General features: G+C 72.5%; 57 protein-coding genes (2 of these 57 only partly in view). 31 read left to right on the forward strand and 26 right to left on the reverse strand.

The features are described 5' to 3' along the window. The 5 genes from KVF89_RS24550 to KVF89_RS24570 all read right to left on the reverse strand — a co-directional run. Nucleotides 1–845, reverse strand: the 5' portion of a protein-coding gene (locus KVF89_RS24550) for an ABC transporter substrate-binding protein (RefSeq protein WP_257429452.1). Its footprint begins 154 nt before the window's first position; only the first 845 of its 999 coding nucleotides appear in the window; its start codon is at nt 843–845; the stop codon falls past the left edge of the window. 44 nt (nt 846–889) lie between these two features. Beyond that, nucleotides 890–1,672: an ABC transporter permease gene (locus KVF89_RS24555; protein ID WP_257429453.1), complete on the reverse strand. Its 783-nt coding sequence runs from the start codon at nt 1,670–1,672 to the stop codon at nt 890–892. Then, nucleotides 1,662–2,486, reverse strand: coding sequence for an ABC transporter ATP-binding protein (locus tag KVF89_RS24560; protein WP_257429454.1), 825 nt, complete (start codon nt 2,484–2,486; stop codon nt 1,662–1,664). Before KVF89_RS24560 ends, KVF89_RS24555 begins: the two co-directional genes overlap by 11 nt. Continuing rightward, entirely contained in the window at nt 2,467–3,690 is a 1,224-nt protein-coding gene (locus KVF89_RS24565; RefSeq protein WP_257429455.1) for a M24 family metallopeptidase, read from the reverse strand. The genes KVF89_RS24560 and KVF89_RS24565 overlap by 20 nt, the downstream gene beginning before the upstream one ends. A 201-nt stretch (nt 3,691–3,891) precedes the next feature. Next, the gene (locus KVF89_RS24570; RefSeq protein WP_257429456.1) at nt 3,892–5,226 is read right to left on the reverse strand and encodes an FAD-dependent oxidoreductase; all 1,335 of its coding nucleotides are present in this window, start codon (nt 5,224–5,226) and stop codon (nt 3,892–3,894) included. Nucleotides 5,227–5,302: 76 nt separating this feature from the next. Between KVF89_RS24570 and KVF89_RS24575 the strand changes: the two genes are divergently transcribed. Then, nucleotides 5,303–6,229 carry a LysR family transcriptional regulator gene (locus KVF89_RS24575; RefSeq protein WP_257429458.1) on the forward strand — a complete coding sequence of 309 codons (927 nt, stop codon included), beginning with the start codon at nt 5,303–5,305 and terminating at the stop codon, nt 6,227–6,229. Nucleotides 6,230–6,301: 72 nt separating this feature from the next. On the opposite strand, the gene KVF89_RS24580 is transcribed toward KVF89_RS24575, so the two are convergent. Further along, the gene (locus tag KVF89_RS24580) at nt 6,302–7,198 is read right to left on the reverse strand and encodes a phenylalanine 4-monooxygenase (RefSeq protein ID WP_257429460.1); all 897 of its coding nucleotides are present in this window, start codon (nt 7,196–7,198) and stop codon (nt 6,302–6,304) included. Between the two features lie 89 nt (nt 7,199–7,287). On the opposite strand from KVF89_RS24580, the gene KVF89_RS24585 reads away from it, so the two are divergent. The 4 genes from KVF89_RS24585 to KVF89_RS24600 all read left to right on the forward strand — a co-directional run bounded on the left by KVF89_RS24585 (nt 7,288) and on the right by KVF89_RS24600 (nt 10,616). Beyond that, nucleotides 7,288–7,719, forward strand: coding sequence for an Lrp/AsnC family transcriptional regulator (locus tag KVF89_RS24585; RefSeq protein ID WP_257429462.1), 432 nt, complete (start codon nt 7,288–7,290; stop codon nt 7,717–7,719). 73 nt (nt 7,720–7,792) lie between these two features. Further along, nucleotides 7,793–8,596, forward strand: coding sequence for an SDR family NAD(P)-dependent oxidoreductase (locus KVF89_RS24590; protein WP_257429464.1), 804 nt, complete (start codon nt 7,793–7,795; stop codon nt 8,594–8,596). Nucleotides 8,597–8,773: 177 nt separating this feature from the next. Further along, on the forward strand, nt 8,774–10,045 hold the full coding sequence (locus tag KVF89_RS24595; RefSeq protein ID WP_257429466.1) for an HNH endonuclease: 1,272 nt from the start codon (nt 8,774–8,776) through the stop codon (nt 10,043–10,045). A 37-nt stretch (nt 10,046–10,082) separates the two neighbouring features. Continuing rightward, nucleotides 10,083–10,616, forward strand: coding sequence for a P-loop nucleotide/nucleoside kinase family protein (locus KVF89_RS24600; RefSeq protein ID WP_257429468.1), 534 nt, complete (start codon nt 10,083–10,085; stop codon nt 10,614–10,616). A 162-nt stretch (nt 10,617–10,778) separates the two neighbouring features. On the opposite strand, the gene KVF89_RS24605 is transcribed toward KVF89_RS24600, so the two are convergent. The 3 genes from KVF89_RS24605 to cls all read right to left on the reverse strand — a co-directional run bounded on the left by KVF89_RS24605 (nt 10,779) and on the right by cls (nt 12,919). Then, nucleotides 10,779–11,162 carry a VOC family protein gene (locus KVF89_RS24605; protein ID WP_257429470.1) on the reverse strand — a complete coding sequence of 128 codons (384 nt, stop codon included), beginning with the start codon at nt 11,160–11,162 and terminating at the stop codon, nt 10,779–10,781. Nucleotides 11,163–11,178: 16 nt separating this feature from the next. Continuing rightward, complete coding sequence (locus tag KVF89_RS24610; protein ID WP_257429472.1) at nt 11,179–11,385, reverse strand: DUF6458 family protein; 207 nt, start codon at nt 11,383–11,385, stop codon at nt 11,179–11,181. 61 nt (nt 11,386–11,446) lie between these two features. Then, nucleotides 11,447–12,919, reverse strand: coding sequence for a cardiolipin synthase (cls, locus tag KVF89_RS24615; RefSeq protein WP_257429473.1), 1,473 nt, complete (start codon nt 12,917–12,919; stop codon nt 11,447–11,449). Nucleotides 12,920–12,946: 27 nt separating this feature from the next. Here cls and KVF89_RS24620 point away from each other — a divergent pair, with 27 nt between their 5' ends. The 4 genes from KVF89_RS24620 (at nt 12,947) to KVF89_RS24635 (ending at nt 15,366) form a co-directional block, all read left to right on the forward strand. Further along, on the forward strand, nt 12,947–13,351 hold the full coding sequence (locus tag KVF89_RS24620; RefSeq protein WP_257429474.1) for a hypothetical protein: 405 nt from the start codon (nt 12,947–12,949) through the stop codon (nt 13,349–13,351). Between the two features lie 70 nt (nt 13,352–13,421). Then, complete coding sequence (locus KVF89_RS24625) at nt 13,422–13,925, forward strand: RDD family protein (protein WP_257429475.1); 504 nt, start codon at nt 13,422–13,424, stop codon at nt 13,923–13,925. Between the two features lie 176 nt (nt 13,926–14,101). Beyond that, nucleotides 14,102–14,833, forward strand: coding sequence for an aquaporin Z (gene aqpZ / locus KVF89_RS24630; RefSeq protein ID WP_257429477.1), 732 nt, complete (start codon nt 14,102–14,104; stop codon nt 14,831–14,833). A 134-nt stretch (nt 14,834–14,967) separates the two neighbouring features. Further along, nucleotides 14,968–15,366, forward strand: a complete 399-nt coding sequence (locus KVF89_RS24635; protein ID WP_257429478.1) for a low affinity iron permease family protein — start codon at nt 14,968–14,970, stop codon at nt 15,364–15,366. Between the two features lie 16 nt (nt 15,367–15,382). On the opposite strand, the gene KVF89_RS24640 is transcribed toward KVF89_RS24635, so the two are convergent. Then, nucleotides 15,383–16,132, reverse strand: a complete 750-nt coding sequence (locus KVF89_RS24640; protein WP_257429479.1) for an IclR family transcriptional regulator — start codon at nt 16,130–16,132, stop codon at nt 15,383–15,385. A gap of 67 nt (nt 16,133–16,199) precedes the next feature. Here KVF89_RS24640 and pcaH point away from each other — a divergent pair, with 67 nt between their 5' ends. The 6 genes from pcaH to KVF89_RS24670 are packed head-to-tail and all read left to right on the forward strand — an operon-like array spanning nt 16,200 to nt 21,034. Continuing rightward, nucleotides 16,200–16,988 carry a protocatechuate 3,4-dioxygenase subunit beta gene (gene pcaH, locus KVF89_RS24645; RefSeq protein WP_257429481.1) on the forward strand — a complete coding sequence of 263 codons (789 nt, stop codon included), beginning with the start codon at nt 16,200–16,202 and terminating at the stop codon, nt 16,986–16,988. After that, nucleotides 16,981–17,571 (forward strand): protocatechuate 3,4-dioxygenase subunit alpha, encoded by a 591-nt coding sequence (pcaG, locus tag KVF89_RS24650; RefSeq protein WP_257429482.1) that lies wholly within the window; start codon nt 16,981–16,983, stop codon nt 17,569–17,571. Before pcaH ends, pcaG begins: the two co-directional genes overlap by 8 nt. Further along, a complete protein-coding gene (locus KVF89_RS24655) occupies nt 17,568–18,734 on the forward strand; it encodes a lyase family protein (RefSeq protein ID WP_257429484.1) in 1,167 nt (388 codons plus the stop codon). The genes pcaG and KVF89_RS24655 overlap by 4 nt, the downstream gene beginning before the upstream one ends. Beyond that, a complete protein-coding gene (locus KVF89_RS24660) occupies nt 18,727–19,470 on the forward strand; it encodes an alpha/beta fold hydrolase (protein WP_257429486.1) in 744 nt (247 codons plus the stop codon). The genes KVF89_RS24655 and KVF89_RS24660 overlap by 8 nt, the downstream gene beginning before the upstream one ends. Then, nucleotides 19,467–19,856, forward strand: a complete 390-nt coding sequence (gene pcaC / locus KVF89_RS24665; protein WP_257429487.1) for a 4-carboxymuconolactone decarboxylase — start codon at nt 19,467–19,469, stop codon at nt 19,854–19,856. The genes KVF89_RS24660 and pcaC overlap by 4 nt, the downstream gene beginning before the upstream one ends. Continuing rightward, a complete protein-coding gene (locus KVF89_RS24670) occupies nt 19,853–21,034 on the forward strand; it encodes a 4-hydroxybenzoate 3-monooxygenase (RefSeq protein WP_257429488.1) in 1,182 nt (393 codons plus the stop codon). The genes pcaC and KVF89_RS24670 overlap by 4 nt, the downstream gene beginning before the upstream one ends. A gap of 30 nt (nt 21,035–21,064) precedes the next feature. Here the strand turns inward: KVF89_RS24670 and KVF89_RS24675 are convergent, their stop codons facing one another. The 4 genes from KVF89_RS24675 to KVF89_RS24690 all read right to left on the reverse strand — a co-directional run bounded on the left by KVF89_RS24675 (nt 21,065) and on the right by KVF89_RS24690 (nt 25,206). Next, nucleotides 21,065–21,682 (reverse strand): alpha/beta fold hydrolase, encoded by a 618-nt coding sequence (locus KVF89_RS24675; RefSeq protein WP_257429490.1) that lies wholly within the window; start codon nt 21,680–21,682, stop codon nt 21,065–21,067. Beyond that, nucleotides 21,679–23,010 (reverse strand): cryptochrome/photolyase family protein, encoded by a 1,332-nt coding sequence (locus KVF89_RS24680; protein ID WP_257429492.1) that lies wholly within the window; start codon nt 23,008–23,010, stop codon nt 21,679–21,681. The genes KVF89_RS24675 and KVF89_RS24680 overlap by 4 nt, the downstream gene beginning before the upstream one ends. A 17-nt stretch (nt 23,011–23,027) precedes the next feature. Beyond that, nucleotides 23,028–23,429: a hypothetical protein gene (locus tag KVF89_RS24685; protein ID WP_257429493.1), complete on the reverse strand. Its 402-nt coding sequence runs from the start codon at nt 23,427–23,429 to the stop codon at nt 23,028–23,030. 187 nt (nt 23,430–23,616) lie between these two features. After that, nucleotides 23,617–25,206: a GMC family oxidoreductase gene (locus KVF89_RS24690; protein ID WP_257429494.1), complete on the reverse strand. Its 1,590-nt coding sequence runs from the start codon at nt 25,204–25,206 to the stop codon at nt 23,617–23,619. A gap of 167 nt (nt 25,207–25,373) precedes the next feature. On the opposite strand from KVF89_RS24690, the gene KVF89_RS24695 reads away from it, so the two are divergent. The 13 genes from KVF89_RS24695 to KVF89_RS24755 all read left to right on the forward strand — a co-directional run bounded on the left by KVF89_RS24695 (nt 25,374) and on the right by KVF89_RS24755 (nt 40,467). After that, nucleotides 25,374–26,603, forward strand: a complete 1,230-nt coding sequence (locus KVF89_RS24695) for a PucR family transcriptional regulator (RefSeq protein ID WP_257429495.1) — start codon at nt 25,374–25,376, stop codon at nt 26,601–26,603. A 149-nt stretch (nt 26,604–26,752) separates the two neighbouring features. Beyond that, nucleotides 26,753–27,568, forward strand: coding sequence for an MlaE family ABC transporter permease (locus tag KVF89_RS24700; RefSeq protein WP_257429497.1), 816 nt, complete (start codon nt 26,753–26,755; stop codon nt 27,566–27,568). 11 nt (nt 27,569–27,579) lie between these two features. Further along, nucleotides 27,580–28,437: an ABC transporter permease gene (locus KVF89_RS24705; protein WP_257429499.1), complete on the forward strand. Its 858-nt coding sequence runs from the start codon at nt 27,580–27,582 to the stop codon at nt 28,435–28,437. Between the two features lie 9 nt (nt 28,438–28,446). Further along, the gene (locus KVF89_RS24710; protein WP_257429501.1) at nt 28,447–29,256 is read left to right on the forward strand and encodes an ABC transporter ATP-binding protein; all 810 of its coding nucleotides are present in this window, start codon (nt 28,447–28,449) and stop codon (nt 29,254–29,256) included. After that, nucleotides 29,256–30,485: an MlaD family protein gene (locus KVF89_RS24715; protein WP_257429503.1), complete on the forward strand. Its 1,230-nt coding sequence runs from the start codon at nt 29,256–29,258 to the stop codon at nt 30,483–30,485. The genes KVF89_RS24710 and KVF89_RS24715 overlap by 1 nt, the downstream gene beginning before the upstream one ends. Then, nucleotides 30,482–31,897: an MlaD family protein gene (locus tag KVF89_RS24720; RefSeq protein ID WP_257429504.1), complete on the forward strand. Its 1,416-nt coding sequence runs from the start codon at nt 30,482–30,484 to the stop codon at nt 31,895–31,897. Before KVF89_RS24715 ends, KVF89_RS24720 begins: the two co-directional genes overlap by 4 nt. Beyond that, nucleotides 31,894–33,129 (forward strand): MlaD family protein, encoded by a 1,236-nt coding sequence (locus tag KVF89_RS30205; protein ID WP_273475579.1) that lies wholly within the window; start codon nt 31,894–31,896, stop codon nt 33,127–33,129. The genes KVF89_RS24720 and KVF89_RS30205 overlap by 4 nt, the downstream gene beginning before the upstream one ends. Before the next feature lie 5 nt (nt 33,130–33,134). Beyond that, nucleotides 33,135–34,430, forward strand: coding sequence for an MlaD family protein (locus KVF89_RS24730; protein WP_257429506.1), 1,296 nt, complete (start codon nt 33,135–33,137; stop codon nt 34,428–34,430). Beyond that, nucleotides 34,427–35,647: an MlaD family protein gene (locus tag KVF89_RS24735; RefSeq protein WP_257429507.1), complete on the forward strand. Its 1,221-nt coding sequence runs from the start codon at nt 34,427–34,429 to the stop codon at nt 35,645–35,647. The genes KVF89_RS24730 and KVF89_RS24735 overlap by 4 nt, the downstream gene beginning before the upstream one ends. Continuing rightward, nucleotides 35,644–36,933 (forward strand): MlaD family protein, encoded by a 1,290-nt coding sequence (locus KVF89_RS24740; protein WP_257429510.1) that lies wholly within the window; start codon nt 35,644–35,646, stop codon nt 36,931–36,933. Before KVF89_RS24735 ends, KVF89_RS24740 begins: the two co-directional genes overlap by 4 nt. 32 nt (nt 36,934–36,965) lie before the next feature. Continuing rightward, complete coding sequence (locus KVF89_RS30495; RefSeq protein ID WP_257429512.1) at nt 36,966–39,224, forward strand: MMPL family transporter; 2,259 nt, start codon at nt 36,966–36,968, stop codon at nt 39,222–39,224. Beyond that, entirely contained in the window at nt 39,221–40,249 is a 1,029-nt protein-coding gene (locus tag KVF89_RS24750) for a peptidylprolyl isomerase (protein ID WP_257429514.1), read from the forward strand. The genes KVF89_RS30495 and KVF89_RS24750 overlap by 4 nt, the downstream gene beginning before the upstream one ends. Beyond that, the gene (locus tag KVF89_RS24755; protein WP_257429515.1) at nt 40,246–40,467 is read left to right on the forward strand and encodes a hypothetical protein; all 222 of its coding nucleotides are present in this window, start codon (nt 40,246–40,248) and stop codon (nt 40,465–40,467) included. Before KVF89_RS24750 ends, KVF89_RS24755 begins: the two co-directional genes overlap by 4 nt. A 1-nt stretch (nt 40,468) precedes the next feature. Here the strand turns inward: KVF89_RS24755 and KVF89_RS24760 are convergent, their stop codons facing one another. The 4 genes from KVF89_RS24760 to KVF89_RS24775 all read right to left on the reverse strand — a co-directional run bounded on the left by KVF89_RS24760 (nt 40,469) and on the right by KVF89_RS24775 (nt 46,663). Further along, the gene (locus tag KVF89_RS24760) at nt 40,469–41,893 is read right to left on the reverse strand and encodes a phytoene desaturase family protein (RefSeq protein WP_273475580.1); all 1,425 of its coding nucleotides are present in this window, start codon (nt 41,891–41,893) and stop codon (nt 40,469–40,471) included. A 101-nt stretch (nt 41,894–41,994) separates the two neighbouring features. Next, nucleotides 41,995–43,275, reverse strand: coding sequence for a PucR family transcriptional regulator (locus tag KVF89_RS24765; RefSeq protein WP_257429518.1), 1,281 nt, complete (start codon nt 43,273–43,275; stop codon nt 41,995–41,997). Nucleotides 43,276–43,373: 98 nt separating this feature from the next. Beyond that, on the reverse strand, nt 43,374–44,846 hold the full coding sequence (locus tag KVF89_RS24770) for a class I adenylate-forming enzyme family protein (RefSeq protein ID WP_257429612.1): 1,473 nt from the start codon (nt 44,844–44,846) through the stop codon (nt 43,374–43,376). A 5-nt stretch (nt 44,847–44,851) separates the two neighbouring features. Further along, nucleotides 44,852–46,663, reverse strand: a complete 1,812-nt coding sequence (locus KVF89_RS24775) for a DUF3556 domain-containing protein (protein ID WP_257429520.1) — start codon at nt 46,661–46,663, stop codon at nt 44,852–44,854. Between the two features lie 164 nt (nt 46,664–46,827). On the opposite strand from KVF89_RS24775, the gene KVF89_RS24780 reads away from it, so the two are divergent. After that, the gene (locus tag KVF89_RS24780) at nt 46,828–47,226 is read left to right on the forward strand and encodes a homing endonuclease associated repeat-containing protein (protein WP_257429522.1); all 399 of its coding nucleotides are present in this window, start codon (nt 46,828–46,830) and stop codon (nt 47,224–47,226) included. Continuing rightward, nucleotides 47,223–48,380 (forward strand): hypothetical protein, encoded by a 1,158-nt coding sequence (locus KVF89_RS24785; RefSeq protein WP_257429524.1) that lies wholly within the window; start codon nt 47,223–47,225, stop codon nt 48,378–48,380. Before KVF89_RS24780 ends, KVF89_RS24785 begins: the two co-directional genes overlap by 4 nt. Here the strand turns inward: KVF89_RS24785 and KVF89_RS24790 are convergent. From KVF89_RS24790 to KVF89_RS24815, 6 genes are all read right to left on the reverse strand, one after another. After that, entirely contained in the window at nt 48,352–48,978 is a 627-nt protein-coding gene (locus KVF89_RS24790; protein ID WP_257429526.1) for a flavodoxin family protein, read from the reverse strand. The genes KVF89_RS24785 and KVF89_RS24790 overlap by 29 nt on opposite strands. Nucleotides 48,979–49,016: 38 nt before the next feature. Continuing rightward, complete coding sequence (locus KVF89_RS24795) at nt 49,017–49,397, reverse strand: DUF1304 domain-containing protein (protein WP_257429527.1); 381 nt, start codon at nt 49,395–49,397, stop codon at nt 49,017–49,019. A gap of 108 nt (nt 49,398–49,505) precedes the next feature. Continuing rightward, on the reverse strand, nt 49,506–50,447 hold the full coding sequence (locus KVF89_RS24800) for an ABC transporter substrate-binding protein (protein ID WP_257429529.1): 942 nt from the start codon (nt 50,445–50,447) through the stop codon (nt 49,506–49,508). Further along, nucleotides 50,444–51,112, reverse strand: coding sequence for an ABC transporter permease (locus KVF89_RS24805; RefSeq protein WP_257429531.1), 669 nt, complete (start codon nt 51,110–51,112; stop codon nt 50,444–50,446). Before KVF89_RS24805 ends, KVF89_RS24800 begins: the two co-directional genes overlap by 4 nt. Further along, a complete protein-coding gene (locus KVF89_RS24810) occupies nt 51,109–51,762 on the reverse strand; it encodes an ABC transporter permease (protein ID WP_257429533.1) in 654 nt (217 codons plus the stop codon). The genes KVF89_RS24805 and KVF89_RS24810 overlap by 4 nt, the downstream gene beginning before the upstream one ends. A gap of 10 nt (nt 51,763–51,772) precedes the next feature. Further along, entirely contained in the window at nt 51,773–52,585 is an 813-nt protein-coding gene (locus KVF89_RS24815; protein ID WP_257429535.1) for an ATP-binding cassette domain-containing protein, read from the reverse strand. Nucleotides 52,586–52,758: 173 nt separating this feature from the next. Between KVF89_RS24815 and KVF89_RS24820 the strand changes: the two genes are divergently transcribed. Beyond that, nucleotides 52,759–53,238 carry an SRPBCC family protein gene (locus KVF89_RS24820; protein ID WP_257429537.1) on the forward strand — a complete coding sequence of 160 codons (480 nt, stop codon included), beginning with the start codon at nt 52,759–52,761 and terminating at the stop codon, nt 53,236–53,238. A 37-nt stretch (nt 53,239–53,275) separates the two neighbouring features. On the opposite strand, the gene KVF89_RS24825 is transcribed toward KVF89_RS24820, so the two are convergent. Then, on the reverse strand, nt 53,276–53,692 hold the full coding sequence (locus KVF89_RS24825; protein ID WP_257429540.1) for a nuclear transport factor 2 family protein: 417 nt from the start codon (nt 53,690–53,692) through the stop codon (nt 53,276–53,278). Beyond that, nucleotides 53,689–54,807 carry the 3' portion of an NADPH-dependent 2,4-dienoyl-CoA reductase gene (locus KVF89_RS24830; protein WP_257429542.1) on the reverse strand. Its footprint extends 885 nt past the window's final position, so only the last 1,119 of its 2,004 coding nucleotides appear in the window; the start codon falls outside the window, past its right edge; it ends in the stop codon at nt 53,689–53,691. Before KVF89_RS24830 ends, KVF89_RS24825 begins: the two co-directional genes overlap by 4 nt.

Raw genomic sequence — 54,807 nt, forward strand, 5'->3', positions numbered from 1 at the left:
TCGCTCACCAGCGCGAACTCCTTCTCGGCACCGCTGGCCGGATAGGCGGAGTTGGCCTTGGTGAAGGCGGCGACCGCCGCGTCCGGGTCCTCCATCGCGGCCTCCTTGGCGCAGGCCGTGGCCGCGACGAACCGGTCGACGAGGTCGGGGTCCTTCTCGATCAGCGCGTCGCTGGTGATGATGACGTCGCCGGGCAGGTTCACCCCGTGGTCGGCGTACAGCAGGGGCTCGGACTCCAGGCCCTTCTCGGACAGGTTGGCCGCCATGAAGCTGAGGCCGAGCATGGCGTCCACCTTGCGCTGGAGGATGGCGGTCATCTTCACCTGGATGTTCATGTTGACCATCTCGACCCGGTCCTCGGCGAGGTCGTTGACCTCGGCCAGGGCCGGGAAGAGCGTGCTGGGCGAGTCGCCCGCCGTGAAGGCGAGCTTCTTCCCCTCGAGGTCGGAGAGGTCGGTGATGTCGCTGTCGCGGGGGACCAGCACCGACAGCGGGCTGATGTCGAGGTACGACATCACGGCCTTGACCTCCGCCCCCTTCGCGGCGAGCCCGATCATCGTCGACGGGTCCGCCTGGCCGAACTCGTCCGCGCCGCTGGCGACGGTCTGGACGGTCGAGCTCGATCCCTTGCCCTCGGCGAGGTCGAGCTCGATGTCCTGGTCGGCGAAGCAGCCGCGCTCGATGCCGAGGAAGTACGGGGCCTCCTTGGCGGTCAAGATGGCGCCGAGGCGCAGGGTCACCTTGTCGGTCGAGGCGTCCGCGCCGTCGCCGGAGCCCCCACCGCATGCGCTGAGCGCACAGGTGAGGACGGCGGCGCCCGCGACGGTGGCGATCGTACGTGTCATGAGTGTCGTGCCTTTCGTGTGAGACGTGCCCGGGGTACGAGTCGTCAGTGGGGTTGCCGCTGGGAGGAGTGCCAGGGGACGACGAGCCGCTCGACGGCGGCGACGAGGTAGAAGAAGGCGGTCGCGACGGCGGAGAGCAGGATCATCACGGCGAAGATCAGCGCCGTGTCGAGCTGGCCGCCCGCGGAGACCAGCACGTAGCCCCAGCCGCGGTCGGACGCGATGAACTCGCTCACGAGCGCGCCGATGACGGCAAGACTGGTCGCGACCTTGAGACCGGCGAAGATGCTCGGCAGCGCATGCGGGAGCCGGACCTTCAAGAACAGCCGCAGGCGGGTCGCCGCCATGACCCGCGCGAGGTGGATCATCTCGGCGTCGACGCTGCGCAGTCCCATCACCGTGTTGACCAGCAGCGGGAAGAACGTCACCAGCGCGGTCATCGCGATCGTCGGTGCCATGCCGAAGCCGAACCAGACGACGAACAGCGGGGCGAGGCCCACCTTGGGCACGCTGTTGAGGGCGACGATCGGCGGGTACAGCAGCCGCTCGAGCAGACGAGAGGTCACGATGACCATCCCGAGGGGGATCGCGATCAGCGCGCTCAGCGCGAAGCCGCCGACGATCTCCAGGATCGTCCACCGGCCGTGCGTGATCAGCAGGTCACGGGTCTCCCAGCCGCGCTCGACCACCTGGCTGACCGACGGGAGCATGTAGTCGGGCACGCCCCCGAGCTGGGCGACGAGCTCCCACGCGAGCAGGATCGCGCCGAAGGAGATGAACGGCCACAGGGCGTTGCCGAGGGCGCGGCGGATCACGTCAGTCCTCATGGATGACCCCCAGCGCCTCGAACTGCTGGCGGATGGTCCGGACGTAGCCCAGGAACTCCGGTGTCTCCTTGACCTCCAGTCGCCGGGGGAAGGGCAGCTCGATCGGGATGTCGGCGTGGATCCGCCCCGGGCGCGGCGTCATCACGATCACGCGCTGGGCGAGGAAGACCGCCTCCTCGATGTCGTGGGTGACGAGTACGGCCGTCTTGCGGTCGCGCGACCAGATCCGCTGGATGTCGATGCGCAGCTGGTCGCGGGTCAGCGCGTCCAGCGCGCCGAGTGGCTCGTCGAGGAGCAGCAGGGGAGGGTCGTGCACCAGCGCCCGGCAGATCGCCACCCGCTGCCGCATCCCGCCCGAGAGCTCGTGCGGGAGCCGTCGCTCCATGCCCTCCAGGCCGACGGAGTGGAGCAGTCGGAGGGCGGTCTCGCGATGCCGGTCGGTGCGCTGGCCCCTCATCTCGAACTGGACCAGCACGTTGGACAGGACGTCGCGCCACGGCAGGAGGAGGTCCTTCTGGAACACGAAGCCCAGGTCGGTCAGGGGCGCCGTGACGGCTCGGCCGTCGACGACGACGTCGCCGCTGGTCGCCGGGGTGAGGCCGGCGATCATCGAGAGCAGGGTGCTCTTGCCGCATCCGCTGGGCCCGAGCAGCGCGACGAACTCGCCCTTGTCGACGGTCAGGCCGATCGGGTCGACGGCGTGCACCTTGTCGCGACCGCGCACGTCGAAGACCTTGGTGACGTCGCGCGCGGCGATGTAGCTCGGCGCCATCGCGCTCGGTGGGGCCATCGCCTCAACCTCCGTGCTGGACATGAGGACTCACCTCGTTGAGCTCCCGGCAACCGCTGCCGGTCGCGACCACGACGCCACCGACCAGCGCCCAGTGGCGCCCGAGGCGGGCGTCGGGCTGGAGGGAGAAGGTCATGCCCTCCTGGATCTCGAAGTCGAAGAGCGCGTTCTCGGTGTCGACGTGGGGGAAGCGCTCGGCGAACCCCGGGACCTGGCGGTCGATGCCGACGTCCAGCCCGCCGCCGGCCAGCAGTGGGTTGAGCGCGGCCACGTGCGGGGTGATGTGCCACGCGCCGGCCTCCGCGAGCGGCTCCTCCATCGCCTCGGCCACCTCCCGGAACGAGCGTCCGGGGGCGAGCAGGTCCCGGCCCACCTCGTACGCCGTCCGCGCGATCTCCGCGCACCGCAGGGTCGCGGCCGGCGGCTCGCCGACGAGCACGGAGCCGTTGATGTGGGTGTTGAGCTCCGCGAAGGTCGGGAACATCTCGAAGCCGACGATGTCCTGGTCCTCGAGGATGCGGGAGGGCTCCTCGCGGATGAGCCAGGAGGGCTCGCCCCAGGCGTAGTTGTCGAGGCCCGACTGCATCAGCATCCAGGTCACCCGCATGCCGTCGGCCAGCATCGACGCGTAGGCCGCGGCATACAGCTCGCGCTCGGAGACGCCGGGCTTGGCCAGCTCGCGCACGACGCGCACCGCCTGGTCGCCGGCGGCGGCGGCGCGCGCGAGCCGGCTCAGGTCGCGCTCGCTGCGGCAGGCCATGAGCAGGCCGAAGTCCGCGGTCACGTCGACGAACTCGGTGCCTTCGAGGCGGGAGGAGATCGCCTCCCAGGTCGGCTTCGGGACCCAGCCGCCCGCGGCGAACGGCGAGCCCCAGCCCAGTCCGATCACGCCGAGCCGGCGCCCAGCGAGCCCGAGCTCCTCGGCCACCTGGGGCATCAGCGCGGTGTGCCGGCCGATGCGCAGGTCGTCGATCCAGCTGTCGAGCTCCCGCTCCTTGCTGAGCATGTTCTGCGCGGCGACCTGGGCGGAGAACCCGATCATCACCGGCTCGCCGTCCCGGGGCACGACGAGGTGCTGGTAGCGGCGGTCGTTCCCGAGGTACTGCCCTGCGTCGTAGCGGTCGCTGCGGTCGCTTCCGAACACCAGGAGGCCGTCGAGGCCCCGTTCGTCCATGAAGGCGTGGGTGCGGCTCCACCGGTAGCTGCGCTCGGGCTGCGCGGTTGTCACGTCGTCTCTCCTCCGCCCGGCCGCCGTCTCCGGACGGCCCGTCGATTTGCCTTAGTGATGATTAGCTTATCACTAAGATACTTTGGATGGAAGAGAAACGTGGATGCTCCGCGCCGTCGGCGGACCGGAAAAAAGCCTCGTGGCCCCTCCCGGGTGGGAGGGGCCACGAGGGGCGGATCGGCCCGCCGGAGCGGTGTCGGATCAGTCCCGGCAGGCGCTCAGCATCTCCTCGCGGGTCGCGACCTTCACGCGGACGCGTCCCTCGGCCTCACCGAGCGCGATCTCATGGGCGTCGAGCCGCTCCCATGAGGTGTGGGTGACCACCTCGACGTCGCGCTCGGCGAAGTAGGCGTCGACGTCCTCGGGGCGGCGGGCGGTGGCGGTCGGGGTCGTGTCGGCGAGCAGGTGAGCGACGGTCTCGGCGGCGTCGCTCTTGGTGTGGCCGATCAGGCCGACCGGGCCGCGCTTGATCCAGCCGGTGACATAGGTGCCGGGGACCGGTTCGCCGTCGAGGTCGAGGACCCGGCCGCCGGCGTTCGGGATCACGGCGGCGCGGTCGTCGAACGGCAGGCCCGGCAGCGCACTGCTGCGGTAGCCGACGGCGCGGTAGACCTGCTGCACGTCCCAGTCGGTGACCTCCCCGGTGCCCTCCACCCGGCCGTCGGCGTTCGGCGAGTGGGTCCGCTCGGTGCGCAGGGTGGTCACGCGCCCGGCGTCGTCCGCGACGATCTCGGCGGGCGCCTCGGCGAAGTGGAGGTGGATCCGGTGCGGCTTGCCGACCGGGTCGGCGCCGACCCAGCTGGTGAGGGTGTTGAGCACCATCTTCTGGGACTTGTGCTCGGCGATGTGGGCCATCCCGTGCTCGTCGACGTCGAAGCCCTCGGGGTGCACGATCACCTCGACGTTGGGCGAATGGTTGAGCTCGCGCAGCTCCAGGGGCGAGAACTTCGCGTACGCCGGGCCGCGGCGCGCGAACACGTGCACGTCGGTGATCGTCTTGGCCTTCAGGGCCGCGTGCACGTGGGGCGGGATGTCGGTCACCAGCATCTCGTCGCCGGTCTTGGCGAGCACGCGGGCGACGTCGAGGGCGACGTTGCCGACGCCGAGGACGGCGACGCTGGTCGCCTGGAGGGGCCACTCCTGCGGGACGTCCGGGTGGGCGTCGTACCAGGAGACGAAGTCGGCGGCGCCGAGCGAGTGCTCCTCGCCGGGGATGCCGAGGTCGCGGTCCGCCATGGCGCCGGTGGAGACGACGACCGCGTCGTAGAACTCGCGCAGGTCCTCGAGCTTCACGTCGACGCCGTACTCCACGTTGCCGAGGAAGCGGACCTCCGGCTTGGCGATCACCCGCTGGAGCGCCTTGATGATCTCCTTGATCCGCGGGTGGTCCGGGGCGACGCCGTACCGGACCAGGCCGAAGGGTGCCGGGAGCCGCTCGAGGATGTCGACCGAGACGTCGGCCTCGGCCTTGGTGAGGATGTCGGCGGCGTAGATGCCGGCGGGGCCGCCGCCCACGATCGCTACACGGAGAGTCATGACCGCAAGTCTGGTCGCCGCCGCGTCCTCACAGAACGAGGTTGTGGTTGGGTGCTCACAAGGTTAGGTTGTGAGGGTGTTGGCTCCCCACGTACCCGATCTCCGGGCGCTGGAGCTGCTCGTCGTCGTGGCGCGGACCGGCAGCCTCGGGGCCGCCGCGACGGAGCTCGGCATCAGCCAGCAGGCGGCCTCCTCGCGGGTGCGGACCATGGAGGCGCTCGTCGGCGAGCCACTGGTCGCCCGCAGCAAGCGGGGGTCCGAGCTGACGCCGACCGGCGAGCTCGTCGTCCAGTGGGCCGACCGGGTGCTCGACGCGGCGCAGGAGCTCGATGCCGGCATCGCCGCGCTACGGGCCGATCGGCGCGGTCATCTCGCCATCGCGGCCAGCCTCACGATCGCCGAGCACCTGCTGCCCGGCTGGATGGTCGGCCTGCGCACCCACCAGGTGCAGCGCGGCCAGCAGCCGACCGAGATCACCATGACCGCCACCAACACCGAGCGGGTCACCGAGCTGGTGCAGGCCGGCGAGGTGGCGCTCGGCTTCGTCGAGGGTCCCGAGGCGCCGCGGGGACTGCGCCGGCGTCTCGTCGGCACCGACGAGCTGCTGGTCGTCGTCGGTCCCGGTCACCCGTGGGCGCAGCGGTCCCGTCGGCGGGTGAGTGCCGAGACGCTCGCGGCCACGCCGCTCGTCGTCCGCGAGGCCGGGTCGGGCACCCGCACCGTGCTGGAGCGGGCTCTCGCCGACCTGCCCCGCGCGACGCCGGTGCTCGAGCTGTCCAGCACGGCGGCGGTGCGTGCCGCCGTCGCGGCCGGAGCGGGTCCGGCGGCCGTCGGTGCGCACGCGGTGCGCGACGACCTCGCCACCGGGCGGTTGGTGCGGGTCACCGTGACCGGACTCGACCTGACCCGCCACCTGCACGCGGTGTGGATGGGCGGCCCGCACCCGCCGGAGGGACCGGCGCGGGAACTGGTCGCCTGGGCGGCGCGGGGCGCTCGTAGCTGACGGAACCGTCGTGGGACCGGCGGCAAGGTCAGGCGGTGGGGGAGTGGATCCGTCAGGTACGACCAGCCGGGGTCAGGCGTGGGCAGGTGTGCGCGCGAGGATCGCGGCGATCGAGTCGTCGGTGCACTCGGCCCAGAAGGTGCCCACGACGTCCTCGAGCTGGGTGAACGAGTCCGCGACGTACAGGACGTCCTGGTAGTCGGTGATGTCGTAGAGCTGGGTGCCCATCGTGGCGATCTCGAGCGGCCGGATGGTCATCCCGCGGAACGCCTCGATCTCGCCGGGGGAGGACAGGATGCCGGCGCCGTAGGCCTTGAGCTCGCCGGCCTCCCAGAGCACCCCGAACTCGAGGGTGAACCAGAAGACCTTGCTGACGAACTCCAGCGCCTCGGTCGTCCGCACCCGGCGCGAGGCCCGGCCGGCGAGCTCGTAGAGCGCGGTGAAGCGCGGGTTGGCCAGGGTGTTGCCGTGTCCCACCACCTCGTGCAGGACGTCCGGCTCGGGCGTGTAGAGCGGCACCGAGTGGTGGCGGACGTACTGGGTGGACCAGAAGGCCTTGTCGGCGAGGGAGCCGTAGAACTCGCGCAGCGGGACCAGGCCGGCGGCCGGTCGGTAGCTGAAGCCGGTCAGCGGCGCGAGCCACTCGTCGACCTCGGCCAGCTGGGGGATCCGGTCGATCGGCAGGCCCAGGGACTCCTTGCCGTCGAGGAACTCACGACAGCCGTACGCGCGGTGCTTGGTCACCAGTGCCTCGCTGACCACGCGCCACACCTCATGCTCCTCGTCGGTGTACTCGGCGGTGGGGCAGGGCCGGCCGGGACGCCAGTTGCTGGCGAGGGTGGCGAGGGCGTCGCGCCGGGCGCGGTACGCCGGGTCGGCGAAGCCGGGGTGGTCGGCGCCGAGATGGACCTTGAGCGAACCGTCCTCGTCGGCGGTCACGGGGGCGAAGTACTGGCCTTCCTCGAACATGTCTGCAGTCTGAGATGCGGTCCATGAAATTGCGAGCAGGCTCGGACGTTTGGCTGCGATAGACGCTCAGATGTGGCAATCTGTCCGGCATGGATGCCATCGACCGTGGAATCCTGGACGTCCTGCGAGCCGACTCCCGGACCTCGATCCGCGAGGTCGCCGAGCGGCTCGGGATCAGCCGGGCAAGTGCCTACGCCCGGGTCAAGCGACTCGTCGACACCCGGGTCATCCGCGGCTTCACCATCGACGTGGACCACGCGGCCGTGGGGCTCGGCCTGCCGGCGTACATCCATGTCCGGATCAAGCAGAACACCTGGAAGTCGTTCCGCAAGAAGGCGTGGGCGCTCGAGGAGGCGGCCCACGTCGCGCTTGTCGCGGGCGACTTCGACTGCGTGATCCTGGTCCGGGCCCGCGACGCCGAGCACCTGCGCGAGCTGGTGCTGGAGCGGATCCAGGCGCTGCCCGAGGTGGTCGCGACCCAGACGGTGCTGGTGTTCGAGGAGCACGTCGGGCAGGCCTGAGGGAGCGCTGCGCCGAGGCTTCCTCGGGGTGGGCGGCGCCTGCTGGGCCAACGGATGCGGCACGCTGGCGGTCATGTCGCGTCCGCAGCGCCCCACCCCCGTCCGCACCGCCCTGGTCTTCGGCGGCTCCGAGGGGATCGGTCTCGCCATCGCCGAGCGCCTCGTCGCCGGTGGCGCGCGGGTCGTCGTCCTGTCGCGCTCGGAGGACAAGCTCGCCACGGCTCTGGCCCGCCTCGGGCCCGGCGCCGACGCCCGGTCGGTGGACGTCACGGACCCGGCCGCCGTCGCGGCCGTGGTCGACGCGCTGGTCGCCGAGGTCGGCGTACCGGATCTCGTGGTGACCACCGCCGGCTACGCCCGGCCGGGCTATCTCGACGAGCTGCCCGCGGACGACATCACCGGCATGGTCGCGACCAACCTGCTCGGCACCGTGCACGTGTGCCGCGCGGTCGTCCCGCACCTGCGTGCCGCCGGGGGCGGGACGATCGTCACGACGTCGTCGATGGCCGGACTGGCGGGGGTCTTCGGCTACACGGTCTACAGCGCGACGAAGTTCGGCGTGATCGGCTTCTCCGAGGCGCTGCGTCGCGAGGTGCGGCCCTACGGCGTCACGGTCAAGGTGCTCTGCCCGCCCAACACGCTCACCCCGGGATTCGCGGAGGAGAACCGCCACAAGCCCGCCGAGGTGCTCGCCGCCGAGGAGAGTGTCGCGACGCTCACGCCGGAGGCCGTCGCCGACGCGCTGCTCCGGGCGCTGCGGCGCCGGCGCGGCTTCCTCGTGGTGCCCGGGCGGGACAGCCGGCTCGCCGCGGTCGCGATCCGGTACCTGCCGGTCGTCGTGGACCGGGCGCTGCGCCGGCCGGGCCCCGCCACCTGAACGACCGGTCGGTGCTGGCAGCGCTGCTGGCGGCCGGCGGCGACGGGCAGGCGCTGCTGAACGCGAGCCCACGTCTCTCCACAGGTGGGGCAAACGGGACGCGCTCGTGGCGTCTTCGTGTCGGACCTGTGTGTTCGGATGCATGGCATCAGGTCTGGCACCTCTCGGGAGGCTCGCATGTCGCTCGCCACGCTCGCTCCGCCCCACCCGGTGGTGGCGTGCGCGAGCGAGGTCTGCGACGTGCTGGACCGGGTTGCGGACGTGCAACCGGTGTTCATGAGCGTCGCCGAGAAGGAGCAGGCGCTGCGCCAGTTCGCCCGCGCGAAGGCAAAGCTGGCCGAGGCGGAGGCACGGGTCCTGGCCGTCGGCGACGACATCGCCGCCGAGCACGGGGCTCATGACGTGGCGGCCTGGCTGGCCCACGCCACCCGGACCGACCCCCGCACCGCCCGCGCCGAGCTCCACCTCGCCACGGCGCTGGAGCAGCACCCCGCGGTGGCAGCCGGGATGCGCGCCGGGACCGTCTCAGCAGCCCAGGCCCGGGTCATCACCACCGCGGTCGACGAGCTCCCCGCTGACCTCGGTCCCGTGCTGGCAGCCGAGGCCGAGGCGACGTTGATCGGGTACGCCGCCCACCACCCGCCCCGCGACCTCAAACGGCTGGGCCAGCGGATCCTGGAAGTCGTCGCCCCCGACATCGCCGAGGCCGAGGACGGTCGACGGCTCGAGGACGAGGAACGACGAGCCCGCGTCAAGGCATCCCTACGCTTCCGCGATCTCGGGGACGGGACGACGCGGATGTGGGGGAGGCTGCCCACGCCGGTGGCGCAACGGTTGAAGCACTACCTCAACGCCTACGCCAACCCCCGCCACCGCGACGACCGTCCCGACCCTGGTCTCTCGACCAGTCACCCGGCCAATGAGCGGATGCCACAGCACCGGGCCTACGCCCACGCGCTGGCCGCCCTGCTCGAGACCCTCGACCCCGACCAGCTCCCCGAGCACGGCGGAGACGCCACCACCGTCATCGTGACCCTCACCCTCGCCCAACTGCTGGCCGACCTCGCCGCCGCCGGCGTGATCGCCGGCGACGGCGAAGAAGCCATCTCCGCGCAGGAAGCACGTCGGCTGGCCTGCCAGGCCTCGATCATCCCCGCCGTCCTCGGCGGTAAGGGCGAGGTCCTCGACCTCGGCCGACGGATGCGACTGTTCACCAAAGCCCAACGCCGCGCCCTACGCCTACGCGACCGACACTGCCGCGCCGAGGGCTGCTCGATCCCCGCCGCCTGGACCGAGGCCCACCACCTCACCCCCTGGTCCAACGGTGGATCCACCGACCTCACCAACGCGATCAGCCTCTGCAACCACCACCATCACCGCATCCACGACCACACCCACACCCACGACCGCCTCCCCAACGGCGACATCCGCTTCCACCGACGCTGCTAGGGCGCGTGGATCAAGTCCGATCCGACCCGGATCAGTGGTGAGCGGAGCGTTGCAAGTCCCATCGTCAGTGGCGGAACGTAACCTCGGCCCGGTGGTAGGGAACGAGACAGGACGACCCCGAGTCGTGATGATGTGCGGGCCAGGTGGTGCTGGCAAGACCACCTACGCCAAGCGCCTGGAGCGCGAGGGCTGGACGCGCTTGTCGTTCGAGGTGGAGTTCTGGGATCGCGGAATCACGACGATGCCCTCCGCCGAGGTGGTCGCCGAGGTGGCAGCAGACCTGAAGGCGCGCTTGCTGCGCCAGGTCGCGGCGGGGAACGATGTCGTGCTCGACTTCGGATTCTGGCTCCGGCGACAACGCGATGAGTTCCGCGCACTGCTCGCACCGCGGGGCATCGTGCCGGAGACTGTCTACATCGCGACGAGCCTTGAGACCATCCTGAGCCGGATCGGTGACCGACACGGCAGGCGGGCGGACGACTGGCCGCTCACCGAGCAGACGGCGACGGAGTACTTCGAGAGGTTCGAGCCGCCGACGCCCGCGGAGGGGCCGCTCGAGGTGGTCCGCTAGGCCGTGTGAGTCACGTCGGTCTTGATCCAGGTCAGCGTGGCGGCGAGGGTGATCGCGGCACGGTAGGCGCGAGCCGTGTTGTCCGAGCGCATCGCGATGCCTCGCCATTGCTTGAGCTTGTTGAAGCACCGCTCGACGACATCGCGGCCCGGCGCGGGTGTCTCAGGGCTGGTTGAGGAACCAGCGGTGCCCGAAGGGATCGCGGAACGACGCGACCCGGCCGGCCGGGGGCGCGTCCTCGGGGCCGCGGTCGAGCGTCGTCCCCGCGGCGGTGACCCGCGCGCAGAGCCCGTCGACGTCGGGCACCGTGAGGTGGAGCGTGACCGGCAGGCCACGGTCGCCCCGGGGCGCCTCGGCGTGCAGCTGCGGGAACTCGTCGGACATCATCCAGCGGGCGCCGTCGACGGCGAGCTCGACATGACCGATCCGGCCGTCGGGCATCTCGATCGGGGCGTACACCACCTCGGCCCCGAGGACGTCGACGTACCACTCGATCGCGGCACGGGCGTCGCGGACGTGGAGGTACGGCGTCAACTCGCTGGCCATGCCCCAGGATGGCCCATCAGGCTCGGTCGTCGTAGTGGTGGACCGTCCGGTCGCGGCGCCACGGTGGCGCGACCACGAGGGAGAGGACGATCGCCAGTGCGCCGGCGACGATGAGGATGGTGCCGAGCAGGTCGTCGTTGACGTAGTCGATGTCGACCGTGATCACATCCAGGGCCAGGATCAGGCCCAGGACGAGCAGGATGATGCCGAGTCCGATGTACATGCTCCTGCGGTGCCCGCAACGGGCGCCTCGATACGTCTAGCCCCGGCCCTCGCACCCTGCGCTACTGCAGCGCGGCGGTGAGCCGGGCCACGTTGTCGACGTACTTGGCGCCGGGGGAGCGCCCACCCCAGGCCTCGAGGGTCAGCTCCTTCGACAGGGAGCGGTAGGTGTCCTCGATGCGGCGCATCTTCGCGACCACAGCCGGGTCCGGCATCATCAGCGACACCTCGTAGTTGAGGGCGAACGAGCGCATGTCCATATTGCTGGAGCCGACGACGGCGACCTGGTCGTCGATCGTGAAGTGCTTCGAGTGGAGGATGTACGGCGCCGGGTACAGGTGGATCCGCACGCCCGCCTCGAGCAGCGCCTTGTAGTACGACGCCTGCGCGTGCCCGACGAGGAACTGGTCGGACACCTCGCTGACGAAGAGCTCGACGTCGATGCCGCGCTCGGCGGCGGTGGTGACGGCGTACAGCAGCGACTCGTCGGGGACGAAGTACGGCGAGGTCAGCGAGATCCGCTCCGTCGCGGCGTAGAGCAACGTGGTGAACATCCGCAGGTTGTTCTCCGCGACCAGGCCGGGGCCGCTCGGCACCACCTGGCAGGGGACGTCGAAGACCTCCTCGGGGCGACGGTCCTGCTCGCCGTGGACGGCGACGAGGTCGACCACCTGGCCGGTCTCGACGTACCAGTCGGAGGCGAACACGGCGTTGAGCGCGCCGACGACCGGCCCCTCCAGCCGCACCATCAGCTCCACCCACTCGCGGCCGAGCCGCTGGTTGGCGGGCTTGTTGTAGCAGGGCTCGGTGAGGTTGAGCGATCCGGTGAAGCCGACGCTGCCGTCGACGACGAGGATCTTGCGGTGGTTGCGCAGGTCGGGACGGCGGAACCGGCCCTGGAGCGGCTTGATCGGCAGCATCGGGTGCCACGCGATCTTCGTGGCGCGCAGCCGCTTCACCATCGACCTGTAGCCCGGGATGCGGCGGGAGCCGATGTGGTCGAAGAGGAGGCGGACGTCGACGCCGCGCCCGGTCGCGCGGATCATCGCCTGGAACACCGGGTCGGTCACGTCGTCCCAGGCGGTGATGTAGAACTGCACGTGCACGTGGCTGCGGGCCCGGTCGATCTCGCGGGCCATCTCGGTCATCAGCGCGCGGTAGTCGGACCACAGCTCGACCTCGTTGCCGCCCGTGATCGGGAGCGCGCCGAGGCGCTGGTTGAGGGTGGCGACGCCGGACATGGACCTGGACAGCCGTGTGGTGTCGAAGGACAGCGGCAGCGCCTCGCTGCGCTCGCGGATGGCGGCGATCGCCGTGCGCTGGCGGCTGATCCGGCGGGCGCCGAGCCTGATCCGCCCGAACAGCAGGAAGATCGAGAACCCGATGATCGGCTCGATCAGGATCAGCAGCAGCCACGCCATGCCCGTCGACGGCTTCCGGTTGCCGGGGATGATCCCGAGTGCGGCGAGCCGCAGGACCATGTCGAGCCCGAAGATGATCCAGCCGAGCGTCGACGTCGGAACGAGCCAGTTCATGGGCGCAGCCTATGGAATCCTCGGCTCATGACACCGCCAGACCAGAGCTTGTTCAGTCGTGTCGCCGGTGCCGTCACCGGCAAGGTCGTGGACGCGATGCCCGTCGAGGAGATCCTCGAGCACGTCGACATCGACGCCGTCCTCGACCAGGTGGACGTCAACCACCTCCTCGATCGCGTCGACGTGAACCGCCTGCTGGACCGGGTCGACCTCGACCGGTTGCTCGCGCGCGCCGACGTCGAGGCCCTCGTCCAGCGCGCCGGGATCTCCGACATCGTCGCCGAGACGACGGGCGACCTCGCCGGTCGCACGCTCGACGTCGCGCGCAGCCAGGTGGTGGGCCTGGACCGCGTCGTCAGCGGGTTCGTCGACCGACTGCTGCGCCGGCGCGGTCCGGCGCCGCTCGGTCCCGCCCTCCTGGTGGGCGAGTGATGAATCACCCCACGAAGTTCCACGCCTCCTCCGCTGCGCTCCTCCGGCGCACAACTTCGCGGGGACCCCGATGAGCCGCGCGACGGTGACCGGCCGGTACGCCGGTCCGGTGAGCCGGGCGGCGGCGGTCGCCGTCGACGTGGGCGTCGTGCTGGCGTCGTACTCCGTCGGGGTGGCGATCCTCGGCTTCCTCCTCCAGGCGCTCCTCGACGTCTCGATCGAGGAGGGCACCGGTGCCGTGGCGACGGTCGCCCTGCTGACGTGGGCGGCGGTGTACGTCGTGGTCACCACCGCCGTGAGCGGGCGGACCGTGGGCAAGGCGCTCGTCGGCCTCAAGATCGTGTCCCGCGACGGACGGCCGGTCGGCCCCGGCGCCTGCCTGGTGCGGACCCTGCTCTTCCCGCTCAGCACCTCGTTCTTCGGCGTCGGTGCCCTGCTCATCGTGCTGCGCCGCGACCATCGCGCGCTGCACGACCTGATCGCCCGGACCGCGGTGGTCTACGACTGGGGCGACCGGCAGGCCCAGCTCCCGGGTCCGCTGACGGCCTACCTGCGCGCGCACGACGCCGCCTGACCCGGGCGGATCCCGGCGGATCCCGGCGGATCCCGGCGGATCCGGGCAGATCCGGCCAGATCCGGGCAGATCCGGCCAGATCCGCCACGCCGGGCGGTACCGCGATCGAGGGGCGTCACGGCGTGATACTGCCTCCAGGCCCGTTCTCAGCGGGCCGCTCTTCCCCAGGAGGCACGATGTCCACTCAACCTGATGTACGCAAGATCGTGGCCGCGGAGTTCCTCGGCACTTTCGTCCTCGTCTTCGGCGGCTGCGGAACGGCCGTCCTGGCGGGCAAGGAGGTCGGCTTCGCCGGCGTCGCGCTCGCCTTCGGTCTCACTGTCCTCGTGATGGCCTACGCGGTCGGTCACGTCTCGGGCGGTCACTTCAACCCAGCGGTGACGCTGGGGGCGGCCGCCGGGGGACGGATCGCCTGGAAGGACACGCCGGTCTACATCGTCACGCAGCTCGTGGCGGGTGTCGCCGCCGGCGCGGTGCTGCTCCTCGTCGCCAGCGGCACGGACGGCTTCGACGCGGTGGCGAGCGGCTTCGCCTCCAACGGGTACGACGACCGGTCGCCCCTCGGCTACAGCCTGCTCGCGTGCCTGGTGATCGAGGTGCTGCTCACCGCCATCTTCTTGTGGGTGATCCTCGGCGCCACCGACACCCGGGCGCCCAAGGGCTTCGCGCCGTTGGCGATCGGCCTGGCGCTGACCCTGATCCACCTGATCAGCATCCCGGTCACGAACACCTCGGTGAACCCGGCGCGCTCGATCGGCGTCGGCCTGTTCGCCGGCGGGGACGCGATCGGGCAGCTGTGGCTGTTCATCGTCGCGCCGGTGATCGGCGGCCTGATCGCTGGTTTCTCCTATGCCTTCCTGCTCGGCAGCGACGACGCCGCTGAGCTGGCGGACGCGATGGAGGGCTGAGCGCCAGCACCACCTCTCCAGCGACTCCCGGCCGATCCGGCCGGGAGTCGCTGTTTTTCTGGCGGGTCTCGACTTCGCCGGAGTCGGAACATCAACGGCTGCCGAGACGGCCCGAGACGCGTAGGTTGAGCCGTATGAGCGGGCGGAGCGAGGCGGCGCAGTCTCGGCGCGAGGGTGACGGCCGGGGGCGTTTCGAGAGGTTCGTCGAGGTCGTCCACCGGCTGGTGAGTGCTGCTCCCTTCTTCTACGTGATCGTCGCCGTGCTGGTGCTGTGGGCGGCGAGCATGCCCCTGTGGTCGAGCGCGACGAAGTGGGAGCTCGCCCTGCACACGGGCTCGTCGGTCCTGTCGCTGCTCCTGCTGGTGCTGCTCCAGAACGCCGGCCGGCGCTCGGAGGAGGCGTCGCACGAGAAGCTGAACGTGATCGCCGAGGCGCTCTCGGACCTGATGGCCTCGCGCGCCCGCGACGACGAGGACCTGGAGGAGTCCGTGCGCAAGCTGCGCCAGGCCGTGGGCCTGGAGGGGCGCCACTGACGCACCCCGGCGCCGCTCAGCCGGCGAAGGACCGCCCGATGCCGCGGGCGGCGACCTGGAGGGCGGCGACGAGCCGGCCGCGGTCACGCTTGAGCGAGGGCACGACGATGCCGAGAGCGGCGACGACGCGCTCGCCCGCGGTGACCGGGACGGCGACGGAGCAGGCGCCGAGGGTCATCTCCTCGACGGTGGTGGCGTAGCCGTCGCGGCGGATCCGCTCGAGCTGCTCGCGCAGCCGCCCCGGCCGGGTGATCGTGTACGGCGTCACGCGGGCCAGCCGGGCCAGCGCGTCCGTCGTGACCTCGGCGGGGGCGTGGGCGAGCAGGACCTTGCCGACGCCGGTCGCGTGGAGGGGGAGCCGGGAGCCGACGGTGCTGACGACCGGGACCGAGGCACGGCCGGAGAGGCGCTCGAGGTAGAGCACCTCGGTGCCCTCGCGGACGGCGAGGTGCACGGTCGCCCGGGTGGTGGCGTGGAGATCGTTCATGAACGGGGCGGCGATCTCACGCAGGCCGGTCTCGACGGGCGCGAGCAGGCCGACCTGCCACAGCCGCCGGGCGACGACGTACTCGCCGCCGGCGCGCCGCACGAGTGCCCCGCCGGCGACCAGCTCGCCGACGAGGCGGTGCGCGGTGGGGAGCGGCAGGCCGGCGCGGCGGGCCAGCTCGGAGAGGGTGAGTCGGCGGTGGGCGTCGTCGAAGGCGAAGAGCAGCGCCAGGCTGCGCGACACGACGGTCGCGCCCGGGACGGAGGTGTTGCCGGCCATCACGCGCCTTTCACTGAGTGGAAGGACTCTATCGCCGACGACCGGCCGTCGCACCTAGCGTGGGGGCGTGCCCACGACCACTGCCGCCACCAGCGCGGCCGCCCCGCCGGCGCCCGACTCCCAGGAGCGGATCACCGCCGAGATCACCGCGGCGCACGCCGCCACGGCACCGGGCGCCGCGCAGCCGCGGATCGACTTCCCGCCGTACCGCAGCTCGGCGCTGCGCCACCCCACCAAGGACCCGCGCCACGCCGATCCCGAGGGGATCGAGCTGGTGGCGCCGGTCTTCGGTCACTCCGACATCGACCCGGTCGAGGCGGACCTCACGATCCAGCACGGCGGTGAGCCGATCGGCGAGCGGATGCTGCTGACCGGCCGGGTCCTCGACGGCGACGGCCGTCCGGTGCGCCACCAGCTGGTCGAGATCTGGCAGGCCAACGCGGGCGGTCGCTACATCCACAAGCGCGACCAGCACCCCGCGCCGATCGACCCGAACTTCACCGGGGTCGGGCGGTGCCTGACCGACGGCGACGGGACCTACCGGTTCACCACGATCAAGCCCGGCCCGTACCCGTGGCGCAACCACGTCAACGCCTGGCGGCCCGCGCACATCCACTTCTCGCTGTTCGGCACCGAGTTCACCCAGCGGCTGATCACCCAGATGTACTTCCCGGGCGACCCGCTCTTCGCGCTCGACCCGATCTACCAGTCGATCACCGACCGGCCCGCGCGCGAGCGTCTCGTCGCGAGCTACGACCACGACCTGACCACCCACGAGTGGGCGACCGGCTACCGCTGGGACATCGTGCTGACCGGCACCCACGCGACCCCGCTGGAGCGTGCCGAGCATGAGTGAGACCCTCGCGCCGACGCCCGGCCAGACCATCGGGCCCTTCTTCCACGACGCCCTCCCGTACCCCGGCGACAGTCTCCTGGTGCCGCCGGGCTCGGCGGGCGCGGTCCGCCTGCACGGCACCGTGTACGACGGCAGCGGGGCGCCGGTCCCCGACGCGCTGGTCGAGCTCCGGCAGGCCGACCCGGCCGGCCGCGTGCCGCGGGTCGAGGGCTCGCTGCGCCGCGACGGCCGGTTCACCGGCTGGGGCCGGGCGGCCACCGACGCCGCCGGGCGCTACGCGTTCACGACCGTGACGCCGGGCGGTGCCGACGGGGGAGCGGCGTTCTTCGCGGTCACCGTGTTCGCGCGCGGCCTGCTCGACCGGCTGTTCACCCGGGCCTACCTGCCGGGGGAGTCCGACGCCTTCCTCGCCGGGCTGCCGGCCGACGATGCCGCGACCCTGCGGGTCCTGCGCGACACGCGCCCGGGAGCGGGGACCGGGGCGGGGCCGGGTGACCTCCGCTTCGACATCCACCTGCAGGGCGAGCGCGAGACGGTCTTCCTGCGCTATCCGCGGCACGCCTTCCCGAGGTGTGGGCGGTGAGCGGCCTGCTCCGTCCCGGCGCGCACCGGGCGGCCGGCGTCTCCGACGACGCCGCGGTCCTGGCCGCGCTGCTGCGCGTGGAGGTGGCGTGGGCACGGGTGCTCGTCGCCGCCGGCGCGGCCACGGATGCCGAGGCCGCGCAGGTGGCCGAGGCGGCGGCCGGTCTCGAGGTCGATCCGGCCGCGCTCGCTGTCGCGGCGGAGGCGGCCGGCAACCCCGTCGTACCACTGGTCGCGCTGCTGCGCGCCGCCTCCCGGGACGCGGCGGACGCCGTGCACCGTGGCCTCACCAGCCAGGACGTCCTCGACACCGCGCTGGTCCTCCTCGCCCGCGACGCTGTCGTCCGGCTGCGGTTCGACCTCGCGTCCGCGGGCGACGCCCTCGCCGGCCTGGCCCGCGCGCACCGCGATGACGTCGCCGTCGCGCGGACCCTCACCCAGTGGGCGGTGCCGACCACCTTCGGGCTGCGTGCCGCGCAGTGGCTGGCCGGTGTGACCGACGCGGTCGCCCGGCTCGACGGACTCGCGTTCCCGGTCCAATACGGCGGCGCGGCGGGCACCCGCGCACTGCTGGCCGAGCTCGCCGGGCCGAGCGCCACCGCGGCGGCTCCGGCGTTCGCGGCGGCGCTCGGCCTGGCCGACACCGGCCTGCCGTGGCACACCCGCCGCGGCGCGGTCACCGCGATCGGCGACGCGCTCACCGCGGCCACCGACGCGCTCGGGGTCGTGGCCGCCGACGTGCTGCTGCTCGGCCGGCCGGAGATCGCCGAGGTCCGCGAGGGCGCCGTCGCCGGTCGGGGCGGCTCCTCGACGATGCCGCACAAGCAGAACCCGGTCCTGTCCGTCCTCGTCCGCGCCGCCGCGCTCCAGGCGCCCGGCCTCGCCGCGCAGCTGCACGTCGCGGCGGCCGGAGCCGTCGACGAGCGCCCGGACGGAGCCTGGCACGCCGAATGGCCCGTCCTGGCGCGGCTCCTCGAGCTCGCGGTCACCGCCGGCAGCCAGGCCGCCGAGCTGGCCGCGGGCCTGCAGGTCGACACCGCGGCGATGGCCGCGCGGCTCGACGCCGCGAGCGCAGCGGCCGCCCTGGACGTCCGCGGCCACGTCGGTGAGGCCGGCCGGTTCGTCGACCTCGCGATCGCCCGCTGGGAGGACGCCCGTGGTTGAGCTGACCTTCACGCAGCTGTCCGGCGACGAGAGCGCGGACCGCGTCCTCGTCGTCGGCCCGTCGCTCGGCACCGGCGTCGCCGACCTCTGGCAGGCCTGCGCCGCCCTGCTGCCCGCGACCTGGCAGGTCGTCGGCTGGGACCTCCCCGGACACGGCGTCGGTGTGCCCACGACGACCGCTTTCACCGTGGAGGACCTCGCTGCTGCCGTGCGCGACCGCGCCGGTTCGCTCGCTGCCGGGCGCCCGCTCGCCTACGCCGGCGTCTCCCTCGGCGGCGCGGTGGGCCTCACGCTCGCCCTCGACCCCGGTCCCTTCGGCGCGGTCGTCACCCTCGCCGCCGCCCCGAGGATCGGTACGCCGGAGGGCTGGCACGAGCGCGCGGCGTACGTCCGCAGGGCCGGCACCTCCGCGATGGTCGAGGGCTCCGCGGCCCGGTGGTTCGCGCCCGGCTTCCTCGACCGTGAGCCCGCGACCGGCAGCAGGCTGCTGCTCGCACTGCAGGACGTCGACGACGAGTCCTATGCCCTCGCGTGCGAGGCCCTCGCCGGGTACGACGTCCGCGACCGCCTCGTCTCCGTCGGCATCCCGCTGCTGGTCGCCGGCGGCGCGCTCGACGTCGTCGTCACGCCGGACCAGGTGGACGTCGCGCTCGGCGGCGTCGCGCATCTGCCGCCCGCCGAGGACCCGGGCGCCACCGCGACCCTGATCGCCGACTTCATCGAGGACCTGCCATGACCGATCGACCCGACCCCTACGACGACGGCATGAGGGTCCGGCGAGAGGTGCTCGGCGACGCGCACGTCGACCGGGCCGAGGCCGCGAAGACACCGTTCACGCAGGACTTCCAGGAGCTGATCACCCGCTACGCCTGGGGGAGCGTCTGGACCCGTCCCGGCCTGGACCGGCGCACCCGCTCCGTCGCGGTGCTCACCGCGCTGATCGCGCTCGGGCACTGGGAGGAGCTCGCGATGCACGTCCGCGCCGCCCGCACCAACGGGCTGAGCGAGGACGAGATCGCGGAGGTGATCCTGCAGGCCGGGATCTACTGCGGCGTCCCCGCCGCGAACCACGCGTTCGCCGTGGCCCAGCAGGCGCTGGCCGTGCCCGATGAGGAGCGATGAACCGCATTACCACCACCACCGACGTCGCCATCGTCGGCGCCGGACCGGCCGGGCTGATGCTGGCGCACCTGCTGCAGCGGGCCGGGATCGCCTCGGTCGCGATCGATGTCCGCGCCCGCGGGGAGATCGAGAACACCCACCGAGCCGGGATCCTGGAGCAGGACAGCGTCCGGCTGCTCACCGAGTCGGGCGTCTCCGACCGCGTCCTGCGCGACGGCTACCGCCACGCCGGGATCGACCTCGCCTTCGGCGGTGGCGGCCACCGGGTCGACCTCGAGACCCTGGTCGGCGCCACGGTCCAGCTCTATCCCCAGACCGACGTCTTCATCGACCTCGCCGACGCCCGCGCGCGCGACGGCGGCGACGTCCGGTTCGGGGTGAGCGAGGTGTCGGTCGCCGACCTCACCGCGGATCGGCCGCTGATGAGGTTCACCGACGCGGCCGGCGTACGCCACGAGGTCGCGGCGCGGATCCTCGTCGGCTCCGACGGCTCGCGCAGCATCTGCCGCCACGAGTTCCCCGACGCGACGCGGCGGCAGTTCTTCCGGGAGTACCCCTTCGCCTGGTTCGGCATCCTCTGCGAGGCACCGCCGAGCAGCGAGGAGCTGATCTACAGCCACTCCGAGCGGGGCTTCGCGCTGATCAGCCAGCGCACCGACACGCTGCAGCGGATGTACTTCCAGTGCGACCCGACCGAGGACGTCGCGGACTGGTCCGACGACCGGATCTGGGCGGAGCTGCAGGCCCGGGTCGGCGCCAACGGCTACGTGCTGAAGGAAGGGTCGATCATCTCCAAGACCGTGCTGCCGTTCCGCAGCTTCGTGCAGGAGCCGATGCGCCACGGCAACCTCGTCCTCGCCGGCGACGCCGCCCACACCGTCCCGCCGACCGGCGCCAAGGGCCTCAACCTGGCGCTGGCCGACGTCCGGGTGCTCGCCGAAGAGCTCGAGCTCCACCTCCGAGGGGAGGAGGTGGCACTCGACCGGTACGCCGAGCGGGCGCTGCGGCGGGTCTGGAAGGCCCAGCACTTCTCCTACTGGATGACCACGATGCTGCACCGCCTGCCCGACGCCAGCGACTTCGACGTACGACGCCAGGTCGGTGAGCTGACCTCGGTCGTGTCCTCGGCCGCCGGGTCGACCTACCTCGCGGAGGGCTACACCGGCTGGCCGTCCTGAGCCTCGATCCGTGGCTGAGCGGCCGCAGCCTCAGGCCAGCACCTCGCGGATCCCCGCCGCGGCGTACGCGTTCCACAGCGGCACCCGCCGCAGCAGGTAGTGCCCGACCGCGCCCATGTCGGTGAACTCGGCGTCGGCGACGTCGGCGGCGCGGGCGACGTAGGCCCGGGTCGCGCGGGGCGAGGTGATCCGGTCCAGCCGGCCGTGCGCGGCGCGCAGCATCTTGCCCGCGAGCGGCGCGACCGGCTCGTCCGGCGGCAGCCACGGGGCGAGGGCGACGACGCCGCGCACCGACGCGTGGTCGGCGACGGCGACGCCCGTGCGGGCGCCCATCGAGTGCCCCAGGACCGCGACGGGGAGATCGTGGGTGCGGGCGATCTCGTCGAGGGCCCAGCGGGCGTCGACGACAGGCGCGGGATCCCGCTCGGCACCGGCGTTCCAGCCCTTCACCCGGTAGCGCAGCAGCAGGACGCCGACATCGTCGCCGGTCACCGCGGCGGCGATCTGCCGGGCCAGCGCGCGGCCGCGGCGCCAGGACAGACTGCGCCCGTCGACCGGGTCGGTGCCGTGCTCGGCACCGCCGTGCAGCACGAGGGTGATCGCCCGTGCCTGCGGAGGGACCCAGCTGTCGGTGAACGACGGATTCATCGCCCGTGCCTCCTGAGCAGCTGGTAGGCCTCCAGCGTCGCCGCGCGCTGCTGGGCGTGGTCGACGATCGGCTCCGGGTAGTCGCCGAGTGCGGGGTCGGCGAGCTCGGGCACCCAGCGCCGCGCGTACGCGCCGTCCGGGTCGAACCTCCTCGCCTGGGTGGTCGGGTTGAAGATCCGGAAGTACGGCGCCGCGTCGGTCCCGCAGCCGGCGACCCACTGCCAGTTGTGCTGGTTGCTCGCGACGTCGCCGTCGACCAGATGGGCCATGAAGTGGCGCGCGCCGTGCTGCCATTCGACGTGCAGGTCCTTGACCAGGAAGGACGCGACGATCATCCGCACCCGGTTGTGCATCCAGCCCTCGGCGAGCAGCTGGCGCATGCCCGCGTCGACGATCGGGTAGCCGGTGCGGCCCTGCGTCCACGCGTCCAGCCGGCGGCGCAGCTCGGCACCCGTGACGTAGGGCAGGTCGCGCAGCTCGGGGCGGAAGTAGTCCCGCGCCGTCGCCGGCCAGTGGTGCAGCACGTGCGCGTAGAACTCGCGCCAGGCCAGCTCCTTGCGGAAGACCGAGTGGTGACGGGAGTGCGGGTCGCGTGCGCCGGTGACGTCCAGGTCGGCCAGGACGGTGCGCGGGTGGATCGTCCCCCACCGCAGGTCGGGTGAGAGTCGCGAGGTGTCGTCGAGGTCGGGGCGGTCGCGCACGTCGTCGTACGGCGTCCCGCGCCATGCCTCCCAGCGCGCGAGGGCGGCCTCCTCGCCCGCCTCCGGGAGATCGACGCCCGACAGGTCCGGCTCGTCCGGAAGGTCCTCGGAGGGCGCGCCGACCCAGTCGACGGCCGCGGGGTCGGAGTCCGCCGGCGCGCGCCAGCCGTGCGCGACCCACGCCTTGTGGAAGGGCGTGAACACCCGGTAGGGACCGCCGTCTCCCGTCAGCACCCGCCCCGGGGCGACGGCGTACGGCGACCCGGTCCGCACCAGCGGGACCTCGCCCAGGGCGGCCGAGACCCGCTCGTCCCGGGCCGCGCCGTACGGCGCGAAGTCGGCGCTGACGTGGACGCCGGTCGCGCCGAGCTCGGCGGCCAGCCGCGGCACGACCGACTCCGGGCGGCCGCTGCGGACCACGAGACCGGGACCGTGACGGCGCAGGTCGGCGTCGAGCGCACGCAGCGTGCGGAGCAGGAACGCGCGACGGACCGCGCCCGCCGGCGCCAGCAACGCGTCGTCGAGGACGAACAGCGGGAGCACCGGCCCCTCCGCGGCGGCGGCCACGAGGGCCGGGTGGTCGCCGAGCCGCAGGTCCCGCCGGAACCACAGGATGCTCGGTCTCACCCCGCCATGCTGGCAGGTCAGTGGGCGCGGCGGGCGAACACGGTGCCGGCGAGCCAGCCGACCACCAGTGCGGTCAGCACGGTCAGGGCGATCTGCAGCGGCTCCCGGCCCTGCTCGAACGGCAGGATGAGCGGCAGTACGAGCGCGTAGGCGATCAGCGCCGCCACCGCGCCGTGCAGGCCGGGACTGCCGGCGAGCCTGCTGTGCCGGGCCGCGACCGCGAAGGCGACGACCGCGACCGCGGCCAGCCACCCGGCGGCGGCCGCTGTCGAGGCGAGCGTGAGGAACGGCGCGACCAGGCCGCCCAGGATCAGCACGCTGAACCCGGTCGACGCCCCCCGGACCGCCCCCGGCACGTCGATCCGCCCGGTGGGTCCGGTCGGTCCGGTCCGGACGGTCGTCGCGGGGGTGGGAGGCATGCGGTCCACGCTAGGTCGCGCCGGCCGGGCGTCGGTATCACGCCCGCGCACAAGGACTCCCGTGCTCTTTGGTCGTCGCCGACAACGGGCCGCCCGTCAGCCGACCGGGCCCGGAGCGCCGGTGCGGGTGGCCGCCGCGCTCTCGTCGGCCCGCCGCGGGATCGTCTCGGCGGTCCGGTCCGGCATCTCAGGCTCCGCTCGTGAGGAGGTCGGCGGCCTTCTCGCCGATCAGCATGGTCGGGGCGTGGGTGTTGCCGTGGGTGACCTTCGGCATCGCCGACGCGTCGGCGACCCGCAGCCCGGCGACACCGTGCACCCGCAGGCTGGCGTCGAGCACGCCCCCGGTCGCACCGCTCTCGGTGCCCATCCGGGCCGTGCAGCTGGGGTGATAGGTGTGCTCGACGCCTTGGCGCACGGCCTCCTCGAGGTCCGTGCGGCTGGTCCCGAACCTCGGGCCGGGGTGGATCTCGCGGTTGGCGAAGCCCTGGAGCGCCTTCGCGGCCATCACCTCGCGGGCCCGTTCGATGCCCTCGACCATCGAGGTCATGTCGTCGGGGTGCTCGAAGTAGTCGTTGCGGATCCGCACCTTGCGCTCGGGGTCGGCGGAGGCGAGCCGCACCGAGCCCTCGGAGCGGGCGCCCACCATCGACAGGCCGATCGCGATCGCCTGGCCGTCGTACTCCGCGGCACCGTGCTCCCAGAAGTACACCGGGGCGCCGATCATCTGCATGGACGGCGCGTCGTCGGCCACACTGGTGTGGAAGAAGGCGCCGGCCTCGCCGATGTTGGAGGTGAGCATGCCCTTGTGCTGTGCGAAGTACTTGAACAGCTGGGCCGGCTTCTCCGCGAACGCCAGGTTGTCGGGGTGGCTGCTGTCCCAGTTCACGAGGTACATCGGGTGGTCCATCAGGTGCGCGCCCACGTGGGGGTTGTCGACGACGGTCGCGATGCCATGCTCGGCGAGGTGGTCGGCCGGCCCGATGCCGGAGAGCATCAGCAGCTGGGGCGTGTTGTAGGCGCCGGCGGACAGGACGACCTCCCGCCGGGCGCGGAACGTCCTCAGCGCGCCACCGACCTTCGCGACCACGCCGGTGGCCCGACCGTTCTCGATCACGACACGGTGTGCCAGGGCGTTGCCGGTGATGGTGAGGTTGGGCCGCTTGCGGTACGGCGCCAGGTAGCCGTCCCACACGGTCCAGCGCCGGCCGCGGCGGGTGAACCGCTGGTAGAGCGACGCGCCCTCCTGCCGGGCGCCGTTGAAGTCGTCGGTGCGGCCGAGGCCGACCTCGACCATCGCCTCCACCAGCTGCCGCGAGCCCTCGCGCGGGTCGGGCGCGTCCTCGACGTACTGGGGCCCGGCTGCGCCGTGGAACTCGCCGGCGCCGCGGCTGTTGGTCTCCATCCGGCGGAACAGTGGCAGCACCTCGTCGTACGACCAGCCGGTGGCGCCGGCCTTGGCCCAGCCGTCGTAGTCGGCCCGGTTGCCGCGGATGTAGATCATCGCGTTCATGCCGCTGGTGCCGCCGAGCATCCGCCCGCGGGGCTGGTAGATCCGGCGTCCGCCGAGGTGCGGCTCCGGCTCGGACTCGTAGTCCCAGTCGAGCCTGGTGTGGAACTGCTTGGCGAAGGCCGCCGGGATCTGGACGTTCATGCTCGGCCGGCTGCGCCCGCCCGCCTCCAGGACCAGGACGGAGACGCCGGGATCCTCGCTCAGCCGGCTTGCCAGCACGGCCCCGGCCGATCCGCTGCCCACCACGACGTAGTCGTACTCGATCATCGGCTTCCCTCTCCTCGTGTCCTGACTCCCAGCGTGCGCGCGAAACGCGGTCGGCCGCTTGTGACGGAGGCCACACCTGGCACGGGCTTTTGTGGCAATCTCCAAGCAGGGTCGTCGCCGGGCGAGCTCTACTGAGCAGGTTGGTAGCTGACGCCAAAGGAGGCGATATGACGAGTCGGCCTGAGGCGATCGCGGCGATCGACGGATGGGTGCAGGAGTTCGCCGAGGCGGCGCTGAACCCGGTCCAGGTCGACGAGTTCGTGCGCAGCGTCGACGAGGAGATCATCGCGGCCATCCCGGAGATCGCGGGCGACCCCGCGCTCATCGAGGACCTGCACGCCTCCACGCGTGCCCACTGGCGCAGCTTCCTGGTCGGCCTCTCCGACGAGTTCCGCCTGACCCTGCCGCCCGCCGCGATCGCGTTGAGCCTGTCGATCGCGCGCCGGCACCTCGACATCAACGTGCTGCTGAAGGTCTACCGGGTCGCCAACAAGAGCGTCTTCCGCTACCTCACCGAGCGCACCCGGGCCGACGGACTGCCCGCCGGGCTCCCGCGGGACGAGACCCTGATCACCCTGTGGCTGCGCGCCGAGCGCTGGATCGACGAGTCCATCGAGCAGCTCATCGACCACTACACCGGGGAGCGCGCGCTGCTCGCCGAGGGCGCCCACGCCCGCCGCGCGGAGACGATCGAGTCGCTGATCTCGGGCGTGGACGTGACGGCCACGGCCGAGCAGGTCCTCGGCCACAAGCTGGGCCTGTGGCAGACCGCCTTCGTCCTGTCCGCCAGCCCGGGGAACGAGGCCGACGTCGCCTTCTTCGACATCGCCGTCCAGCTGTGCCAACAGCTCGGCCTGCCGCGTCCGCTGACGCACCTCACCGGCAGCCGGGAGCTGTGGGGCTGGGCGGCCACGCCCGACGAGCCGACCCCGGAGCTCGACGAGGTCGCCGACACGGTGGCCGACCTCGGGCTCCACCTCGCGGTCGGGCGCCCGTGCCACGGTCCGGCCGCGTTCCGCACCAGCCACCTGCAGGCCGTCGCCGCCCAGCGGATCGGCCTGCGCGCTGCGGGTCCGTGCCACGACTACCGGCACGTCGAGCTGGTCAGCCTGCTCGGTGACGGTGAGCTGGCGCGCGACATGGTCCGTCGGGTCCTCGGGCCGCTGCTCGGCCGCAGCAAGGGTGAGGAGGCGCTGCGCGCGACGGCGCTCGCCTACCTCCGCTCGGGGCAGAACGTCGACGCGACGGCCGAGGTGCTCTTCGTCCACCCCAACACCGTCCGCTACCGCGTCGGCCGGATCGAGGACCAGCTCGGCGGCCGGATCGCGCACCGTGCTGCCGTCCTCGAGGCGAGCCTGACCTGGCTCGACGTCTACGGCCCGTCCGGCCTCGCGTGAGGATCCACCACTCCCGGCGGGGCCCTGCCCACCACCGACAAAGACCCCTGCGGATTTTGTAGCCCACGACTATGACGCTCCTCACGCATCGCTGAAAGGTTGTCGGGACTCCCACCCGAAGCAGGCGGTGACGATTCATGGGGAATGTCATGGGGACCTCCACACGCAGGGCTGCGCCCAGACCGGGCAGCCTGGCAGCCGGCGTCTCCGAGCTCGGCGAGATGACCAAGCTCGGCGGCACCGTGACCTGGATGGCCGTCCGGGGACCGTGGGACTACTGGCGCGACACCGTCGACCAGATGTTCCTGATCCTCAAGCAGTGCTGGATCCCGATGGCTGTCTCGTGCACCTTCTTCGGCCTCGGCGCTCCGGGTCTGCAGGGCGGCAACATCTACGCGCTGTTCGGGATGCCGGAGCGACTGGGCTCGTTCTTCATCATGGCGAGCATCCGTGAGTTCGCCCCGTGGGTGAACGCGATGGTCGTCGCGGGCGTGGTCGGCTCGGCCATCACCGCCGACCTCGGGGCCCGCCGGATCCGGGACGAGATCGACGCCATGGAGGTCCTGGGCGTCGACCCGGTGCGGGCGCTCGCGCTGCCGCGGATCGTCGCCTGCACCCTCATCACCGGCCTGCTCGACATCGTCGCGCTCTGCTTCGGCCTGCTCGGCGGGTTCATCGCCGCCGTACCACTCCTCGGGGCCAACCCGTGGGCGTTCTACAACAGCCTGTTCGCCAACCTGACGACGCCCGACATCTGGGGCAGCGTCGTGAAGACCACGCTGTTCGGCCTGATCATCGGCGTCGTGTGCTGCTACAAGGGGATGTACGCCAAGGGCGGCGCGATCGGGGTCGGCCGGGCCGTCAACCAGGCGGTCGTGATCGCCTTCGCGCTGATCTGGGTCGTCAACGTCGTCTTCACCAACATCCTGCTCGGGCTCAACCCCGAGATCCAGGTCTTCAAGTAGGGCGGCGCGACGTGACGACCACTCCCGACCGCGGCGCCCGGCCGAGTGCGCCCGCCCCCAGCGACAGCGAGCTGTCCCTGGCGAGCGCGATGGGCTCGGTGCGGGCCGCGCTGACCACGGGCGGCGAGATCCTGCGCTTCTCGTGGCAGGTGACGCGCAGCCTGCCCGAGGTCCGGGTGCACTGGTCCGAGATCGTGCGCCAGGCCGGCATCCTGGTGCTCTCGAGCGCACTGATCATCTGGGCGATGCAGTTCGTCATGGGGACGATGTGCGGGACCGAGGCGATCTACACGCTCAAGCAGGTCGGCGCGCCGATCTACTCCGGCATCTTCAACGCCTGGTGCGCGGTCCGTGAGCTGGTGCCCTACATGTGGGGCTACATCCTGGCCGCCAAGATCGGCTGCGGCCTGGTCGCCGAGATCGGCTCGATGCGGATCGCGGAGGAGGTCGACGCGCTCGAGGTGATGGGCGTCGACTCGCGCAGCTATCTCGTCGGCACCCGGATCGTCGCGGCCTGGCTGTCCATGCCGTTCCTGTACGCCGTCAGCCTGGGCATGATGTCGCTCGGCGAGATCCTCGTGACGGTCTACTACGTCGGCGGCGTCTCGCCCGGTGGCCACATGTACGTCTTCTGGCTCTACCAGAACCCGATGGACTTCCTGTTCTCGATGTCCAAGGGCATGGCGATGGGGACCGCGATCGTCTTCGTCGCCTGCTACTACGGCTACACGGTCCGCGGTGGGTCGGTCGAGGTCGGCAAGAACACAGCCAGATCCATGGTCCTCAACATGGTGCTCATCCACCTGATCGGCGCCCTCGGAACCCAGCTCTTCTGGGGCCTCTCGCCCAACGCGCCCATCGGCAACTAAGGAAATCGCATGACCACCCTTGCTCCCACGGGTGCCGCCCACCGCGGTCCCGACCTGCCCGGCGACCAGCACTCGATGGAGGTGCGCAACGTCCACAAGAGCTTCGGGCCCTACGACATCTTGACCGGGATGAACCTCAACTTCGTCGACAACGCCATCACGACGATCCTCGGGCCGTCGGGCACCGGCAAGAGCGTGCTCATCAAGCACCTGGTCGGCCTGCTGGAGCCGGACGAGGGCGAGGTGCTGATCTTCGGCCAGGACATCTGGAAGATCAGCAAGCAGGAGCGCTACGAGCTCCGCAAGCGGTTCGGCGTCCTGTTCCAGGACGGCGCGTTGTTCGGCTCGATGAACATCTTCGACAACGTGTGCTTCCCGCTGCGCAAGCACACCGACATGGCGGAGCACGAGATCCGCGACCTGGTCATGGACCGCCTCCAGGAGGTCGGCCTGGAGGGTGCCGCGGCCAAGCTGCCCAGCGAGGTGTCCGGCGGGATGCGCAAGCGCGCCGGCTTCGCCCGGGCGCTGATCCTCGACCCCGACATCGTCATGTTCGACGAGCCGGACTCGGGTCTGGACCCGGTCCGGACCAGCCTCCTCAACGACGTCATCCTCGAGATGCACGAGCGGCACAAGGGCACGTACATGGTGGTCACCCACGACATGGCGACCGCACGCAAGGTGAGCGACTACGTCGGCGTGGTCTGGAAGGGCAAGTGCATCCACTACAGCGAGGCCGATGCCGCCTTCGACTCGGACGACCCGTTCGTGCGGCAGTTCCTCGCCGGTGACTCCGTCGGCCCGCTGGGGATGGACTGATGGAGCGGGGCGCGATCGTCGTCGGCGTGCTCGCCGTCGCCCTCGCCGGGGGCGGCGCGGTGGCGTTGGAGAAGGGCGACGGGTACGCCGTGCGCGCGGTGCTGCCCAACGCAGGCAACCTGTTCGTCGGCAGCTCGGTGATGTACGACGGCTACGAGGCCGGCAGCGTCACCGACATCGAGGTCGAGGACGGCAAGGCCCTGGTCTCGCTGGCGCTCGACGACGAGTTCGGCCCCCTGCACGACGGCGCCAGCGTCGAGGTGGTCTGGAAGGCCGCACTCGGCGAGCGCCTGGTCCGCGTGGTCGACGGCGACGAGAAGAACGCCGAGCTGCCCGACGGCGCGCTGCTCGCAGGCGTCCAGCGGGAGCCGGTCGAGCTGGACGCGGTGCTGTCCGCCCTCGACGAGCCGACCCGCGCCCACCTGGCCTCGCTGGTCTCTCGGCTCGAGAGCACCCTGAGCGGACGCGAGGGTGAGGCGAGGGACAGTCTGACCGCAGCCGGGCCCGCGGTCGAGCAGCTCGGTGCCGTGCTGCGCGGTGTCGGCACCGACGGCGAGGCGATCAAGCAGATCATCCGCCAGCTCGACGAGACGATGGGGATCCTCGGCTCGCGCAGCGAGAGCCTGGAGCAGGTCGTCACCTCGCTGGCGTCGGCGACGAGCGCGGTAGCCGACCAGCAGCGCGGCCTGGGGGACACCCTCGACCGGCTGCCGCCCGTCCTGACGAGCGCCACCCGGACCCTGGAACGGGTGCCGGGAACGGTCGAGGAGACGCTGCCGATGCTGGAGGACCTGGCCCCGGCGACCAAGCGCCTGAAGCCGGTGGCGAAGAACCTGCGCCCGCTGCTGCAGGACCTCCGCCCGACGGTGGCCGACCTGCAGCCCACTCTCGTCGCGCTGTCCGAGCTGCTCGGCATCACTCCCGCCCTGATGGACGTCAGCACCGCGACCATCCCGGCCGCCGACACGGCCATGCTCGGCCTGACCCCCGCGATCGACTTCCTGCGGCCCTACACGCCCGAGATCGTCGGCTGGGCCACGAACTGGGGATCGGCCGGTGGCAACAAGGACAGCAACGGGCACTACGTCCGATTCCACATCCAGACGGGAACCGAGGCGGTCATCCCCAGCGGCAGGCCCGGCCCCGGCGTCACCCAGAACCTGACGCCCGAGCCCGGCGAGCCGGTCGGCCAGTCCTGGACCGACGCCAACGGAAGCGAGATGCGATGAAGGACGTCAAGGACGTCGCCCGCGCCGGCCTGGTCGCGGCCCTGATCGCGGGCGGCATCGTCGTGGTGTCCACCTTCGCCGGCGACGACGATCCCGACGACCTGCTCCGCGTCCGGTTCGTGTCGGCTGCCCCGCTGGTGGAGGGCAACCAGGTCAAGGTCGACGGTGTCGTGGTCGGCACCGTGGAGTCGCTCGAGGTCAAGGAGGGCGTGGCCGAGGTCGCGCTCGACCTCGAGGACGAGGCGGGACCGCTGCACCGGGACGCGCGACTCACCATCCGCCCGGTCAGCCTGCTCGGCGAGCGGTACGTCGACCTCGACCGCGGCACGCCGGAGGCGCCGCTGCTGCCGGACGGCACGGTGATCCCGGTCGAGCAGACCGCCACCTCGGTCGGCCTCGACGAGGTCCTCAACACCGTCGACGAGCCGACCGGCGCTGGGCTCCGGGCGCTGGTGACCACCCTCGGCGAGGGCATGCAGGGCAATGGCGCCCAGCTCGACCGGGCGCTCGAGGTGCTGGCCCCGAGCCTGAAGGACACCCGAGCCCTGGCGGCCGTCCTCGACCAGCACAACGAGCTGCTGGTCCGCCTCATCGACCAGTTCGAGCCGGTGGCCGGCGCGCTGGCGACCCGCGACGGCGCGGCGATGGACCAGCTCGTCGCGTCCTCCGACCAGGTCCTCGCGGCCGTCCGCGAGCGGCAGGCGAAGCTCGAGCGGACCCTCGACCGGCTGCCCGGGACCCTGTCCGTGCTGCGCTCGACCCTCGGCAACGTCCGCAGCGCCGCCGACGACACCGCGCCGACCTTGGCCGAGTTGCGCCCGCTCACCGACAAGCTGCCCCAGCTGTCGAAGGAGCTGCGCGCGTTCTCCGACGTACTCGATCCCGCGCTGGCGACCTCGCAGCCGGTCCTGGACGAGGCGGACGAGCTGCTGCGCGCCGCCGCACCCGTCGCCGCCGACCTGGAGGCCGCGGCGCCCGGCCTGGCCCGGTCGACCGGTGGCGTCGAGAAGGTCGCCGACCGGCTGACGGGCAACCGGGACAAGCTCTTCGACTGGATCCGGTTCTGGGCACTCACCACGAACGGCCGTGACGGCCTGTCCCACTACTTCCGGGTCGGCGCGGTGGTCGATCCGGACATGCTGACCGGGCTGCTGCCGGCGGCCCCGACCGACCCGACGGCCGGCCCCAAGGCCGGAGGCGAACCGGGAGGAGCCAAGCAGCAGGGCGGAGAGGTCCCGGCCGGCCCGGCCGGCCCGCTGAACGGCGTGGTCGGCGGGGTGAACGGGGTCCTCGAAGGGCTGACCGGGCTGCTGACCGGTCTGCTCCAGCCCGGCAGCGACGGCAGCGCCACCGGCCTGACCGCGGAACAGGAGAAGGGTCTGCTCGGCATGCTTCTCGGAGGTCTCTCATGACGCTGGACCCGCTCGTCCGATGGCTGCGGAGTCCGCTCGGCATCGGCTCGCTCGTCGTCGCGCTCTTCGGCGCGGCCGTGGTGTTCGGCCTCAACGCCACCCACGGCATGCCCCTCGCCGAGCGCAAGGAGGTCCGGATCGCGTTCGACGACCTCAGTGGCCTGAACACCGGGGACGACGTCCGGATCGCCGGCAGCCGGGTCGGCTACGTCGACGCGCTCGAGCTCGATGACGGGCAGGCGGTCGCGGTCATCAAGCTCGACGACCCCGACACCCCGCTGTACGAGGACGCGCGCGCGGCCCGGGTCTCCGACCGCTCCGGGCTGGGCCAGAAGTTCGTCACCCTCGACCCGGGCGACCCCTCGACCGGCCCGCTGCGTGACGGCGGCGTGATCCCGGCCGACCAGACCGTCGAGGCCGAGGAGGTCAACGAGCTGCTCGACGTGTTCGACGAGCAGACCCGTGCGGACGCGTCCACGACGCTGAAGAACCTCGGCGGCGGCCTGGCGGCCCACGGTGAGGACCTGCATCGGTTCCTCGGCGACGCGCCGGGCATCCTCGAGGACACCGGCACCGTCTCCGGTGCCCTGGCGACCGGCGGTGGCACCCCGCTGGAGCGGATGCTCGCGTCGGGGGACCGGCTCACCGGACGGCTCGCCGCCCGCGACGACGAGCTGGCCGCCCTCGTGGACCAGCTGGCCGTGACCGTCGACGCCTTCGCGGTCGACGGGGGCGACCCCGTCCGGGCCTCCCTCGACCGCGCGCCGGACACGCTGGACAGCGCCGACGCGGCGCTCCGCGCCCTCGACGCGCCGCTCGCCGACCTGGCGGTCGCGATGCGCGAGATCCGCCCGGGAGCCGTCTCCCTGGGCCGGGCGACCCCCGACCTGCGGGCGCTCCTGCGCGAGGGGGTGACGCCGGTGCGGAAGATGCCGGGCGTGAACAGGTCGGCGGTGCCGGGCGTCCAGGCGCTCGACGCCCTCGTCGCCGATGCCCGGCCACTGGCCGACCAGCTGGTCACGACCGGCTCGACGGCGGCACCGCTGGCGGGCGTGCTCGGCGACTACGCAGACGACATCTCCCGCTACTACACGGGAGCCTCGGCATCGCTGTCCCACGGCGACCGCGCCGGACACTGGCTGCGGATCCTGCTCCTCCCCGCGCCCGAGAACGCGGGCCTGCCGCTCCTGGTCGACCGTGATCCCTACCCCGAGCCCGGAGAGACGTGGTGACCGGCATGCGTACGACGACCCGGGCCCGCCGCGGCCTGACCACACTGCAGCTGGGCAAGATCTTCGTCGCCCTGGCGCTGGTCGCGGCCGCCCTGCTGTTCCAGAAGGCCCAGCTGTCCGCGGCCCTGCGCCCCGGCGAGACCGTCGAGATCCAGTTCCGTGAGGCGCACCGCCTGCGGACCGCGATCTCGGACGTCAAGATGTCCGGCGTCGACGTCGGCGTCGTCCGCTCGGTCGAGAGGGACGGGGACCTCACCACGGTCGAGGTCAAGGTCGACGACGACGTGGTCGAGGCGATGGGGAGCGCGCCGTCCGCCCGGATCCGGCCGGCCACCCTGCTCGGCGGCAACTACTACGTGGAGCTGCTCCCCGGCGGCCGCAAGGGCGCCTTCGCCGGCGTCATCCCGGTCGACCGCACGGAGCTGCCGGTCGAGCTCGACGGTGTCGCCCGGGCCTTCCCCGCCGACGCGCGCAAGGGCGTGCGGACGGGGACCCGAGCCCTCGACGAGTCACTCGACCGGCGTGGCCGCGCGGCACTGCGCCGCCTGCTGAGGTCCAGCCCGCAGACGCTGGTCTCGACCGAGGCCGTGCTGCGCGGCCTGCGCGGCACCGCACCGGAGGCGGACCTGGCGGCCCTGGTCGCGGGCGGCGAGAACGTCTCGACGGTGCTGTCCTCCGAGAACGTCCGCCTGGCCCGGCTCGTCGACGACCTGGCGACCACGTCGTCGGTGCTCGCCAACCGCCGCCGGGACCTCGCCGCCGTGTCCCGCACCATGCCGGGCACCCTCGACGACACCTCGGTGCTGCTCGACCGGCTCGACGGGGTGCTGGACTCGCTCGAGGACACCGCGGACCCGGTCCGCCCGGCCGTGCGGGAGCTGTCCACCGTGCTCGACGACGCCGACCCCGTCCTGGCGCGGGCCCGGCCCGTCGTGGCCGATCTGCGGGTGGTGCTGGAGGACGCGCGGCCGCTGGTCGGGGAGCTGGTGCCGATCAGCCGCGATCTCGACGCGACCGTGCGCAACGTGAACGGCGCCGTGCTCGATCGGGTCAACGGCCCGATCCTCGGTCAGCTGATGGCGCCGTGGCACGGGACCGGCCCGTACGCCCGGGGTGGCGCCGATCGCCCGCTCTACAAGGAGACCGCCTACATGTTCTCCAACCTCGCCCAGGCCAACATGATGGACGGCAACGGCTCGATGATCTCCTTCCTCCCCGGCGTCGGGCCGGCGTCGTTGGCCGGACTGCCGATCAGCCTGGAGCAGCTGCTCACCGGTGGCACGTCGGGAGCGGGACGATGAGCCGCCGCCTGCGCCGCTTCTGGGAGCGCGCGCGCAGCGAGCCCGGCCTCGGCAAGAACCTGATCGCCGTCGGCGTGCTCGTCGCGCTCGGCACCACCGTCGCGGGCTACTTCCTGGCACACCAGCGGTTCAACCCGCCGTGGGAGGACAGGTACACCGTCTACGCCGTCCTCGACGAGGCCGCGGGCGTCAGCCCGGGCAACGGCCAGGAGGTCCGCATCGCCGGCGTCCAGGTCGGCGACATCCGCTCGGCGGAGGTCGGCCCGGACGGGCAGGCACGTCTGGAGCTGCGGATCGACTCCGGTCAGGAGGTGCACGAGGACGCACGCCTCCTGCTGCGCCCCAAGAGCCCGCTCAACGACATGTACGTCGAGATCAGCCCGGGCACCGCCGACGCGCCGCTCCTCGGCGACGGCGACACCATCCCGCTCGGTCGGACCGTGTCGCCGGTGCAGGTCGACGACGTGCTGGCGAACCTCGACAGGCACACGCAGGACGCGTTGAGCAGCCTGTTCGCGGAGTCGGACGTGGCCCTGGTCAACGCGCCGGACACGCTCCCGCCCGGGCTGGAGCAGGCGGACCTGCTGATGCAGGACCTGCAGCCGGTCCTGCGGCGCCTCGAGACCCGGCGGGAGAACCTGGCCCAGCTGGTCCACTCCCTCGCCCAGGTGTCCGCGGCGGCCGGCCACAACGACGCGCGGCTGCAGCGGATGGCCACCTCGCTCGGCCAGACCCTCAGCACCCTGGCGGGGAGCCGGGCCGGCCTCGACGGCACGCTCGCCCAGCTCCCGGAGCTGTCGGCGGACCTGCGGACCACCACGCGCAGCGTCGCGGCGCTGGCCGACCAGCTCGACCCGACCCTGGCGGACGTCCGGGCCGCCAGCGACGAGCTGCCGGGGGCCCTGAAGAGCTTCAACAGCAGCATCGACGAGCTCGACGGCTTCGTGAGGAAGGCCGGTCCGGTCCTCGAGCACGCCCAGCCCGTGGTCGGCGACCTGCGGGCGGCCGCGCCCGACGTACGGCGCATCGCCGGCGACCTGCGCCCGCTCAGCGCCGACGCGCAGCCCCTCACCGCGGATCTCGTGACCCACCTCGACGACGTCTCCGCGTTCGTCTACAACACCAACTCCGTCGCCAGCCTCCGGGACGCCAACCGGGGCATCCTGCGCGGCCTGTTGACGATCTCGCCCGAGACGCTGGGAGGCCTGCTGCCATGAGAGTCCCGCACGCGGTCGTCCCCAAGCTCCGGGGCGTGACGGTGCTGGCGTTCCTCGCGCTGTGCGCCACGATCTTCAGCTTCCTGTGGCTGCAGGCCGGCGGCAAGCTGCCGGTCCTCTCGCGGGCCGGCTACCAGGTGACGGTCCCGTTCGCGGACGTGGACAACCTGGTCTTCCAGTCCGATGTGCGCATCGCCGGTGTCGAGGTCGGCCAGATCGAGCGGATCGACGTGCAGGGACCTCGGGCGATGGTGACCCTCGAGCTCGACGCCGCCGCCGTCCCGCTGCACGAGGGCGCCTCGATCACCGTCCGCAACAAGACGATGATCGAGGAGACCTACCTCGAGATCGTCGACGGCACCGGCGCGGCGTACGACGACGGCGCGACCCTTCCCGAGGCGGCGGGCCGGGGCAGCGTCCAGCTCAACGACGTGCTCTCCAGCCTCGACGAGCCGACCCGCGAGGACCTGTCCCGACTGATCCGGTCCGGGGGTGCGGCGACGGCCGACACCCAGGGACAGGTCGACGCCCTGCTCGCCGGGCTCGGCGACCTCGGCGACCATGCCGATGCCCTCGACGCCCTGGCCGCGCAGTCGGAGGACCTGACGTCGCTGCTGGCGACCTCGACGCGGGTGCTCGACGCGCTCGACGTCCAGCAGGGACGGATCGCCGATCTCACCCGGGACGCGCAGACCCTCACCGCGGTCACGGCCGGGCACGAGGAGGACGTCGAGGCGCTGATGCGCGCCCTGCCGCCACTGCTCGCGTCGACCGAGCGGGCCGGTGGGAGCCTGGAGGACCTCGCCACGCCGCTCGCCACCGTGTCCCGCAACCTGCGTGGTGCCGCGCCCGACCTCAGCGCCGCCCTCGTCGAGCTTCCCGCGACCACCCGGGACCTGCGGGGGCTGCTGCCCGCCCTCGACACCACGCTGGACCGGGCCCCCGCCTCCCTCACCCGGCTCTCGCCGCTGCGGGAGGCGGCCGCCCCGCTGCTCGGGACCCTCCAGGTCAACCTGGCCGACCTCAACCCGATGCTGGCCTACATGTCGCCCTACGGCCGCGACATCGTGTCGTACTGGTCGAACTTCATCGGCTTCGTGAAGAGCGGTGACAGCAACGGCCCGATCGCCCGGGTGATGCCGGTGCTGACCCCCAACTCCGCGAACCTGGCGGTACCGCTGAGCCCCACGACGATGTACAACCCGTACCCGGACCCCGGCCAGCACGACAACCCGGCCGAGTTCACCGGGAAGTACCCGAAGATCGAGGAGGACCCGATTCCTTGATCAGCTCACGGAGGCTCCGGACCCTGGCCGTCGTGGCGGTGGCCCTGGGGCTCGTCGCCCTGCTCCTCGTGGGGGTAGGCCGGGTCCGGGTGGAGACCGGCGTCGATGACTTCGTGCCGCGCGGCGATCGCACCCTCGCCGCGACCGGTGAGGCGGCCGAGGAGTTCGGCGGGGACCCGGTCGTCGTGCTGCTCGAGTCGACGACGCCCGGTGCGCTCCTCGACAAGGAGCGCATGCCCGACCTGCTCCGGCTCGAGGGTGAGCTCGCCCAGCTGCCGGACGTCGCCAGGGTCTACGGCCCGGGAACCGTCCTCAACCAGATCGCCGGCCAGGCCCAGGACCTGCTCGCCGAGCTCAGCGGCTACCGCGACGCACTGCGCTCGCGTGCCGAGCGCGAGGCGAGGGAGCGGGGCGCGAGCGCGGCGGAGGCCGAGGCGGCCGCGCGGGCCGCGACCAGCGACTTCGACGAGCGCTACACCGCACTGCTCGCGCAGGGGATGCCCGGCGGCCTGCCGACCCTGCACAACCAGGCGTTCATCGACCGGGTGGTGTTCAACGCGGAGGGTGATCCCCGCCCCCAATGGGACTTCCTGGTGCCGCGTCCCGACGCCGTCGTCGTGCTCGTCCGGCCCCGGTCATCGCTGAGCCAGAGCGCGACCGAGCGCCTCGTCGGTGCCGTCCAGGCCGCCGTCGACGCGAGCGGAGTGGGTCGCGGCGACGCGATCCGCAAGGCCACGGTCTCCGGCGTGCCCGCGGTCGTGGCCTCCCTCGGCGAGCAGATCCGGCACGAGATCCCGCTGCTCGGCGGCGTCGCCGTGCTCACTGTCGGGGCCTGGTTCCTGCTGACCGGCTGGACCCGGCGACGGGTCCGGTTGCTGCCTCTCGGTGCCACGCTGCTCGGCACCGCCGCCGTGCTCGCGCTCGCCGGCTGGGCCGGACGTCCGCTCCCGCTGACCGCCGTCGCGTTCCTGCCCGTGCTGCTCGGCATCGGCTCGGACTTCATGACCTACCTGCACCGCGGCGCCGGCGGCCGGACCGTGGTCGCCGCGGCACTCGCCTCGGCGGCCGGGTTCGCCGCGCTGCTCGTCGCCCCGGTGCCCGCGGTCGCGGAGCTGGGCGCCAGCCTGGCTGTCGGCCTCGTGGTCACCGTGCTGGTCTCGCTCGGTCTCCAGCGGCTGTTCCCCGGGCTGCGCGACGACACCGCCCCACCCGCCCGGGTCGTGCAGGAGCCGAGGGGTGCCGCCGGTGCCCGCGGGCCCCTGACGGCGGCGGTCGTGGCGGTCGTGGCCGCGGCCACCGCCGGCTGGGTGCTGTTCCCGACGCTCGACCTGCGCTCCGACTTCAACTCCCTCGCCGACGGCCTGCAGCGATACGACGACGCGCAGCACGTGCAGCGCGTCGTCGGCACCTCGGGGGAGGTCCTCCTCGTCGTCCGCGGTGCCGACGTCCTCGATGCCGCGTCCCTCGCCTGGATGGACGGCGCCCGGCAGCAGTTGGTCACCGACCACGGTGACGCCCTGAGCCCGGTCCTGTCGCCGCCGGACCTGCTCGCCTTCCTCGGCGCGACCCCCGGCGACGACCAGGTCGCCGCGGCGGTGCGGCTGCTGCCGCCGTACCTGGCCTCCAGCGTGGTCACGCCGGAGCGGGACCTGGCGATCATGAGCTACGGCGTCGACCTCGACGACGTCGCCCGGCTGTCCACTCTGCGGACCTACCTGCGCGACCTGGCCGCGACCGCCCCTCCGGGCCTCGACGTCGAGGTCGCGGGGCTGCCGATGGTCGCGGTCTCGGCCCACGACGCCATGCGACAGGACCGGATGCTGGCGGCCGTGCTCGGTGTCGTCGCCGCCGGCCTGGTGCTGCTGCTGGTGCTGCGTGAGCGGCGGGTCGCCCTCGTCGCCGTGCTCTCGGCGGCCACGGCGTCCGGCCTGGTGGCGCTCGGGCTGGTGGTCGCCGGGGCCACGCTGAGTCCGATGACGGCGGGCCTCGGGTCGCTGACCGCTGCCGTCGCCTGCGAGTTCACGGTGCTGCTGGCCCATGCCCGGCGCACCGGCGACGCGCGGCTCGCGCGCGCCGTCGACCTCGCCGCGGCCGCGTCGGGCACCGGGTACGTCGTCCTGGCGCTGTCCCAGCTCGGGGTGATCCGGGACTTCGGCATCCTGCTCGCCCTGACCGTCGCCGTCTCGCTGGCCGTCTCACGTCTGCTGGTGCGGGCACTGCTGCCCGGAGCCGGGAGGGTCGCGGTCGTCGCGACAGCGCAACAGGAGCGAGTTCTGGAGGTCGTCGGATGAGGTGGGGCCAGCGCAGGATCCAGGTCGGGGCGGTGCTCGCCGTCGCTCTCGGCATGCTCGTCGTCGCGCCGGGATGGCGACCATGGAGCGACGAGCTGCCCGACGACGCGGCGTTCGCCATCGGCGAGCGGGTCGTGACCGTCGCCGAGCTCGACGCCCGCAACGACTCGTTGCGGGCCCTCTACGGCGTCGAGGAGCCCGGCGGCGGCGCCGACCAGGCCTCCTTCCGGCGGCAGGCGGCGAAGTCGATGGCGATCAGCATCGTGCTCGACCGTGCCGTGGACGATGCCGGCATCGAGGTGTCGGACACGACCGTCGACCAGACGCTGAGCGGCTTCATCGAGCAGCGGTTCCAGGGCGACCGCACCGCGTTCGTCTCCTCGCTCGGCAACGTCAACACCTCGGAGCGGGTGGTGCGCGACGAGGTACGCCGCCAGATCGCGCTGCGCGAGCTGCTGGCCGCGATCGCGGGAGAGGTCACGGTGTCGAAGGCCGAGCTGAGGGCCGCGTTCGAACAGCGCCGGGACCAGCTCGGCACGCCGGAGCGCCGACGGGTGCGCAACATCGTGGTGGCCGACGAGCAGGCGGCGCGGGAGATCCGCACCCGGCTCGACGCGGGCGCGGATCCCGCGCGGGTCGCTCGCCGGGCAAGTATCGACGGCGCCACCCGCGACGCCGGCGGCGACCTCGGCGCCGTCGCGCGGGCGGACCTGCTGCCCGAGGTCGGCGCGGCCGTCTTCGGCACGCCGGCCGGGGCGGCGTACGGTCCGGTCCAGGGGAGTCAGGGCTGGAACGTCGGTGTCGTGGTCGAGGTGCTGCCCGCCGTTCCCGCCACCTTCGCCGCCGTCCGCGCCGACCTGCGCCGGCAGCTCACGGGGGAACGGACGGAGGCGAGGTGGAGCGACTGGCTCGCGGGGCGGATCAGGGCCGCCGACATCCGCTACCGGGAGCCCTACCGGCCGCGCGACCCCTATGACGTCACGGCCTGGAACCAGCCGGCCACCGGGACGGAGCCTCAGCCGTGACCTCGATGCTCGACGCCCTGACCTGCCTGGCGATCGCCTGCCTGCTCGTGGTGCTCGGCGCCTGGGGTCGCACCCACGCCGACAGCCTGGTGGTCGACGCGATCCAGGGTGAGGAGCGCGAGCAGCGGATCGCCGTGCTGCGCCGCGGCGCGATCACCTGCCACGTCGTCGCCGCGGTGCTCGGCCTGGCCGCGTTCTTCCTGATCGCCACCCGCTGAGTCAGGCTCGGGCCGGGCCCAGGCGCAGGTCGCGGATGGCGAGCTGGGCGGCGCGGTAGCCCGCCATGCCGTGGGCGCCGGGGCCGGGAGGGGCGGCGGCCGAGCACAGGTAGACCCCGCGGGCTCCGGTCCGGTACGGGTTGCGGCCGGGGCGCGGACCGAGCAGCAGGGCGCCGGGACTCTTGGCGCCGGTGAGGATGTCGCCCCCGGCGTAGTTGGCGTTCCCGGCGGCGAAGCGCCCCGGCCGGGTGACGTGGACGTCGACGATCCGCTCGCGCAGGCCCGGGGCGAACCGCTCCACCTGGGCGATGATCGCGTCGGTCGCGTCGCCGTCGAAGCCGGCCGGGACGTGGGCGTAGCTGTAGACCGGGTGCACGTCGCCGCGTGAGCGCGACGGGTCGGCGAGGTACTGCTGGCCGAGCAGCACGAAGGGGCGCTCAGGCATCCGGCCGGACGCGACCGCTCGCTCGTTCGCGATGATCTCGGCCGGACCACCGCCGAGGTGCACGGTGCCGGCGCGGCCGAGCTCCGCGTCGCGCCAGGGCACGCCCTGCTCGACGGCGAGGTCGACCTTGTAGGCGGCCGGGCCGTTGCGGTGGCGGCGATAGGCACGCCGGGTGCCCGCGGGCAGCCGGTCGCCGTACAGGCTCAGGGCGGCCGTGGGCGCGAGGTTGAGCAGGACGGCGTCGGCGGGCGGTAGCTGGTCGAGCGCCGTGACCGGCACGCCGGTCTCGATCTTGCCGCCGAGGTCGGCGAGAGCCTTGGCCATCGCGTCGGTCAGCGCCTGGGTGCCGCCGACGACCACCGGCCAGCCGTCGTGGTGGCCCGCGGTGAGGATGCCCACGCCGATGGCGGAGGAGACGACCTCGGTCAGCGGGCGCATGGCGTGGGCCGTGGTGCCGAGGAAGAGGGCGCGAGCCTGCTCGGTGCGGAAGAACCGCGCCAGCAGCGCCGCCGGCAGGACGGTCGGAGCGCCGAAGCGGCCCATCAGCAATGGGTGCCGCGGCAGGTGGACGACCGGGCCGAGGATGTCGGCCGCGAGCCGGTCGTAGGCCCGGGACGGCCCGCCGAAGAGCATCCGCCACCGCCGGGCATCGGCACCCAGGCCGGACGCGGTGGCGTCGACCGAGCGGTGCAGCAGGGCAGGTGCGCCGTCGTCGAGGGGATGGGCGGCGTCGATCTCCGGCCACGCCCACCGCAGGCCGTAGCGGTCGAGCCCGGCCAGGGCGGGGGACTGGAGCGCCATCGGATGGAAGGCCGCGCAGTGGTCGACGAGGATCCCCGGACCGAAGGGCTGGACGGTGCGGGTCCCGCCGCCGATCTCGTCCTGCGCCTCGAGCACGGTCACCTGGGCGCCGGCGCGGGCCAGGGTCAGCGCGGCGGCCAGGCCGTTGGGACCGCTGCCGATCACGAGGACGTCCGTCATGGTTCGACGGTACGGCGTCCGCCGGGCGGGTCCCCATGGCCCGGGAGGATGGACTTGCCCGGTCGCTTTGGTCCCGGTGCACAACCGCGCGGGATCGAGGCTCAGGCGGCGCCGACCAGCACCGCGCGGCCCAGCCAGTGGCAGGCGGTGAGCGCGAGCTCGATGGCCTGCCGGTCCGAGCTGATCGAGCGGGCCAGTGCCTTCTCGGCCGACGCGATGCGGTACTTCACCGAGTTCTTGTGCATGAGCATCGCCTCGGCGGTGGCGGTGTAGCTGCTGTCGTTCTGGAAGAACAGCAGCAGGGTGTGCCGCAGCCGCTCGTGCTGCTCGTCGTCGAGTGCCAGGTCGCCGAGCGTCTCCTGCACCCAGGTGCGGGCCGTGTCGAGGTCGTGGGCCAGGAGCGCGGCGACCTTGAGGCCGGGCTCGTCGAAGCTGGTCACCCCGCGGTGGGGGTCGTCGCCGACCATCGCGACCTGCTGGGCGTGCAGTGCCTCGCGGTGGGTGCGCCGGAAGCCGCCGACCCCGGACGCGGTCAGGCCGAGGGCGATGTTCGGGACGGGAGGCCCGCCCGCCTTGGTGAGCAGCGAACGGATCCCGCCGAGGTCGACCTCGACGTCGTCGGCGACCGAGAACCAGGTCCACGCCGTAGCCCGGTCACGGGGGATGACCAGCGGTGCGCGGGTCGAGCCGAGGAGGTCGGCGATCCCGGTGGCCGCGCGGTTGAACCGCGAGAGCTGGTCCTCCTGGGCACCGGTCTCGTCGACCCACATCACCGCGCCGAGGTGGGGCACCCGCAGGCGGTAGCCGAGCACCTTCTCCGCGGCGTCGATGTCGACGGGTGCGCCGGCGATCAGCTCCTCGATCTGGCTGACCCGGGCGCTGCTGCGCTCGGCGAGCCAGCGCTCGCGCTCGGACTCGTAGACGGTGACGACTCCCTGCGAAATCCAGTCGATGTAGTCGAAGGTGACGGCGACGATGCGCTCGTACGCCTCGGCCCGGGCGTCCAGCGGGGCGTCGAGCCGGTCGCACTCGGCGAAGGTCATCTCGAGCAGGTGCTGCTGGCCGAGCCGGTAGGCGCGCACCAGTGCGCTCACCGAGACGCCCCGCTGGGCCAGGCGCCGGGCGTACTCGTAGGCGGCCGACGGCGGCTCGATGTTGGCGACGGGGATGTCGTGGCGCAGCGCGTACAGGATGTTCTCGATGTTGCCCTCGATGCTCGCGTAGAGCAGGTCGAAGATCGCGGCCTCGCCCTCGAGCTCCTCGATCCGGGAGGAGAGCCGGTCGCGCATGCTGCTCGCGAGGTCGGTGATCCGCGCGTGCAGGGTCGTCGCGACGGTCTGGACGAGATCGGTCGCCTGGCCTTCAGTGGGAGCATCAGCCATGGGGGGAGTGTCCCAGACCCGGTGTGATCGGCGTCACTGTGCCGACGCCACGAGCGATGGTGGCGGACTTGGTCGCGGGAACCAAAGCGCCCACGCCGTCAGACCGCCGCCTGCTCGCGGAGCAGGCCCTTGACCAGCTTGCCGACCGAGTTCTTGGGCAGCTCGGCGCGGACGTGGACCTCCTCGGGCACCTTGAAGTGGGCGAGCGAGCCCGCGCAGTGGGAGCGCAGCTCGGCCTCGGTCACCACGAGCCCGGGCCGGGTGGCGACGTACGCCACCGGGACCTCGCCGAGGACCGCGTCGGGCTTGCCCACCACGGCGGCCTCCAGGACGGCGGGGTGCCCGTAGAGGCACTCCTCGATCTCCTTGGGGTAGATGTTCTCGCCGCCGCGGATGATCATGTCCTTGATCCGGTCGACGATGCGCAGGTAGCCGTCCTCGTCGATGATCCCGACGTCGCCCGTGTGCAGCCAGCCGTCCCGGACGGTGTGCAGGGTCTCGTCCGGCCGCCCGAGATAGCCGCGCATCACGTTCGCGCCGCGGATCACGACCTCGCCCCGCGACCCCGACGGCAGCGGATCGCCCGAGGGGCTGACCACCGCGACCTCCTGCCCGGGCAGCGCGACGCCGACGGTGCCGGGCCTGCGCGGCCCGGCCACGGGGTTGATCGTCGACGCGACGCTGCCCTCCGAGAGGCCGTAGCCCTCCACGAGTGGGACGCCGAAGCGCTCCTCGAAGCGGAGGATCAGCTCGGCCGGCATCGGGGCGGCCCCGCAGACCACGAAGCGCAGCGAGGAGGTGTCGACCGGGCGGGTCGTGCGTGCCTCCAGGACCGCGTAGATCGTCGGCACCGCGGAGAAGTACGTCGGTCGGTGGGTCTCGACGAGGTCCCAGAAGGTGTCCGGCGAGAACCGCGGCGCGACGACCACGTCCCCGCCGGCCCGCAGCGGCGAGAGGGTCCCGGCGATCAGCCCGTTGGCGTGGAACAGCGGCAGCACCAGCAGGCTGGTGTCCGCGGCCGTCATCGTGAAGTGCTGCACCAGCGAGGCGCTCATCGCGTCGAGGTTGGCGTGGTCGAGCAGCACGCCCTTCGGGCGACCGGTCGTGCCGCTGGTGTAGATGATCAGTGCGAAGTCGTCGGACGCGGCCAGCGGACCCGCGTCCGCCGCGGGGTCCGGGGCCGCGCTCCCGTGGATCGACGTCGCGTCCAGCCACGCGACGCCGACGGACGCGGCGAGCTCCCGGGCCCGCTCGTCGCCCACGAGCACGGCGGCGGCCGAGTCCTCCAGCTGGTAGCGCACCTCGTCGTCGGTGAGGGCGGCGTTGACCGGCGTCAGTGCCGACCCGCCGTACCAGGCGGCGAACATGGTGGTCACGATCTCCGCGCTGTTCGGCAGCATCACCGCGACCGTGTCGCCGGGCGCGGCGCCGAGCGCGCCGAAGCGGTGCGCCAGGCGTCGTACGTCGGCCGCGAAGGTCACGTTGTCGAGGGCGCGTCCGCCGTCGCGCAGGCACCTCCCGCCCGGATCCCGTTCCGCGCGGAGGAACGGGATCCGGGCCAGGTCGCTCATGGAGGTCACGCGTTCGCCCTCGGCGCCGGCGCGGATGCGGGTGCCGGCGCGGAGGCCGGGTGGTAGTCCGGGTGCCGCCAGCTGACGTCGGTCGGGACCGGGCCGTTCGGCAGCCAGGGCTGCTCCTTGACGCAGTCGGCGACGAGCCAGGTGCCGCGCTCGACGATGCCGAGCGCCGCGTCCATCACGAAGTACTCCTGGGTGGGCCTGTGGATGGGCTGCGACTCCACCCAGGCCACGACGAACTCACCGGGCGCGAAGTCCAGTCGCCGCTGCAGCGCGTCGATCAGCTGGTCGTCGTGCAGGTGGCCGTCGCCGAAGTTCCAGCCGATGATCGAGTTGCAGCAGAACTCCGCCTCACGCAGCGAGTACGTCTCGTACTCGTCGCCCAGGTAGTTCTGCAGCACCGAGAACAGGCCGCGGCCCTGGCTGTGCATCGAGCGCCAGCTGAGCGTCATCTGCATCGTCATCTCGGCCACGTCGGGGTCGTAGCCCATGCCCTCGATCAGCTGGTCGATCTGGTTCTTGGCCGGCCGCTTGAGCTGGTTGAGCTTCGCCTCGGCCCCGGGCGCGAACGCCCAGGTCGCCGACGCCCAGTTGCCGGCGTACTGGCGCATGGAGGGCAGGAAGGAGACCAGATCGGGACGCAGGTTGCCGAGCACCGGGAAGAAGACCAGCGCCGCGACGAACACCGGCAGCATCCACGCCTCGCTGAAGTCGCCGATGCCGTAGCCGTCGCCCGCGAAGTGGCCGGCGAACAGGAACACGGCGATATAGCCGAACAGGATGTTCCACTCCAGGGGCACCGCCAGCGGGAAGGTCTGGGTGATGAAGACGTGGAAGAGCACCATCGAGCCGACCGCGAGCAGGGTGATCGTCCAGTTCGTGCTGAACAGCAGGACCAGCGGCACGGCGAGCTCGGCGGTCGTGCCGAGGACGTGGGCCATGAACCACGCCAGCCGCGACGGCTTGAGGTCGTCGGGCAGCGACCGGTAGTGCGCCCGCTTGAGGAAGGTCGGGATGAAGGGGGCGTTGGACACCATCGGCGGGATCACGTTGAGGAAGTGGTGGTTCATCTTCGAGATCGACGCGCCCACCCAGACGATGACGATGACGAGCTTGGCCGCCACGATGAAGTCGGTGAAGGTCAGCGTCGCGCCGGCGAGGGCGGAGATCACCAGGATCGGCAGGTACTGCTCGCCCCGGGACGCCAGGAAGAGGACCTTGTCGCGCAGGCCGCAGAGCACGAGGAGCGCCGCGGACAGGGCCATCAGGCCCGGCTCGACCATGGTGACGCCGAAGCCGTCGAGCCGGGTTCCGCCCGACGCGGCGGCGTAGAGGAAGCTGGCGAGGGTCGCGAGGTAGAGCAGCACGTCGAAGGGGGTGCGGTTGTCGCCCGCGGTGAACGGCACCTTGCCCGGCCACGGGGGGAGCCGGATGGTGTCGGGACGCGCCCAGTAGCTGATCCCGCCGGTCATCGGCTTGAAGTGCGCCGCGAGCGGTCCCCAGGTGCCGCCGATGCCGAACAGCTCGAGGAAGAGCGTCCACAGCACGAGCTTCTGATAGATGATCGGCTGGTCCCACCACTGCCCGATGTCGAACATGCCCCCGACGTCCGAGGTGAGCGTGGCGAGCGCGACCCCGCCGCCGACGTAGAGCACCAGCAGCTTCACGATGTAGATGGTGTGCACCATCTTCGGGGTGCCGAAGCCGTACTCGCCCCAGAAGGTGGCGAGCAGGCGGATCCGCTCCTGGCGCGGACGGGTGAGGAACTCCGCCGGGTCGACCGGCGGGGCGTCGGGGGTGAGGAAAGGCATCGGGGTGGCTCCTTCGGTACGGACCGCCGCGGCGGTCCACCGACCGTAGGTTCGCGACTGTGCTGTCGGTCACGGCCCCGACGACCGAAGTTCCGGCCCGGCTTCGTCCGCCACCGACAAGTGCCCGCCGCGGGCTGGTCGGGTCAATGGCTACGGTGGGTCCCATGCGGGTCCCCGAGTTCTCCGACGAGCAGATCGCGGCCGATCTCGCCGCCGCGGCCGTCGAGCTCGGCGAGCCGCTGACGGCGTCGGCGTACGACGCCTGGCAGCGCCCGCGAAACGCGGCCTCCCCGGCGCTGCTGATCCGCCGGTTCGGGTCGTGGAACGCCGCCTGCGCCCACGCGGGGGTCGCCACGAACAAGACCCGCTCGACCAGCCGGCGGTGGAGCGACGACGACGTCGTCGAGATCGTGGCCCGCTACCTCGCCGTACCGGGCAGCACCGGCTCCTTCGCCGACTATGCGTCCTGGGCCAAGGAGCAGGACGGTGTGCCGAGCGGTGCGACCCTGCGCCAGCGGTTCCCCTGGGCCGAGGTCAAGCGCCGGGCGGCGGGGCAGTCGTGAGTGCTGTCGTGGACGGCCGGACCGCCGCCGCGTTGCGCGACCATGCGGCCCGGCTGCGGGAGCGGCTCGGCCTGGTCGAGGCGCCGATCCTGTCCGCGACCGGCCTGTGGCTGCTGCTCGGCGCGGTGGCGGAGGTGGTCGAGGACCCTGCGGAGCGCGCCGCCCTCGAGTCCGTGCTCGGCATGCCTGCGCCCGAGGCGTCGGCGGTCGTGGCGGCGCTGCTGGCCGACCCGCATCCCGCCGTGGGTGCGGCGCTCGGCGGGTGGGTGCGGCCCGATCTGACGCTGCGCGCGCCGGTGCCGGGCCCGGTTCCGGTCGTGCCGTTGCCGGGCCAGGCGGCGCTGGACGCCTGGGCGCGCGAGCACACCCGCGACCTGATCGGCTCGTTCCCGGTCCAGGTCGACGACCGCACCCTGCTGCTCCTCGCCTCGGCCCTGGTGACCGAGCCGCGCTGGCGCGAGCGCCTGTCGACGGCGCGCGACGGCCTGCTCGAGCTCGACGGTGAGCTCCAGGCGGTGGTGCCGACGGAGTCCGCCGGACCCGTCGGGGTCGCCTGTCCGCCGACCGACGACGGCATCGACGTGATCAGCGTGATCGCCGCGCCCGGGGTGGCGCCGGGCGAGGTGTGGCGTGCCGTCGACGAGGTCGTCGCCCGACGGCTGGGCGGCGCCCTCGCCCACGGTGACCGGCCGGCGGGGCCCCTCGGCGACGGGCACGCCTGGCGGGTGCGGGAGAGGACCGAGTCCTTCACCGCGCGCCGGGCGCCCGAGGACGGGGCCGAGCTGTGGACCGGCCGGCTGCCGGCCTGGCACGTCGATGCCCGCCACGAGCTCACCGGAGCGCCCGGCGTGGTCGAGGTCGGCCGCGGCCTGGCCCGGCTCGTCCCGTCCGCGGCGCTGGTCGACGGGCTCGAGCTGCGCTGCGTGCAGGCCGCGACCGCGACCTACGACGCCACCGGCTTCCGAGCCGCGGCGGTCACGGCGCTCGAGATGCGCGCCGCCGGGATGCCGGCGTACGTCGACCGAACGGTGCGGCGCGTCGTGCTCACCTTCGACCGGCCCCACGCCCTCGTCGCGGTGGCCCGCGGCGGCTCGTGGGAGGGCCTCCCACTGTTCCACGCCTGGGTCACGCCGGCGGGTACGCCGCGGCCCTGAGCAGCGACGCGAGGTGGGCGGCGTTGCCGGCCAGGGTCCTCGTCGTGGCGGCGGTCTTCTCGGGCTCGGGGTCCCTGTCCTGGTAGTCGGTGGACTGCATCGCCTCGCCGACCCAGTAGGTGACGCCGTTCGCGGGGATGGTGAAGCCGACGTCGCTGAGCGCCTGGTAGACCTCCGCGGAGACGTGGTGGGCGCCGTCCTCGTTGCCGACGACGGCGACACCGGCGACCTTCCCCGACGTGAGCATCCGGCCCTCGTCGTCGGTCTCGCTCAGCTCGGCGTCGAGCCGTTCGAGCACCATCTTGCAGACCGACGACGGCTGCCCCATCCAGATCGGGGTGGCGATCACCAGGATGTCGGCGTCCAGCACCTGCCGCCGGATCGCGGGCCACTCGTCGCCCCCGCCCTCATCGGTGCTCACCCCGAAGGCGACGCGCTGGTCGGCGACGCGCACCAGGTCACCCTCGACCTCGTGTCCGCGCAACGCCTCCAGGACGCGCATGCCGAGGAGCTCGGAGCTGGACCGGGACGGGGAGGGCTTGAGCGTGCAGCAGAGCACGAGGGCGCGCAGCGGATCGGTCGATGTGTTCTCGTCCATCGCCGGGCGGTACCCGGCGGCGCCGGCGCCCAGCCGGGTCAGAGCGCGAGTGCCAGCAGCACGACGGCCACGGCGGGGAACGCGAGCTGGGTGATCGCGGCACGGGCCTTGTCGGGCGACGACACCAGCAGGACCAGGCCGGCGGCGACCATGGAGCCCGTTCCACAGAGCACGAGGGTGGCGCCGACCCGGTCGTCCTCGGCGCCGAACGCCGCGATCCCGCCGACCGTGATCACCGCCAGGAAGAGGTTGTAGAAGCCCTGGTTGAAGGCCAGCTCCTTCGTGGCCTCCGCCTCGGCCGGGCTGGTGCCGAAGGTGGCGCGGGTGCGGGCGCTGGTCCAGGTGAGCGACTCCATCACCCAGATGTAGGTGTGGAGCAGGGCGGCGAGGCCGGCGAACACCAGCGCGACTGCGGTCATGGTGGCGATTGTGGACCAACCGCCGACCCGGCGCGTTCGAACGCGCCGGGTCGGCGGCCCTGAGACGTTCAGATAGAGACGTTCAGATATGCCGGGGCGGCGGTGGGGTCAGAGCAGGCCTTCCTTCTCCAGCCAGTCCTTGGCGATGGTCGCGGCGGGGAGCTGCTCGTCCACGCTGCGGGCGTCGAGGTCGACCAGGTCCTCCGGAGACATCGCGGCGCTGACCTTGTTGATCACCCCGGCGGCCTCGTCGCTGAGGTCCTCGCTGGCGAGGGGGACCACATGGGAGGCGAGGAAGAGGCCCTTGGTGTCCTCCAGGGTCACCAGGTCGTTCTTCTTGATCGACGGGTCGCCGGTGTAGATGATCGCCAGCTGGATGTCGTCGTCCTCGAGGGCCTTGACCGTGAGCGGTCCGCCACCGTCCTCGATCGGGGTGAAGGACACCTCGACGCCGTAGGTGTCCTTGAGGCCCTTCGGCCCGTTCGGCCGGTTCTCCGCCTCGGAGTTGGCGCCGAAGACCATCGGGTCGGTCACCTTGGCGAGGTCGTCGATCGTCTCCAGGCCCCACTTCTCCGCGAACGCACGGGTGACGACGTAGGAGTCCTGGTCGGTCGCGGGCGACTGGTCGAGCACCTGCAGGCCCTTGTCCTCGGCGGCCGTGACGAGGTCGGCGTAGACGTCGTCGGCGAGCCGCGCCTCGGTGTCGGGCTCCCAGACCTGCAGCAGCGGTCCGGTGTACTCCGGGAAGAGGTTGATCGAGCCGCTCTCGATCTCGGGGAGGTACGCCTCGCGCTGGCCGATCTTGAAGTCCCGCTGCACCTCGATGTCGGCGGCCTCGAGGGCCTGGGCGTAGGCCTCGGCGATGATCTCGTTGGAGTAGTAGTCCTGGGAGCCGATCACGATCGTGCCGCCCCCTCCGTTGTCGCCGTCGCCGGAGCTCAGCGGGTCGGAGTCGCCGCCGCAGGCGGTGAGGGCGAGCGACGCGACGGTGACCAGCGCGAGGCCGATCTGCGTGGATCGGAGCTGCCCGAATCGAGAGGGACGGGTCATGACGGAACCTTTCCTGTGGTGGGTCGGCTGGCCCGTTGGAGGGTAGCCAGGGCGAGGTCGAGCACGAGGGCCAGTCCGGCGACGAGCAGCGCACCGGCCAGCATCTCGTCGTACTGGCGGGACTTGAGGCCGGAGAAGAGGTAGCGGCCGAGCCCGGTGTCGGAGATGTACGCCGCCAGGGTGGCCGTCGCCACGACCTGGAGGGTGGCGGCGCGGATGCCACCGAGGATGACATCGGCGCCGAGCGGGATCTCGACCCGGGTGACGAGCTGCCACTCGCTCATCCCGACGGCGCGCGCCGCGTCGACGGCTCCACGGTCGGCCGCCTCGACGCCGGCGTAGGCGCCGGCCAGCAGTGACGGGAAGGCCAGCGCGACGAGGGCGAGCAGCGGCGCCTCGATGCCGATCCCGAGCGCCAGCCCGAGCAGGGTGAGCAGGCCGAGGGTGGGGACGGCGCGCACCGCGCCGGCGAGCGCGACCACGACCAGCCGGCCCCGGCCGGTGTGACCGATGAGGACGCCGAGGGGCAGTGCGAGCAAGGCCGCGAGGGCGACCGCGGCGAAGGTGACCAGCAGGTGCTGGACGATCCGGTGGTCGATGCCGGTCGGGCCGCCCCAGTGGGCGCCGTCGGTGATCCAGGACAGGGCGTCGCCGAAGAGGCTCATCGCGCGGCCGCCTTCGGCAGCGTCGCGCGCCAGGGTGTGGCGAGGTGCCCCAGGCCGACGAGCAGGACGTCGAGCGCGATAGCCAGCAGCATGGTGCCGACGACGCCGGTGACGATCTCGGCACGGATGTCGCGCTGGAAGCCGTCGGTGAGCAGGTTGCCCAGGCTCGGGATGCCCACCAGGGCGCCGATCGTGACCAGGCTGACCGTGCTCACGGTGACCACCCGGATGCCGGACAGGAGCACGGGGACGGCGAGCGGCAGGTCGACCTTCCAGAACAGCCCGGTGCGCGAGTAGCCCATCGCCTCGGCCGCCTCCCGTACGCGGGCGTCGACGGAGCGGAACGCATCGGCCGCGGTGCCGGCGAGCAGCGCGGTGCCGTAGACGGCCAGCGCGACGACCAGGGTCAGACCGGAGCGCAGCGAGATGCCGAGCAGGACCGGGATCACGATGAGGAGGGGCAGCGCGGGCACGGAGTAGAGCAGGCTCGCCGTACCGAGGACGACGGTGCCGGCGCGCGGCCAGCGCCAGGCGATCCGGCCGAGCACGATCGCGATGAGCACGCTGACCACGACGGCGGGCACGGCCAGTCGGACATGCTGCAGCAGCATGTCGAGGACGTAGTCGCGGTTGGCGTTCAGCCAGGTCATGCGGAGGCCCTCACTCGAGGACCCCCACCGGCCGGCCGTCGCCGTCGACCACGAGGCTGAGCCCGTCGACCTCCACGGTGCGCAGCGACCGCTCCGCACGGTCGGACCCGATGAAGTCGCGCACGAAGGCGTCGGCGGGCGCGGCCATGATCTCCTTGGGCGTGCCGGTCTGCGCGACGATGCCGCCGGTGCGCAGGATCACGACCTCGTCACCCAGCCGAAAGGCCTCGTCGACGTCGTGGGTGACCAGCACGATGGTCTTGCCGAGCTCGGCCTGCAGCTGCAGCAGCTGGTCCTGCAGCCCGCGCCGCACGATCGGGTCGACCGCTCCGAACGGCTCGTCCATGAGCAGGATGTTGGGCTCGGCGGCCAGCGCCCGGGCGACGGCGACGCGCTGCTGCTGGCCGCCGGAGAGCTGCGTCGGGTAGCGCCTGCCGAGGGCGGGGTCCAGCCCGACCAGCTCGAGCAGGGCGAGAGCGGCCTCCCGGGCGGCGCGCTTGGGCGTGCCGGTGAGGACCGGGACGGTCGCGACGTTGTCGACGACACGGCGGTGGGGGAGCAGACCGCCGGCCTGCGGGACGTAGCCGATCGAGCGGCGCAGCTCCACCTTGTCGAGGCCCTGCACGTCGCGCTCGTCGATCAGCACGGTCCCGGTGGTGGGCTCGACCATCCGGTTGACCATCCGCATCAGCGTGGTCTTGCCGGATCCCGACGTGCCGACCAGCGCGAGGGTGCGGTGCGAGGGGACGGTGCAGGAGAAGCCCGTCACGGCGACGGTGCCGTCGGGGTAGGTCTTGCCGACGTCGCGGAACTCGATCCCCATGCGTGGCACCCTACGGGGCCGCACGGACAACGGGGAGCACCCGCGTGCCAGCCGGGTCGGCGCACGGTGCGAGGAACGACCCGCCCGGTTCCGCCGGGTTCCGCCCGGTTCCGCCCGGTTCCGCCCGCCGGCGCCGGGTACCGCGGGAGGAACCGACGAGAGGAGCACGATCCATGAGCACGATCGAGAAGTCCGTGACCGTCGACGTCCCGGTCCGCACCGCCTACGACCAATGGACCCAGTTCGAGACCTTCCCGTCCTTCATGGAGGGCGTCGAGGAGGTCCGCCAGCTCGACGCCACCCATCTGCACTGGCGTGCCGACATCGCCGGCATCCGCCGCGAGTGGGACGCCGAGATCGTCGACCAGACACCCGATGAGCGGATCACCTGGCGCGCGCTCGACGGCACGAAGAACGACGGCACCGTCTCCTTCGCACCCGACGAGCTGGGGAGCTCGACGCGGGTGACCCTGCGGATGGAGTTCGAGCCCGAGGGGATCGTCGAGAAGACCGGCGACGCGCTGAACATCGTGGACCGGCGCACCGAGGGCGACCTCGAGCGGTTCAAGCAGTTCATCGAGAGCCGGGGCACCGAGACCGGTGCCTGGCGGGGTGAGGTGCGGCCCGGGGACGCCGACAACCTGGCGTTGTGAGCTCGGCGGCGCGGGACGTCAGTCGTCCCGGTTCGCGTCAGGTCGCGTCGTGCGATGCCATCTGGACGATCCGGTCGAAGCGCGCCCCCATCTGCTCGGCGAGGGCCTGGGCCGCCTTGAGCGGGCGGACCATCACCATGAAGTCGGTGATCAGGCCGTCCGCGTCGAGGACCAGGAAGTCGCAGCCCGTGAGCTGGAGGCCGTCGACGGTCGCCTCGAAGACGAGCGCATGTCCCGCGTCGTCGGACAGCTCCCGCACGTAGCGGAAGTCCTGGAACACCTCGATGACGTTGGCGAGGATCGCGCCCGTGATCGCCTTGCCCAGATAGGGCTTGTGCGCCACCGGGCTGCGGAAGACGACGTCGTCGGCCAGGCAGGCCCGCATGGCCGCCACGTCGCGGGCCTCGACGGCCGCCCGGAACCCCGTGCCGCCACTCACAGTGCCGCCGCTCACAGTGCCGCCGCCAGCTCGGTGCCCTGCCTGATCGCGCGCTTGGCGTCGAGCTCGGCCGCGACATCGGCCCCGCCGATGAGGTGCACGGCACCGGGGAAGGACGACGCCAGCAGGTCGTCGTACAGGCCGCGGACGGACTCCTGGCCCGCGCACACGACCACGTGGTCGACCGGCAGCACCTGGGGGCGGCCGTCGACGGTGATGTGCAGCCCGGCGTCGTCGACCCGGTCGTAGGTGACGCCGTTGAGCTGGTGGACGCCGAGGTCCTTGACGACGGCGCGGTGCACCCAGCCGGAGGTCTTGCCGAGGCCCTTGCCCTGCGCGGACTCCTTGCGCTGCAGCAGCCACACCTCGCGCTTGGGGTCGCGCGGCGTCTTGTCGGTGACCCCGCCGCGGACGACGGCCGGGTCGGCCACGCCCCAGTGCGCCCGCCACTCCTCCAGGGTCTCCTCGCGGTGGGCCAGCAGCTCGGTCACGTCGAAGCCGATGCCGCCGGCGCCCATCACGGCGACGCGGGCGCCCACGGCGACGCGACCGGTGATGGCATCGGGATAGGAGACGACCTTCGGGTGGTCGATGCCGGGGATCGCGGGTGTGCGGGGCTCGACACCGGTGGCGACCACGACCTCGTCGTACCCGGTCAGCAGGTCGGGGGTGGCCCGCGTGGAGAGCTTCACGTTGACGCCGAGGACCTCCATCCGGCGGCGGTAGTAGCGCAGCGTCTCGGCGAACTCCTCCTTGCCGGGGATCTGCATGGCCAGCCGGAACTGGCCACCCAGCTCGTCGGCGGCCTCGAACAGGGTCACGTCGTGACCGCGCTCGGCCGCGCTCACGGCCGTGGCCAGGCCGGCGGGACCGCCGCCGACGACGGCGACGCGACGGGCCCGCCGGGTCGGGCTCAGCACCAGCGTCGTCTCGTGGCAGGCACGCGGGTTGACCAGGCAGGAGGCACGCTTGTTCTGGAAGGTGTGGTCGAGGCAGGCCTGGTTGCAGCCGATACAGGTGTTGATCTCGTCGGCACGGCCGTCGCGGGCCTTGGCGACCAGATCGGCGTCGGCGAGGAACGGGCGGGCCATCGAGACCAGGTCGACGCCCTGGGCGAGCACCGACTCGGC

It is taken from the genome of Nocardioides carbamazepini, assembly GCF_024614185.1.
Lineage (GTDB): Bacteria > Actinomycetota > Actinomycetes > Propionibacteriales > Nocardioidaceae > Nocardioides > Nocardioides carbamazepini.

Bases quoted from the DNA above. Each gene is read 5' to 3' on its own strand.
- KVF89_RS24555 (WP_257429453.1), bottom strand. From the start codon at position 1,672: ATGAGGACTGACGTGATCCGCCGCGCCCTCGGCAACGCCCTGTGGCCG.
- KVF89_RS24560 (WP_257429454.1), bottom strand. From the start codon at position 2,486: ATGTCCAGCACGGAGGTTGAGGCGATGGCCCCACCGAGCGCGATGGCG.
- KVF89_RS24570 (WP_257429456.1), bottom strand. From the start codon at position 5,226: ATGACTCTCCGTGTAGCGATCGTGGGCGGCGGCCCCGCCGGCATCTAC.
- KVF89_RS24580 (WP_257429460.1), bottom strand. From the start codon at position 7,198: ATGTTCGAGGAAGGCCAGTACTTCGCCCCCGTGACCGCCGACGAGGAC.
- KVF89_RS24585 (WP_257429462.1), top strand. From the start codon at position 7,288: ATGGATGCCATCGACCGTGGAATCCTGGACGTCCTGCGAGCCGACTCC.
- KVF89_RS24590 (WP_257429464.1), top strand. From the start codon at position 7,793: ATGTCGCGTCCGCAGCGCCCCACCCCCGTCCGCACCGCCCTGGTCTTC.
- KVF89_RS24595 (WP_257429466.1), top strand. From the start codon at position 8,774: ATGTCGCTCGCCACGCTCGCTCCGCCCCACCCGGTGGTGGCGTGCGCG.
- KVF89_RS24605 (WP_257429470.1), bottom strand. From the start codon at position 11,162: ATGGCCAGCGAGTTGACGCCGTACCTCCACGTCCGCGACGCCCGTGCC.
- KVF89_RS24610 (WP_257429472.1), bottom strand. From the start codon at position 11,385: ATGTACATCGGACTCGGCATCATCCTGCTCGTCCTGGGCCTGATCCTG.
- cls (WP_257429473.1), bottom strand. From the start codon at position 12,919: ATGAACTGGCTCGTTCCGACGTCGACGCTCGGCTGGATCATCTTCGGG.
- KVF89_RS24620 (WP_257429474.1), top strand. From the start codon at position 12,947: ATGACACCGCCAGACCAGAGCTTGTTCAGTCGTGTCGCCGGTGCCGTC.
- KVF89_RS24625 (WP_257429475.1), top strand. From the start codon at position 13,422: ATGAGCCGCGCGACGGTGACCGGCCGGTACGCCGGTCCGGTGAGCCGG.
- aqpZ (WP_257429477.1), top strand. From the start codon at position 14,102: ATGTCCACTCAACCTGATGTACGCAAGATCGTGGCCGCGGAGTTCCTC.
- KVF89_RS24635 (WP_257429478.1), top strand. From the start codon at position 14,968: ATGAGCGGGCGGAGCGAGGCGGCGCAGTCTCGGCGCGAGGGTGACGGC.
- KVF89_RS24640 (WP_257429479.1), bottom strand. From the start codon at position 16,132: ATGGCCGGCAACACCTCCGTCCCGGGCGCGACCGTCGTGTCGCGCAGC.
- pcaG (WP_257429482.1), top strand. From the start codon at position 16,981: ATGAGTGAGACCCTCGCGCCGACGCCCGGCCAGACCATCGGGCCCTTC.
- pcaC (WP_257429487.1), top strand. From the start codon at position 19,467: ATGACCGATCGACCCGACCCCTACGACGACGGCATGAGGGTCCGGCGA.
- KVF89_RS24670 (WP_257429488.1), top strand. From the start codon at position 19,853: ATGAACCGCATTACCACCACCACCGACGTCGCCATCGTCGGCGCCGGA.
- KVF89_RS24675 (WP_257429490.1), bottom strand. From the start codon at position 21,682: ATGAATCCGTCGTTCACCGACAGCTGGGTCCCTCCGCAGGCACGGGCG.
- KVF89_RS24685 (WP_257429493.1), bottom strand. From the start codon at position 23,429: ATGCCTCCCACCCCCGCGACGACCGTCCGGACCGGACCGACCGGACCC.
- KVF89_RS24690 (WP_257429494.1), bottom strand. From the start codon at position 25,206: ATGATCGAGTACGACTACGTCGTGGTGGGCAGCGGATCGGCCGGGGCC.
- KVF89_RS24695 (WP_257429495.1), top strand. From the start codon at position 25,374: ATGACGAGTCGGCCTGAGGCGATCGCGGCGATCGACGGATGGGTGCAG.
- KVF89_RS24700 (WP_257429497.1), top strand. From the start codon at position 26,753: ATGGGGACCTCCACACGCAGGGCTGCGCCCAGACCGGGCAGCCTGGCA.
- KVF89_RS24710 (WP_257429501.1), top strand. From the start codon at position 28,447: ATGACCACCCTTGCTCCCACGGGTGCCGCCCACCGCGGTCCCGACCTG.
- KVF89_RS24715 (WP_257429503.1), top strand. From the start codon at position 29,256: ATGGAGCGGGGCGCGATCGTCGTCGGCGTGCTCGCCGTCGCCCTCGCC.
- KVF89_RS24720 (WP_257429504.1), top strand. From the start codon at position 30,482: ATGAAGGACGTCAAGGACGTCGCCCGCGCCGGCCTGGTCGCGGCCCTG.
- KVF89_RS30205 (WP_273475579.1), top strand. From the start codon at position 31,894: ATGACGCTGGACCCGCTCGTCCGATGGCTGCGGAGTCCGCTCGGCATC.
- KVF89_RS24730 (WP_257429506.1), top strand. From the start codon at position 33,135: ATGCGTACGACGACCCGGGCCCGCCGCGGCCTGACCACACTGCAGCTG.
- KVF89_RS24735 (WP_257429507.1), top strand. From the start codon at position 34,427: ATGAGCCGCCGCCTGCGCCGCTTCTGGGAGCGCGCGCGCAGCGAGCCC.
- KVF89_RS24740 (WP_257429510.1), top strand. From the start codon at position 35,644: ATGAGAGTCCCGCACGCGGTCGTCCCCAAGCTCCGGGGCGTGACGGTG.
- KVF89_RS24750 (WP_257429514.1), top strand. From the start codon at position 39,221: ATGAGGTGGGGCCAGCGCAGGATCCAGGTCGGGGCGGTGCTCGCCGTC.
- KVF89_RS24760 (WP_273475580.1), bottom strand. From the start codon at position 41,893: ATGACGGACGTCCTCGTGATCGGCAGCGGTCCCAACGGCCTGGCCGCC.
- KVF89_RS24765 (WP_257429518.1), bottom strand. From the start codon at position 43,275: ATGGCTGATGCTCCCACTGAAGGCCAGGCGACCGATCTCGTCCAGACC.
- KVF89_RS24770 (WP_257429612.1), bottom strand. From the start codon at position 44,846: ATGAGCGACCTGGCCCGGATCCCGTTCCTCCGCGCGGAACGGGATCCG.
- KVF89_RS24775 (WP_257429520.1), bottom strand. From the start codon at position 46,663: ATGCCTTTCCTCACCCCCGACGCCCCGCCGGTCGACCCGGCGGAGTTC.
- KVF89_RS24780 (WP_257429522.1), top strand. From the start codon at position 46,828: ATGCGGGTCCCCGAGTTCTCCGACGAGCAGATCGCGGCCGATCTCGCC.
- KVF89_RS24790 (WP_257429526.1), bottom strand. From the start codon at position 48,978: ATGGACGAGAACACATCGACCGATCCGCTGCGCGCCCTCGTGCTCTGC.
- KVF89_RS24795 (WP_257429527.1), bottom strand. From the start codon at position 49,397: ATGACCGCAGTCGCGCTGGTGTTCGCCGGCCTCGCCGCCCTGCTCCAC.
- KVF89_RS24800 (WP_257429529.1), bottom strand. From the start codon at position 50,447: ATGACCCGTCCCTCTCGATTCGGGCAGCTCCGATCCACGCAGATCGGC.
- KVF89_RS24805 (WP_257429531.1), bottom strand. From the start codon at position 51,112: ATGAGCCTCTTCGGCGACGCCCTGTCCTGGATCACCGACGGCGCCCAC.
- KVF89_RS24810 (WP_257429533.1), bottom strand. From the start codon at position 51,762: ATGACCTGGCTGAACGCCAACCGCGACTACGTCCTCGACATGCTGCTG.
- KVF89_RS24815 (WP_257429535.1), bottom strand. From the start codon at position 52,585: ATGGGGATCGAGTTCCGCGACGTCGGCAAGACCTACCCCGACGGCACC.
- KVF89_RS24820 (WP_257429537.1), top strand. From the start codon at position 52,759: ATGAGCACGATCGAGAAGTCCGTGACCGTCGACGTCCCGGTCCGCACC.